Annotated in this window: 58 protein-coding genes, 6 tRNA genes, 1 other RNA gene and 1 riboswitch (2 of these 66 running past the window's edge); of the genes, 28 read left to right on the forward strand and 37 right to left on the reverse strand. The window is 39.1% G+C overall.

The window, feature by feature from the left end:
* The 6 genes from K6I41_RS14970 to K6I41_RS14995 form a co-directional block, all read right to left on the reverse strand.
* On the reverse strand, positions 1–670 hold the 5' portion of the coding sequence (locus tag K6I41_RS14970; RefSeq protein ID WP_250374710.1) for a metal-dependent hydrolase. The gene continues 212 nt to the left of window position 1, outside the view; 670 of the gene's 882 nt are visible here — the first part of the coding sequence; it begins with the start codon at positions 668–670; its stop codon lies beyond the left edge, outside the window.
* Positions 671–874: 204 nt separating this feature from the next.
* On the reverse strand, positions 875–2,065 hold the full coding sequence (tuf, locus tag K6I41_RS14975; RefSeq protein ID WP_004794160.1) for an elongation factor Tu: 1,191 nt from the start codon (positions 2,063–2,065) through the stop codon (positions 875–877).
* A 94-nt stretch (positions 2,066–2,159) separates the two neighbouring features.
* Entirely contained in the window at positions 2,160–4,298 is a 2,139-nt protein-coding gene (gene fusA / locus K6I41_RS14980; RefSeq protein ID WP_005303124.1) for an elongation factor G, read from the reverse strand.
* Between the two features lie 177 nt (positions 4,299–4,475).
* Complete coding sequence (gene rpsG / locus K6I41_RS14985) at positions 4,476–4,946, reverse strand: 30S ribosomal protein S7 (RefSeq protein ID WP_004638185.1); 471 nt, start codon at positions 4,944–4,946, stop codon at positions 4,476–4,478.
* A 160-nt stretch (positions 4,947–5,106) separates the two neighbouring features.
* Positions 5,107–5,481, reverse strand: a complete 375-nt coding sequence (gene rpsL, locus K6I41_RS14990; RefSeq protein ID WP_002050319.1) for a 30S ribosomal protein S12 — start codon at positions 5,479–5,481, stop codon at positions 5,107–5,109.
* A gap of 200 nt (positions 5,482–5,681) precedes the next feature.
* Positions 5,682–7,001 carry an EcsC family protein gene (locus K6I41_RS14995; RefSeq protein ID WP_250374711.1) on the reverse strand — a complete coding sequence of 440 codons (1,320 nt, stop codon included), beginning with the start codon at positions 6,999–7,001 and terminating at the stop codon, positions 5,682–5,684.
* A gap of 300 nt (positions 7,002–7,301) precedes the next feature.
* Here K6I41_RS14995 and K6I41_RS15000 point away from each other — a divergent pair, with 300 nt between their 5' ends.
* The 5 genes from K6I41_RS15000 to K6I41_RS15020 all read left to right on the forward strand — a co-directional run bounded on the left by K6I41_RS15000 (position 7,302) and on the right by K6I41_RS15020 (position 12,759).
* Positions 7,302–8,531, forward strand: coding sequence for a beta-ketoacyl synthase N-terminal-like domain-containing protein (locus tag K6I41_RS15000; RefSeq protein WP_004641618.1), 1,230 nt, complete (start codon positions 7,302–7,304; stop codon positions 8,529–8,531).
* An 18-nt stretch (positions 8,532–8,549) separates the two neighbouring features.
* On the forward strand, positions 8,550–9,002 hold the full coding sequence (locus tag K6I41_RS15005; protein ID WP_250374712.1) for a CopD family protein: 453 nt from the start codon (positions 8,550–8,552) through the stop codon (positions 9,000–9,002).
* Positions 9,003–9,166: 164 nt separating this feature from the next.
* Positions 9,167–9,727, forward strand: coding sequence for a hypothetical protein (locus K6I41_RS15010; RefSeq protein WP_250374713.1), 561 nt, complete (start codon positions 9,167–9,169; stop codon positions 9,725–9,727).
* A gap of 385 nt (positions 9,728–10,112) precedes the next feature.
* Positions 10,113–11,738: an NAD+ synthase gene (locus K6I41_RS15015; protein ID WP_250374714.1), complete on the forward strand. Its 1,626-nt coding sequence runs from the start codon at positions 10,113–10,115 to the stop codon at positions 11,736–11,738.
* Entirely contained in the window at positions 11,731–12,759 is a 1,029-nt protein-coding gene (locus K6I41_RS15020; RefSeq protein WP_013198781.1) for a hypothetical protein, read from the forward strand. Before K6I41_RS15015 ends, K6I41_RS15020 begins: the two co-directional genes overlap by 8 nt.
* Positions 12,760–12,802: 43 nt before the next feature.
* Here K6I41_RS15020 and K6I41_RS15025 read toward each other — a convergent pair.
* From K6I41_RS15025 to K6I41_RS15055, 7 genes are all read right to left on the reverse strand, one after another.
* Positions 12,803–12,879 (reverse strand) — tRNA-Met (locus tag K6I41_RS15025).
* 157 nt (positions 12,880–13,036) lie between these two features.
* Positions 13,037–13,993, reverse strand: coding sequence for a carnitine monooxygenase, reductase subunit CntB (cntB, locus tag K6I41_RS15030; RefSeq protein ID WP_250374715.1), 957 nt, complete (start codon positions 13,991–13,993; stop codon positions 13,037–13,039).
* A gap of 47 nt (positions 13,994–14,040) precedes the next feature.
* Positions 14,041–15,492: an NAD-dependent succinate-semialdehyde dehydrogenase gene (locus tag K6I41_RS15035; RefSeq protein ID WP_250374716.1), complete on the reverse strand. Its 1,452-nt coding sequence runs from the start codon at positions 15,490–15,492 to the stop codon at positions 14,041–14,043.
* A 63-nt stretch (positions 15,493–15,555) separates the two neighbouring features.
* Positions 15,556–16,671 (reverse strand): carnitine monooxygenase subunit alpha, encoded by a 1,116-nt coding sequence (gene cntA, locus K6I41_RS15040; RefSeq protein WP_033848324.1) that lies wholly within the window; start codon positions 16,669–16,671, stop codon positions 15,556–15,558.
* 42 nt (positions 16,672–16,713) lie between these two features.
* Positions 16,714–17,688: an alpha/beta hydrolase gene (locus tag K6I41_RS15045; RefSeq protein ID WP_250374717.1), complete on the reverse strand. Its 975-nt coding sequence runs from the start codon at positions 17,686–17,688 to the stop codon at positions 16,714–16,716.
* Positions 17,689–17,699: 11 nt separating this feature from the next.
* Positions 17,700–19,352 (reverse strand): BCCT family carnitine transporter, encoded by a 1,653-nt coding sequence (locus K6I41_RS15050; RefSeq protein WP_250374718.1) that lies wholly within the window; start codon positions 19,350–19,352, stop codon positions 17,700–17,702.
* Between the two features lie 20 nt (positions 19,353–19,372).
* Positions 19,373–20,485 carry a tartrate dehydrogenase gene (locus tag K6I41_RS15055; RefSeq protein WP_111855982.1) on the reverse strand — a complete coding sequence of 371 codons (1,113 nt, stop codon included), beginning with the start codon at positions 20,483–20,485 and terminating at the stop codon, positions 19,373–19,375.
* Positions 20,486–20,588: 103 nt separating this feature from the next.
* Here K6I41_RS15055 and K6I41_RS15060 point away from each other — a divergent pair, with 103 nt between their 5' ends.
* Positions 20,589–21,569 carry a LysR family transcriptional regulator gene (locus tag K6I41_RS15060; protein ID WP_250374719.1) on the forward strand — a complete coding sequence of 327 codons (981 nt, stop codon included), beginning with the start codon at positions 20,589–20,591 and terminating at the stop codon, positions 21,567–21,569.
* A 52-nt stretch (positions 21,570–21,621) separates the two neighbouring features.
* Here the strand turns inward: K6I41_RS15060 and K6I41_RS15065 are convergent, their stop codons facing one another.
* The 5 genes from K6I41_RS15065 to coaD form a co-directional block, all read right to left on the reverse strand.
* Positions 21,622–22,806 (reverse strand): porin, encoded by a 1,185-nt coding sequence (locus tag K6I41_RS15065; RefSeq protein WP_250374720.1) that lies wholly within the window; start codon positions 22,804–22,806, stop codon positions 21,622–21,624.
* Positions 22,807–22,954: 148 nt separating this feature from the next.
* A tRNA-Met gene (locus tag K6I41_RS15070) sits at positions 22,955–23,031 on the reverse strand.
* Positions 23,032–23,094: 63 nt separating this feature from the next.
* An RNA gene (gene rnpB / locus K6I41_RS15075) (RNase P RNA component class A) lies at positions 23,095–23,450 on the reverse strand.
* Between the two features lie 27 nt (positions 23,451–23,477).
* Positions 23,478–23,741 (reverse strand): YfhL family 4Fe-4S dicluster ferredoxin, encoded by a 264-nt coding sequence (locus K6I41_RS15080; protein ID WP_004794186.1) that lies wholly within the window; start codon positions 23,739–23,741, stop codon positions 23,478–23,480.
* A 1-nt stretch (position 23,742) separates the two neighbouring features.
* Positions 23,743–24,234 carry a pantetheine-phosphate adenylyltransferase gene (coaD, locus tag K6I41_RS15085; RefSeq protein ID WP_023274310.1) on the reverse strand — a complete coding sequence of 164 codons (492 nt, stop codon included), beginning with the start codon at positions 24,232–24,234 and terminating at the stop codon, positions 23,743–23,745.
* Between the two features lie 134 nt (positions 24,235–24,368).
* On the opposite strand from coaD, the gene smpB reads away from it, so the two are divergent.
* Positions 24,369–24,845, forward strand: coding sequence for an SsrA-binding protein SmpB (smpB, locus tag K6I41_RS15090; RefSeq protein WP_009393793.1), 477 nt, complete (start codon positions 24,369–24,371; stop codon positions 24,843–24,845).
* Positions 24,846–24,896: 51 nt separating this feature from the next.
* Here smpB and K6I41_RS15095 read toward each other — a convergent pair whose 3' ends face one another.
* The 4 genes from K6I41_RS15095 to rluD form a co-directional block, all read right to left on the reverse strand.
* Entirely contained in the window at positions 24,897–26,168 is a 1,272-nt protein-coding gene (locus tag K6I41_RS15095; RefSeq protein WP_049838155.1) for a hypothetical protein, read from the reverse strand.
* 153 nt (positions 26,169–26,321) lie between these two features.
* Complete coding sequence (locus K6I41_RS15100; protein WP_174727539.1) at positions 26,322–26,873, reverse strand: flavodoxin family protein; 552 nt, start codon at positions 26,871–26,873, stop codon at positions 26,322–26,324.
* A 192-nt stretch (positions 26,874–27,065) separates the two neighbouring features.
* Positions 27,066–27,803 (reverse strand): peptidoglycan editing factor PgeF, encoded by a 738-nt coding sequence (gene pgeF / locus K6I41_RS15105; RefSeq protein ID WP_250374721.1) that lies wholly within the window; start codon positions 27,801–27,803, stop codon positions 27,066–27,068.
* Between the two features lie 10 nt (positions 27,804–27,813).
* Positions 27,814–28,866 carry a 23S rRNA pseudouridine(1911/1915/1917) synthase RluD gene (rluD, locus tag K6I41_RS15110; RefSeq protein WP_005303089.1) on the reverse strand — a complete coding sequence of 351 codons (1,053 nt, stop codon included), beginning with the start codon at positions 28,864–28,866 and terminating at the stop codon, positions 27,814–27,816.
* A 71-nt stretch (positions 28,867–28,937) separates the two neighbouring features.
* Between rluD and K6I41_RS15115 the strand changes: the two genes are divergently transcribed.
* Both K6I41_RS15115 and K6I41_RS15120 read left to right on the forward strand, forming a co-directional pair.
* Complete coding sequence (locus tag K6I41_RS15115; protein ID WP_151767205.1) at positions 28,938–30,101, forward strand: outer membrane protein assembly factor BamD; 1,164 nt, start codon at positions 28,938–28,940, stop codon at positions 30,099–30,101.
* A 157-nt stretch (positions 30,102–30,258) separates the two neighbouring features.
* A complete protein-coding gene (locus tag K6I41_RS15120) occupies positions 30,259–32,133 on the forward strand; it encodes a DNA primase (RefSeq protein WP_151767206.1) in 1,875 nt (624 codons plus the stop codon).
* On the opposite strand, the gene hemA is transcribed toward K6I41_RS15120, so the two are convergent.
* The gene (hemA, locus tag K6I41_RS15125; protein WP_004794195.1) at positions 32,130–33,413 is read right to left on the reverse strand and encodes a glutamyl-tRNA reductase; all 1,284 of its coding nucleotides are present in this window, start codon (positions 33,411–33,413) and stop codon (positions 32,130–32,132) included. The two genes, K6I41_RS15120 and hemA, sit on opposite strands and share 4 nt — an antisense overlap.
* Positions 33,414–33,501: 88 nt before the next feature.
* Here hemA and K6I41_RS15130 point away from each other — a divergent pair, with 88 nt between their 5' ends.
* From K6I41_RS15130 to panD, 11 genes are all read left to right on the forward strand, one after another.
* Entirely contained in the window at positions 33,502–35,211 is a 1,710-nt protein-coding gene (locus K6I41_RS15130) for a tetratricopeptide repeat protein (protein ID WP_023274311.1), read from the forward strand.
* 4 nt (positions 35,212–35,215) lie between these two features.
* Positions 35,216–35,794, forward strand: a complete 579-nt coding sequence (lolB, locus tag K6I41_RS15135; protein ID WP_004794197.1) for a lipoprotein insertase outer membrane protein LolB — start codon at positions 35,216–35,218, stop codon at positions 35,792–35,794.
* 18 nt (positions 35,795–35,812) lie between these two features.
* Complete coding sequence (gene ispE / locus K6I41_RS15140; protein ID WP_250374722.1) at positions 35,813–36,646, forward strand: 4-(cytidine 5'-diphospho)-2-C-methyl-D-erythritol kinase; 834 nt, start codon at positions 35,813–35,815, stop codon at positions 36,644–36,646.
* Positions 36,645–36,719, forward strand: a tRNA-Gln gene (locus K6I41_RS15145). Before ispE ends, K6I41_RS15145 begins: the two co-directional genes overlap by 2 nt.
* A 26-nt stretch (positions 36,720–36,745) precedes the next feature.
* Positions 36,746–36,820: transfer RNA gene (locus tag K6I41_RS15150), tRNA-Gln, on the forward strand.
* 20 nt (positions 36,821–36,840) lie between these two features.
* Positions 36,841–36,915 (forward strand) — tRNA-Gln (locus K6I41_RS15155).
* A gap of 91 nt (positions 36,916–37,006) precedes the next feature.
* A tRNA-Gln gene (locus tag K6I41_RS15160) sits at positions 37,007–37,081 on the forward strand.
* Positions 37,082–37,117: 36 nt separating this feature from the next.
* Positions 37,118–38,068 (forward strand): ribose-phosphate pyrophosphokinase, encoded by a 951-nt coding sequence (locus K6I41_RS15165; protein ID WP_005303079.1) that lies wholly within the window; start codon positions 37,118–37,120, stop codon positions 38,066–38,068.
* 96 nt (positions 38,069–38,164) lie between these two features.
* A complete protein-coding gene (gene rplY / locus K6I41_RS15170; RefSeq protein WP_004794199.1) occupies positions 38,165–38,461 on the forward strand; it encodes a 50S ribosomal protein L25 in 297 nt (98 codons plus the stop codon).
* 20 nt (positions 38,462–38,481) lie between these two features.
* Positions 38,482–39,063, forward strand: coding sequence for an aminoacyl-tRNA hydrolase (pth, locus tag K6I41_RS15175; protein WP_005303077.1), 582 nt, complete (start codon positions 38,482–38,484; stop codon positions 39,061–39,063).
* A 131-nt stretch (positions 39,064–39,194) separates the two neighbouring features.
* A complete protein-coding gene (gene panD / locus K6I41_RS15180; RefSeq protein ID WP_002120296.1) occupies positions 39,195–39,575 on the forward strand; it encodes an aspartate 1-decarboxylase in 381 nt (126 codons plus the stop codon).
* A 55-nt stretch (positions 39,576–39,630) separates the two neighbouring features.
* Here the strand turns inward: panD and K6I41_RS15185 are convergent, their stop codons facing one another.
* Complete coding sequence (locus tag K6I41_RS15185; RefSeq protein ID WP_151989108.1) at positions 39,631–40,182, reverse strand: GDYXXLXY domain-containing protein; 552 nt, start codon at positions 40,180–40,182, stop codon at positions 39,631–39,633.
* Positions 40,179–41,963: a DUF2157 domain-containing protein gene (locus K6I41_RS15190; protein WP_250374723.1), complete on the reverse strand. Its 1,785-nt coding sequence runs from the start codon at positions 41,961–41,963 to the stop codon at positions 40,179–40,181. Before K6I41_RS15190 ends, K6I41_RS15185 begins: the two co-directional genes overlap by 4 nt.
* A gap of 176 nt (positions 41,964–42,139) precedes the next feature.
* A riboswitch (FMN riboswitch) is annotated at positions 42,140–42,290 on the forward strand.
* A gap of 91 nt (positions 42,291–42,381) precedes the next feature.
* Between K6I41_RS15190 and ribB the strand changes: the two genes are divergently transcribed.
* Positions 42,382–43,041: a 3,4-dihydroxy-2-butanone-4-phosphate synthase gene (ribB, locus tag K6I41_RS15195; protein ID WP_005303071.1), complete on the forward strand. Its 660-nt coding sequence runs from the start codon at positions 42,382–42,384 to the stop codon at positions 43,039–43,041.
* A gap of 59 nt (positions 43,042–43,100) precedes the next feature.
* Here the strand turns inward: ribB and K6I41_RS15200 are convergent, their stop codons facing one another.
* Positions 43,101–43,775, reverse strand: a complete 675-nt coding sequence (locus K6I41_RS15200; RefSeq protein WP_174744240.1) for an HAD-IA family hydrolase — start codon at positions 43,773–43,775, stop codon at positions 43,101–43,103.
* 97 nt (positions 43,776–43,872) lie between these two features.
* Here K6I41_RS15200 and K6I41_RS15205 point away from each other — a divergent pair, with 97 nt between their 5' ends.
* Positions 43,873–44,640: a hydroxymethylpyrimidine/phosphomethylpyrimidine kinase gene (locus K6I41_RS15205; RefSeq protein ID WP_192836485.1), complete on the forward strand. Its 768-nt coding sequence runs from the start codon at positions 43,873–43,875 to the stop codon at positions 44,638–44,640.
* 43 nt (positions 44,641–44,683) lie between these two features.
* Here K6I41_RS15205 and lysM read toward each other — a convergent pair whose 3' ends face one another.
* From lysM to K6I41_RS15235, 6 genes are all read right to left on the reverse strand, one after another.
* Complete coding sequence (gene lysM, locus K6I41_RS15210; RefSeq protein WP_005303067.1) at positions 44,684–45,157, reverse strand: peptidoglycan-binding protein LysM; 474 nt, start codon at positions 45,155–45,157, stop codon at positions 44,684–44,686.
* A 185-nt stretch (positions 45,158–45,342) separates the two neighbouring features.
* Complete coding sequence (gene acpP / locus K6I41_RS15215; protein WP_004641570.1) at positions 45,343–45,579, reverse strand: acyl carrier protein; 237 nt, start codon at positions 45,577–45,579, stop codon at positions 45,343–45,345.
* 84 nt (positions 45,580–45,663) lie between these two features.
* Positions 45,664–46,398 carry a 3-oxoacyl-ACP reductase FabG gene (gene fabG, locus K6I41_RS15220; RefSeq protein WP_004794212.1) on the reverse strand — a complete coding sequence of 245 codons (735 nt, stop codon included), beginning with the start codon at positions 46,396–46,398 and terminating at the stop codon, positions 45,664–45,666.
* Positions 46,395–47,381: an ACP S-malonyltransferase gene (gene fabD / locus K6I41_RS15225; protein WP_250374724.1), complete on the reverse strand. Its 987-nt coding sequence runs from the start codon at positions 47,379–47,381 to the stop codon at positions 46,395–46,397. Before fabD ends, fabG begins: the two co-directional genes overlap by 4 nt.
* A 151-nt stretch (positions 47,382–47,532) precedes the next feature.
* Positions 47,533–47,718: a 50S ribosomal protein L32 gene (gene rpmF / locus K6I41_RS15230; RefSeq protein ID WP_000290730.1), complete on the reverse strand. Its 186-nt coding sequence runs from the start codon at positions 47,716–47,718 to the stop codon at positions 47,533–47,535.
* A 74-nt stretch (positions 47,719–47,792) separates the two neighbouring features.
* Positions 47,793–48,353, reverse strand: coding sequence for a YceD family protein (locus K6I41_RS15235; protein WP_004794216.1), 561 nt, complete (start codon positions 48,351–48,353; stop codon positions 47,793–47,795).
* Positions 48,354–48,449: 96 nt separating this feature from the next.
* Between K6I41_RS15235 and K6I41_RS15240 the strand changes: the two genes are divergently transcribed.
* From K6I41_RS15240 to rluB, 5 genes are all read left to right on the forward strand, one after another.
* Complete coding sequence (locus tag K6I41_RS15240; protein WP_250374725.1) at positions 48,450–49,112, forward strand: elongation factor P hydroxylase; 663 nt, start codon at positions 48,450–48,452, stop codon at positions 49,110–49,112.
* Positions 49,113–49,201: 89 nt separating this feature from the next.
* A complete protein-coding gene (locus tag K6I41_RS15245; protein ID WP_004794219.1) occupies positions 49,202–49,819 on the forward strand; it encodes an L-threonylcarbamoyladenylate synthase in 618 nt (205 codons plus the stop codon).
* Between the two features lie 224 nt (positions 49,820–50,043).
* The gene (locus tag K6I41_RS15250) at positions 50,044–50,835 is read left to right on the forward strand and encodes a segregation and condensation protein A (protein ID WP_034590956.1); all 792 of its coding nucleotides are present in this window, start codon (positions 50,044–50,046) and stop codon (positions 50,833–50,835) included.
* The gene (gene scpB / locus K6I41_RS15255; RefSeq protein ID WP_004794223.1) at positions 50,832–51,425 is read left to right on the forward strand and encodes an SMC-Scp complex subunit ScpB; all 594 of its coding nucleotides are present in this window, start codon (positions 50,832–50,834) and stop codon (positions 51,423–51,425) included. The genes K6I41_RS15250 and scpB overlap by 4 nt, the downstream gene beginning before the upstream one ends.
* A gap of 41 nt (positions 51,426–51,466) precedes the next feature.
* Positions 51,467–52,390 carry a 23S rRNA pseudouridine(2605) synthase RluB gene (gene rluB / locus K6I41_RS15260; protein WP_004794225.1) on the forward strand — a complete coding sequence of 308 codons (924 nt, stop codon included), beginning with the start codon at positions 51,467–51,469 and terminating at the stop codon, positions 52,388–52,390.
* 52 nt (positions 52,391–52,442) lie between these two features.
* On the opposite strand, the gene bioD is transcribed toward rluB, so the two are convergent.
* The 5 genes from bioD to K6I41_RS15285 form a co-directional block, all read right to left on the reverse strand.
* On the reverse strand, positions 52,443–53,087 hold the full coding sequence (gene bioD, locus K6I41_RS15265; protein ID WP_250374726.1) for a dethiobiotin synthase: 645 nt from the start codon (positions 53,085–53,087) through the stop codon (positions 52,443–52,445).
* Entirely contained in the window at positions 53,088–53,837 is a 750-nt protein-coding gene (gene bioC / locus K6I41_RS15270; protein ID WP_250374727.1) for a malonyl-ACP O-methyltransferase BioC, read from the reverse strand.
* On the reverse strand, positions 53,834–54,991 hold the full coding sequence (locus tag K6I41_RS15275) for an 8-amino-7-oxononanoate synthase (protein WP_250374728.1): 1,158 nt from the start codon (positions 54,989–54,991) through the stop codon (positions 53,834–53,836). The genes bioC and K6I41_RS15275 overlap by 4 nt, the downstream gene beginning before the upstream one ends.
* Before the next feature lies 1 nt (position 54,992).
* Positions 54,993–56,273: an adenosylmethionine--8-amino-7-oxononanoate transaminase gene (gene bioA / locus K6I41_RS15280; protein ID WP_250374729.1), complete on the reverse strand. Its 1,281-nt coding sequence runs from the start codon at positions 56,271–56,273 to the stop codon at positions 54,993–54,995.
* Between the two features lie 93 nt (positions 56,274–56,366).
* The gene (locus tag K6I41_RS15285) at positions 56,367–57,098 is read right to left on the reverse strand and encodes an alpha/beta fold hydrolase (protein ID WP_250374730.1); all 732 of its coding nucleotides are present in this window, start codon (positions 57,096–57,098) and stop codon (positions 56,367–56,369) included.
* Positions 57,099–57,454: 356 nt separating this feature from the next.
* Here K6I41_RS15285 and otsB point away from each other — a divergent pair, with 356 nt between their 5' ends.
* On the forward strand, positions 57,455–57,671 hold the beginning of the coding sequence (otsB, locus tag K6I41_RS15290; protein ID WP_250374731.1) for a trehalose-phosphatase. It continues 635 nt past the right edge of the window; 217 of the gene's 852 nt are visible here — the first part of the coding sequence; the start codon lies at positions 57,455–57,457; its stop codon lies off the right edge, out of view.

Here is a 57,671-nt window from a genome sequence, read left to right on the forward strand (position 1 = left end):
GAATCAAAAAGATTAAAGTCATAGCAAAAACTAAAGAACTGGTTCGTAAGGCATAAGCTTTTACACCCTTACCAAATACACCTTCGTACACGTCAAAAGCTACAGCTTTATGCTCATTTTCTTCAATAGCATGCCAATACCACATCGTTGACATCGTCTCATCTGTCATAAGCTCTTGAATGTGCTTATTAACTAATAACTGTGAGGCTATAGTAGCGGTAAAATGTTCAAGTGCTGTTGTAGCTGTCAGGTCAACCATTTCTTTGGTCATACCGAAAGGTTTAACAATTTTTACAAAAGCTTTAATTGCTGTTTGAATCGCCTTGTCAGTAAAATTCTCTAATGTTTCTACATCGTGGCCAAACTTTTGAGCAGAAGCATTAAAATTTACATGCTCTTGAGTATGCATTGCTTCTTGCCCAATGAAGGCACTAATCTCTTTTTGTAATGCTTCATCATCTTTAATAGATGGGTGATAACGTACAGCACGTACACTATCTATGAAGAATTTCTCACCTGCCGGAAACAAAGCCGACAATGCTGTCATAAAGTGTGTGAGTCCAGCAGAACCATTCATCCAATATTCTGGTACATCATTAAAGTCAAAGTTCATACGACGTACAGGAAAGCTCGCCCCTGCGCGATTAGTAATATTCACTTTAGCATTCATACCCAAAGCTCCTTATTAAGTAATCCAAATTACTCAAACTTTATTGTTCGTTTTCTTGATTCTTATCATACAAATTTCATAAAAAGGATTAAGGGTAAATAAGGACATTGAAATATCAGTTAAGGCCAGCTTTTATAGTGATTGTTAGACAATTAAATATAAAAAAAGCGCTCTAAAAAGAGCGCTTTTTTTCACTGAAAGTGATTATGCAGTTACTTTCGCAACAACACCAGCACCTACAGTACGACCACCTTCACGGATCGCAAAACGTAGACCTGGGTCCATTGCGATTGGGTGGATTAATTCTACTGACATTTCAACGTTGTCACCTGGCATAACCATTTCAACGCCGTCTTGTAATTGGATTGCGCCAGTTACGTCAGTTGTACGGAAGTAGAACTGTGGACGGTAACCGTTAAGGAATGGAGTATGACGACCACCTTCTTCTTTAGAAAGTACGTATACTTCTGCATCGAATTTAGTGTGCGGCTTGATTGTACCTGGTTTAGCAAGTACTTGACCACGTTGTACGTCTTCACGCTTAGTACCACGTAAAAGAACACCACAGTTCTCGCCTGCACGACCTTCGTCAAGAAGTTTACGGAACATTTCTACGCCAGTTACAGTTGTTTTAACTGTATCTTTAATACCAACGATCTCTACTTCTTCACCAACTTTAACGATACCAGCTTCTACACGGCCTGTTACTACAGTACCACGACCAGAAATTGAGAATACGTCTTCGATTGGCATTAAGAATGCTTTATCGATAGCACGTTCTGGTTCTGGAATGTAAGAGTCAAGCGCTTCAACAAGAGCAAGAACTGAAGACTCGCCATATTGACCAGCATCACCGTTAAGAGCAGCAAGAGCTGAACCACGGATAACAGGAGTGTCATCACCTGGGAAGTCATAAGTAGAAAGAAGTTCACGAACTTCCATTTCTACTAATTCAAGTAATTCTTCATCATCAACAAGGTCACACTTGTTTAAGAATACGATGATGTAAGGTACACCAACCTGACGAGAAAGAAGGATGTGTTCACGAGTTTGTGGCATTGGACCATCAGTCGCAGCACATACAAGGATCGCGCCGTCCATCTGAGCAGCACCAGTAATCATGTTTTTAACATAATCGGCGTGGCCCGGGCAGTCTACGTGAGCGTAGTGACGGATTGGAGAATCGTATTCTACGTGTGAAGTATTAATTGTAATACCACGTGCTTTTTCTTCAGGTGCTGAGTCGATTTGTGAGTAATCTTTCGCTTCACCGCCGTAAGTTTTTGCACAAATAGTTGCAATCGCAGCAGTTAAAGTTGTTTTACCATGGTCAACGTGACCAATTGTGCCCACGTTTACGTGTGGCTTATTACGTTCAAACTTGGCTTTAGCCATGATGATCTTCCTTTATAAACTGCTCATGCAGGGTCACTGCACGAGCGCTTGGTTTTTAACTAAGAATTAGTTTGGGCTTATAGTAATCGAAAGATTACTCGTCGTCACCTTTTTTACCGCCAGTCTGGAACTTAGCGATGATGCCTTCAGCCACGTTACGTGGAGTTTCAGCGTATTTAGCGAATTCCATAGAATAAGTCGCACGACCTTGAGACATAGAACGCATTTGAGTCGCGTAACCAAACATCTCAGCCAATGGAACTTCTGCTTTAATTGCTTTAGTTCCACCAGGAAGATCATCCATACCTTGAACCATACCACGACGACGGTTTAAGTCACCCATGATATCGCCCATGTAGTCTTCTGGAGTTTCTACTTCAACTTTCATGATTGGTTCAAGAAGGATAGGATCAGCTTTCATGAAACCGTCACGGAAAGCGTATGAACCAGCCATTTTGAACGACAATTCATCAGAGTCGACATCATGGTAAGAACCATCGAATAATGTCGCTTTGATACCCACAACAGGGTAACCAGCCAATACACCATTCTTCATACGTTCTTGAATACCTTTGTCAACCGCGCCAAAGAATTCTTTAGGTACTACACCACCAACAACTTCTTCAACGAATTGGTATTCTTTACCAGCTTCTTCAACATCAAGCGGTTCAAGACGTACATATACGTGACCAAACTTACCTTTACCACCAGTTTGACGTACGAACTTACCTTCTTGTTCAACAGACTTTTTGATCGTTTCACGGTAAGCAACCATTGGTTTACCAATGTTCGCTTCAACACCGAATTCACGCTTCATACGGTCAACGATGATGTCAAGGTGAAGCTCACCCATACCAGCAATAATTGTTTGACCAGATTCTTCGTCTGTACGAACGCGGAAAGATGGATCTTCTTTAGCCAAACGACCTAAAGCGATAGACATTTTTTCTTGGTCTGCTTTAGTTTTTGGTTCAACAGCCAATGAAATTACTGGCTCTGGGAATTCCATACGTTCAAGAGTAATGATGTTTTTCTCATCACATAATGTATCACCAGTAGTAACGTCTTTAAGACCTACACACGCTGCGATATCACCTGCACGGATTTCATCAAGATCTTGACGTTCGTTCGCATGCATTTGCACGATACGACCGATACGTTCACGCTTAGATTTAACTGGGTTATAAACCGGATCACCTTGTTTAAGAACACCAGAGTAAACACGTACGAATGTTAAGTTACCTACGAATTTGTCGTTCATGATTTTGAACGCAAGCGCAGAGAACGGAGCTTCGTCAGATGCTTCACGAGACGCTTTAGTTTCGTCTTTGTCGTCAAGGATACCTTCGATCGCTTTAACTTCTGTAGGTGATGGTAAGAATTCAATTACAGCATCCAACATACGTTGAACACCTTTGTTTTTGAACGCTGAACCACAAAGCATTACTTGAATTTCAGAAGCTAATGTACGAGCACGTAAACCTGCAATGATCTCTTCTTTAGAAAGATCACCTTCTTCAAGGTACTTGTCCATTAATTCTTCAGAAGCTTCAGCCGCAGCTTCAACCATTTTTGTACGCCATTCGTTAGACGTATCAACTAGGTCAGCTGGGATATCAGCATATTCAAACTTCATACCTTGAGATGCTTCATCCCAGATAATCGCTTTCATTTCGATAAGGTCAACAACACCCTGGAATGTATCTTCAGCACCAATTGGCACAACGATAGGAACAGGATTACCACCTAAACGAGTTTTAACTTGCTCAACAGCACGGAAGAAGTTTGCACCAGTACGGTCCATCTTGTTCACGAATGCTAAACGAGGCACTTTATATTTGTTCGCTTGACGCCATACAGTTTCAGACTGAGGTTGTACACCACCTACAGCACAGTAAACCATGCAAGCACCGTCAAGAACACGCATAGAACGTTCAACTTCGATTGTGAAGTCTACGTGTCCCGGGGTGTCAATTACGTTGATACGGTGTTGTTCGAATTGGTTACCCATACCAGACCAGAAACAAGTTGTAGCAGCAGAGGTAATTGTAATACCACGCTCTTGCTCTTGTTCCATCCAGTCCATTGTTGCTGCACCGTCGTGTACTTCACCAATTTTGTGAGATACACCTGTGTAGAACAAAATACGTTCAGTTGTAGTTGTTTTACCTGCGTCAATGTGCGCAGAAATACCGATGTTACGGTAACGAGTAATTGGGGTTTGGCGAGCCATGATGTCTACATTCCTAAATGTTATATTTAAAACAGGACGCACCAATTAAATTGATGCGCGCGAATATCCAAACAGGCAACTTAAATACCTGCAAAGCTCCCACTTTGATAAAGAGCAATGTTGAATCGAGCTGCTGTACGCATGAATATTCTCCTGAATAAGGCCTGTTTTATCCGCTTAGAAACGGTAGTGAGAGAAGGCTTTGTTAGCTTCAGCCATACGGTGCACATCTTCACGTTTTTTGATTGCTGCACCTTTACCTTCAGCTGCATCAAGCAACTCACCAGCAAGACGTAAAGCCATCGTTTTTTCAGAACGCTTAGCGGCAGCATCTACTAACCAACGCATAGCTAAGGCAGTACGACGGGATGGGCGTACTTCCATAGGTACTTGATAAGTAGCACCACCAACACGGCGTGCTTTTACTTCAACCATAGGACGAACTTTTTCAAGAGTAGTCTCGAAAAATTCAACTGGGTCTACTTTGTTTTTTTCTTGAACACGTTCTAAAGCACCGTAAACGATACCTTCAGCAACAGATTTTTTACCATCTTGCATTACGTGGTTCATGAATTTAGCGATTGTTTGGCTGCTAAATTTTGGATCTGGAAGGATCTCACGAGCAGCGACTACGCGACGTCTTGGCATTTTAATACACCTAATAATATGACACTTCAGGATAATCCAGCAGTTTGTACAAGTGTCATGTACACGACGCTGGCCTTACTATACGTCGCTTGAATTACAAATCTATGAAGAATTCAAACAAGCGAAACGCTAAAGGGCTTATTGGACTAGTTTCCTAGAATTACTTCTTAGGACGCTTAGTACCGTATTTAGAACGTGATTGATTACGATCTTTAACACCAGCACAGTCTAATGAACCACGAACGGTATGGTAACGTACACCTGGTAAGTCTTTAACACGACCACCACGGATAAGAACAACACTGTGCTCTTGTAAGTTATGACCTTCACCACCGATGTAGCTAGATACTTCAAAACCTGAAGTTAAGCGAACACGGCAAACCTTACGCATAGCTGAGTTAGGTTTTTTAGGTGTAGTTGTATAAACACGTGTACAAACACCACGACGTTGTGGACAAGCCTTCAACGCAGGAACTTTGGATTTTTCAACCAAAGTCGTACGACCCTTACGGATCAACTGATTCGTTGTTGCCATATGGCAATTCTCCCGTTATTAAAAAACCTTAAAAAGAAAATACCTCTTTTTAAGGGCACATAATTGTAAGCTAAGATGCAAAAATGGTCAACACGGCAATACTTACCAAATGTTGACCATATCAATCTTTGACAGGATAACTTACAAATCTAAATAGAGTTTAAATCTTATTTTTAAACCTCTTATTTGTAAGCGTATTGTTAAGAGTATTTTTTATCATTCAACTCTCCTTCATCTTCCTCAGGAGTTAAAGCAGGTTTTTGCTCAGTATGCTCATGTTCCTCAACATGTTTATCAGCAAGTTGCTCAATACCTTGATGAACATTTTCCTGAATTTTTTCTTCACTCTTTTTACTTTCTGTAGGCTTTAAGACAATAGATACTTTTGAAATGACATCATGGTTTTCTACTTTATGATGATGTGCTGCATGAATATTGCCATCTTCACCCACATTTAAAAGACGAGGACTCGCCTTCTGAATGAGCGTTACTGCAGCATAATAGGCCTGTAACGGAGATAAATGCTCACTTGGATGCTCATTTAAATAATGTCTTGCAGCACCAAAAATGGCTTGTGCTTTATGACCAACATCTTCTTGTAGTTTCCAACTATATACGGCGCTTAAAACAGCACCAGCAACTGGTGTAACTTTGCCAAAGGCTGAAAGTTTAGGAATACGGTTTAACCACCCCCATTTAAACTCCCCATCTTCATCGACTAACCAGTTCTTTAAAGTATCAAAATCGGTAGTTGAACCTAACACTTGCTGAAATTGATGAATATCTTGCGTTTCCAACATATTTCGTAATGTTTTTAAAGCTATCAATAAAGTTTGCTTTTCAGCAATCAGACTAATATCAACTTCTTTAAAGATAAACTCGACAACGTCTTGGTCTGTAACTTCCAGAAGTTCAAAACCATGTGATCTACCAGTCTGATAAATCGTTCTTAAAACCAGTACGAGTGAAACAGGAATATCTACAGCAGCACCAACCACACCCGATACGCCTGTAATTGCACCTTGTAAAGTTGCAATTAATTTATTTTGTTCGATAAGCGCCTGACTTAAACGCTGAGAACGGCCCGTATCTTTAGTGAGCTCAAATAAATCTTTAGCACCCGCTTCTTCTAGGATTTTTTCACTTAAGGTGCTTTTTGAACTAAAGTCATTCAGCCAATCAAATAAATAACCTGAGATTTTTTCATCCCAATCTGGGGAAAGAAATGTAGCTACACCATTTACTTTTGTAAAATGTCGTCCAAAGACCTGACGAGTTACTTTCGGCAATTGTTCACGTAGCATTTGTTGAGGACTTTCATATTGCTCAACTTCAAATGGGCTTTTTGTTCTCGATTTTCCTTCAACTGTTTTCCCAGTTGGAATTGGTTCAATTACCTTACTAACGTCACCTGATTGGTTCTGTTGCAAGATACTCAATCCTGTAGAACTGAGCTTTTTAGCCACTCCGAAGACCTGAGAAAACAAATTGTCAGATTGATTATTATTAAATTTTGTCATCAAGTACCTCGATTTTTTAATTTATCTAATTAGACATAAATACTAGGTGGAATGTGGATTTATCTCAACTTGAATGTGTGTATTTTAGTTAACCCTAAATGCAACATACTATGTATTTAGTTATTTTTTTTAAATGTAAAATTGTCATAAAGATTTGCCATAAGAAATAAAAATCCTTTCTGCTATCATGTTAACAACGAAAAAACATGAGTCTTGTTTTCTTACAGCTATATTCTCCTATTCGTTTTAGTAGCTGTTGATCACCATAGACTCTTAATATCACCATAAAGGGACCTGTAGATGAAACGTGTTGTAATCACTGGTATGGGTATTAACTCATGTATCGGTAACTCTTTAGAAGCAGTTACTCATTCACTTCAAAATGGAATCTCCGGGACACGTTTTAACCCAACTTATGCTGAACTCAATTTTAAAAGTCATGTGAGCGCTGCTGCAGAACAAGATTTTGATCATATTGATCGTAAGTTAAAACGCTTTATGGGCGTATGTGCAATGTACGCTTACAATGCTGCTGTAGCTGCTGTTGAACATGCAGGTCTTACTGCTGAGCAAATCGGTGGTAATCCACGTTACGGTATCGCAGGCGGTTCAGGGGGTGGTTCAACTGCATCTGTTGTTGAAATGACAGAGCTTTTAGAAACTAAAGGTGCACGTAAAGTAGGACCTTTCTTCGTACCACGTAACATGTCAAACACTATTACTGCAAACGTAGGTGTGGCATTCAAACTGCAAGGTATTGCTCATACAATTACAAGTGCTTGCGCAACTTCTGCTGACGCAATTGGTTATGCGTACAACCTTATTCAACTCGGCAAACAAGACCTTATGCTTGCTGGTGGTGGCGAAGAAGATCATTGGTCTCAAAGTTTATTGTTTGATGCAATGGGTGCACTTTGCTCAAAATATAATGAAACTCCAGAAACAGCATCTCGTCCATATTCAGCAGACCGTGATGGCTTTGTTATTGCTGGCGGTGGCGGTTTCGTAGTACTTGAATCACTTGAACACGCTCAAGCACGTGGTGCCAACATTTTAGCTGAAGTTGTTGGTTATGCTGCAAACAGCGATGGCGCAGACATGGTTGCTCCAAGCGGTGAAGGTGCTACACGTTGTGTGTTAATGGCACTTGAAGAAGCTAAGCAACATGGCGTAGACAAAATTGACTATGTAAATACACATGGTACATCCACTCCAGCTGGTGACATTACAGAACTTAAAGCAATGGAACGTGCATTTGGCGAAGGCAATGTGCCTCCTCTTAGCTCAACTAAATCTATGACAGGTCATAGCTTAGGTGCAGCTGGTGTACAAGAAGCTATTTACTCTGTTCTAATGATGCAAAACGACTTTATTGCACCAAACATCAATGTAACTGAACTTGATGAAGGCGCAAAACCTTTTGATATCGTACTTGAAAAACGTGATGCAAAATTGAATACTGTAATGAGTAACAGTTTTGGCTTTGGCGGTGTTAACGCTTGCCTTATTTTCAAGAAGTGGGATGCATAATCCCACCTAGGATTATCGATGGATGCACCTTCTGATGCTTTTTTGTGGGTAAAAGCATTACATATTATTGCCGTGGTTTGTTGGTTCGCTGCTTTGTTCTACTTACCACGTCTATATGTTTATCATGCCATGAGTGAAGATGCTGTTAGTCATCAACGCTTTGAAGTAATGGAACGTAAGTTGTATCGTGGAATTATGTGGCCTTCTCTGATTGCCACATTAATTACTGCTCATTTCCTTGTGGATTGGGGCGATGCAACTCGACATTATCATCAGGCAACATGGTTTTACCTTAAAGTTGGATTAGTTGCTTTGTTAGTCCTCTACCATTTGGTATGTGGCTACTACCGTAAAAAACTTATCGGAAATGCTCACTATAAATCACATAAGTTCTGGCGCTTCTTTAATGAAATGCCGACCTTAATTTTATTTGCTGTTGTGATTTTAGTTGTCGTAAAGCCTCAGTTTTAACTGGGGCTTTTGCTTTTCTTATCCAAGATAATCTTTTATTCACAGCAATAAGAAAAACTAGATCCATTTAAAGCTTTATATTTTTAAAACAGAACGATAAAACTAATGAATTACCATACCTCTTTATTTCACGATATCTAATCTATAGTATGCTAAAGAAATAGATGAACTCATTTAATGGCAAAGCTATGCTACTTTTTAATGCCTTTAAACGCTTAATTCGCACACAATTTATTCTTCTTACACTTTTTATTTTCCGTCACTTAAAAAACTACCCCATTAGACATTTGACTGCTCAAGAAAAAGTATTAGCACAAATGGTCTTCGGCGACATGCTCAACTGTGAACAACCTAAAATTATTGCTACTCGCTACCTTCCTTGGCAGTCTTACGGTATTTTTATGGCTCCAAACGGAAATATTTATGTCAATCTTTCCGATTATAGTGAAAATTATGCTCTAGAATCTAAATTTATGCAGGGTATTTTTATTCACGAACTCACTCATGTCATGCAGTATCAAAAAGGTATTCATGTACTACTTAAAGGTGCCTTACTGCAATCAGCCTATTATCTGAGCTTTAAAAGTTACAACCCCTATAAATACACCTACTCTCCCCACAAGGCTTTTAGCTCTTATAACATTGAACAACAAGGTGAAATTGCCCGTGACATTTGCTCTGGTAAAATCCCAAATATTATCTGTTTACCTCAACTTCATTTGTAACTAAATAATCAATCATCCCTTGAACGTAACATTTCTTACTTAATGTAAATGAGAATTCTTATAAATCAGAAATACTTACCTAAGCTATAAAATCACTCTTATTTAATTCAAATTATTGAAAAAAATATAACGCCCTTATTCCAAATTGGCTTGCGATAAGGCAGTATACAAACAATAAAAATAATGAAGCCTGTTTCTATTCTATACAGAAAATCTCGTTATTTTTACGCAGAAAATATGTGATTGGTATATATTATTGATCTTGACATTTTTGTTTACTATTTTAATTGTTTAATATCGTATCATACACATCGTTGAAAAATTATATCTATAAAAATCAACACTATGTGTATCTATATTCGTTATGATCTAGGATTAGGTTTGAATGAAAAGTTTTAAAGTTGCCCTTGCTCAGTTTTCTCCGCATATTGGCAATATTGACTCAAACACCAAAAAGATGATTGAGCAAGTAAATCAGGCGAAAAAACAAAACGCTGACCTGATTATTTTTCCCGAGCTTTCTGTTATTGGTTACCCAGCTGAAGACTTATTGCTACGTCCAAATTTAAATAAACGTATGCAAAAGGCTTTTGCTCAACTTGCCGAAGTTAAAGATATTGTCATGGTTTTCGGATTTGTGAACCAGACAGAAGATGGTCAACGTTATAATTCTGCTGCTGTCATGAAAGACGGTCAAGTTTTGGGTGTTTTTAACAAACACAATTTACCAAACTATGGCGTCTTTGATGAAAAACGTTATTTCCAAAAAGGACATCAGCATTTGGTGTTTGAATATCTTGGACATAAGTTTGGCGTATTGATTTGCGAAGATATCTGGTCAATTAATACCGTAAAACAGCTAAGCCAATTAAATGTTGATACTGTTCTTGTATTAAATGCATCACCATACGAAGTCGGTAAACCACAGCACCGTACACAAACCTTAAGTGAACTTGCAAAACAACTTCACCTCAACATTGTGTACGTTAACCAAGTGGGCGGACAAGATGATTTAATTTTTGATGGCACAAGTTTTGTCAGCAATAAAGATGGTGGAATTGCTTTACAAGCACCAAGCTTTAAAGAAGACCTCTACATCGCTGAATTTGACCCAAAAAGCAAAGCATTTAAAGTCACGGAATCAGCACCTGCTTTAGAAACATTTGCAGAGATCTATCAAGGTTTAGTTCTGGCAACACGTGACTATGTAGAGCGTTCAGGTTTCCCTGGTGTAATTTTAGGTTTATCTGGCGGTATTGATTCTGCCCTTACACTTGCTATTGCTGTTGATGCAATTGGTGCAGAAAAAGTACAAGCCGTAATGATGCCTTATACTTATACTTCTCAAATTAGTGTAGAAGATGCGGCTGAACAAGCTCGTCGTATGGGTGTAACTTTCGGTATTGCTGAAATACATTCAGTTGTAAATAGCTTTATGCAAACCTTGTATCCTTTCTTTGGCAACTCACCAGCAGATGCGACCGAAGAGAACTTACAAGCGCGCGCACGCGGCACATTACTCATGGGATTATCAAATAAATTTGGTAATTTAGTACTCGCCACTGGCAACAAGTCTGAGCTTTCAGTTGGCTACTGTACACTTTATGGTGATATGGTTGGTGGCTTTGCAGTTCTAAAAGATGTTTATAAAACTATCGTATTTGAATTAGCAAAATACCGTAATAGCTTAAGTGAAACTCCTGTTATTCCTGAACGTGTTATTACCCGCCCACCTTCAGCAGAACTTCGCCCAGACCAAAAAGACCAAGACTCTTTACCAGCATATGATGTATTAGATGCCATTCTTTACGCATACATTGAAGAAGATTTAAGTCAGGCAGATATTATTGCCAAAGGTTTTGATAAAGAAGTAGTTGAAAAAGTTATCCGTTTAGTTGATCGTAATGAATATAAACGTCGTCAAGGCGCGATTGGGCCGAGAATTACTTCTCGTGCATTTAGTCGTGAACGACGTTATCCGATTGTCAACGGTTGGACAGCGAATGACTGAGCAGGAAAACTCATCAAAAACTACAGCACTTGCTCAAGCACTTTTGCTTGAGCAGGTGGAATTTTTCAAAAAACAATTATCTATAGAAAACTCACCTATTTATTTCCAGCAGTTCATTCAACTGTTTATGCAACATGCTGACGAAATAAAACTTCATGAAGTTGTTGATTTAGAGCAACTACAAGCCGTTGTGAAACGTTATGCTTTTGAAATGCAGCTAGGTGCTGGTTTACTTGAGTTTATTGGGGAAATCGCGCAGCGTATTTATCTATCTGCCATGAAATCTCCAATTCAGTTACAAGATTTGGTATCTGACCACCAATTTGAAATGTGGCTCTCCAAATTTTTAGAAATGGAACATATTCCTCTTTATCTCAATCAGTTTTTAAGAAGTAGTCCTTCTGTACAACAACTTTGCCAATATATTGCAACCTCAACCTTAGAACAAAAATTACCAAAATTTCTAAGTGCATCTAGAGTTGACGACTATCACTTTGAATGGCAACACAAACTCAAAAAATTCTCCTTTCTACAGCAACAACGTCTTGAGCACAAACTTGAAACCTGGATTGCCAGCTTTATTCATGAGCAACTCACAGAATTAAGTCTTTTATCGAGTGAAGATTTAGAAAGCCTAGTGCGTCATGTATGGGAAGATATTAGACATAAAAAAATGTATGAGTTTATGAAGCAACTCACTCCTCTCGATGTTGAAGAGTTTTTTGTTTTAATTTACGAATACTGGAAAGAATTACGCCAATCGCAATTTATGCAAGATTTGATTTTGTATGGTGTCGAAGTTTTTTATGACTTTTATAAAGATCAGAGTTTATTTGAAGTATTAAGTGAGATTGGTTTAACCGAAAGCGACTTACAAACTGAAGCTTTACGTTTTTATCCGAAGGTTATGAATGCCTTTAATGAACACGGTATTTTAGAACCGTTATTACAAGCGCTTTTAGCTCCTTTTTATCAAAGCTCAAAAACACTCGATACGATTGAAAAACATTTTAATATGTAAAAAGCAGATAAAAAGAAACCATGCATGAGCATGGTTTTTAAAATGGTGGCTATGACGAGACTTGAACTTGTGACCCCCGCATTATGAGTGCGGTGCTCTAACCAACTGAGCTACATAGCCGTAAACTGTGTGCGCATTATCTATAGTTCTGTATAGCAGGTCAAGAGTTCAAAACCATTAAACTCCATCAAATGAACAAATAAGATTCAGATCATCATTATTTGTTCATTTTTTAGCAAATTTCCACTTTAAACAATTGATCAACCAAAGAAATATATTAGAGATCTAATACCAGTTTTTTTCCTTTTGCTCGCGATACACAAATCATCATGCTCTTTTGTGAAGCCTTTTCTACATCACTTAAGTATTGATCGAAGTGCTCTGCTTCACCTTCTAAAATAGCAGTTTCACATGTGCCGCAAACCCCTTCACGACATAAGCATTCCACATCAATATTTAATGTTTCGATGGCTTGTAAAATTGTCTGATTACTTTGTACTTCAATTTCCTGATTAGACTTAGCAAGTACCACCGTAAACGCCTCACCATCCTCAGGAACTGTTGAAGCAAATTGTTCCCAGTGGATATATTCATCGCGGTAACGGTGTTTATTACAGCAATCAATCACAGCATCAATCATAGGTTTCGGTCCACATACATAAACGTGTGTACCTTTGGGTTGCGATGAAATGAGTTGATCTAAGTTAAGCGTACAGCCTTCTGAGTCAACATAACTAAATACACGCTCTGCATGTTTCTGCTTTAGCTCATCAAGTAAAGCCGCATGTTCAGGTGAACGATAAGCATAGTGCAGCTCAAAGTCAGCACCACGTACCGCCAGCTCATCCATTTGAGGCAAGAATGGCGTAATACCAATACCACCAGCTATCAAGATATGTTTATTGCCTGTTTCGGCTAACGGAAATAAATTTTTTGGTTCTGAAATCTGAATTTCACAGCCTTCATTACATTGATCATGCATAAAAACCGAACCGCCCTTACCTTCCACATCTTTACGAACACAGACTTGGTAAGTCGATAAATCTTGCGTACAGCTCATTAATGAATAGGCATTTGAAAGCTGTTCATTCATTTTGACAATAATATGGCTTCCCCCACTAAATCGAGGAAAGTTCTGCCCATCTTGACGTTTGAACGTAAACCGTTTGATTAAAGGGGTAAGCTGCTCCACATGAGTAACAACTGCCGGGAACATTTCATAATGACTAGCCATATTAGAATCCTTCTTTTACCGCATTTTCTTATTGCTAGGGCTTATCCTTAAAGCCCTAAACACATGTATTTAATAGTCATGAATTCTTCAAGACCATACTTTGAGCCTTCACGCCCAACACCTGATTGCTTCACACCACCGAATGGTACAACTTCATTTGAAATTGCTGTTGCATTCATACCGACCATTCCATATTCAAGCTGTTCTGACACTCGCCATAAACGTGAAATATTTTCGCTGTAAACATAAGCAGCCAAACCAAAGATGGTGTCATTGGCCTGAGCAATGACATCTTCTTCATCTGTAAAGCGAATGAGCGGCGCAACTGGACCAAAAATTTCTTCTTGGACAATTTCCATCGTACGGTCTACGTTCGTTAGAACCGATGGCTCATAAAAGGTTTGTCCTAAAGCATGTTGTTTACCGCCGCAAGCAACTTTAGCTCCTTTACTTACCGCATCATCAATCAACTGTTGTGCTTTTAACACTGCTTTTTCATTAATTAATGGGCCAATTTGCACGCCATCTTCAAGCCCATTACCAACTTTAAACTTTTGTACTTCTTGAACAAACTTCTCGGCAAAAGCTTGATAAATATTGTCATGTACATAAATGCGGTTAGCACAAACACAGGTCTGGCCTGCATTACGGAACTTGGCAAAAATCGCACCTTGTACAGCTTTATCTAAATCGGCGTCATCAAACACAATCAGAGGAGCATTTCCGCCTAACTCAAGCGCCAATTTTTTAATGGTACTTGAGCACTGCTGCATCAGTAGGCGTCCCACTGGAGTTGAGCCTGTGAAGGTCAATTTTTTCACTTTTTCATGTGAAGTAAATACCGAGCCAATTTCTTGAGACTTACCAGTAACGACATTAATCACGCCAGCCGGAATACCTGCTTTTTCGGCAAGCTTTGCAATCGCTAAAGCACAATAAGGCGTTTCATTCGCTGGCTTAATCACGACCGTACATCCAGCTGCTAAAGCTGGTGCTGCTTTACGAGTAATCATGGCAATTGGGAAATTCCACGGCGTAATGGCAGCTACCACACCCACAGGTTCTTTACTAATAATAAAACGCTGCTGGTTATTGACGGTTGGAATCACATCACCATAGATACGCTTGCCTTCTTCGGCAAACCATTGAATAAATGAGGCAGCATAACGCACTTCACCTTTCGCTTCTGCCAAAGGTTTACCTTGTTCAATGGTCATGATTAAAGCAAGCTCATCAATATGATCAAGAACCAGTTTGTACCAAGCCAATAAAATATCTGCACGGTTTTGAGCAGTTAAAGCTTTCCAGCTTTGTAAAGCCGTATAGGCAGCCTCAACCGCATGTGTAGCCTCGGCCGCTCCCATATTTGGAATTGTGCCAATTTCTTCACCTGTTGCTGGGTTAGTCACTGGAACCGTTGCATTTGACTGTGCAGCTAGCCATTGCCCGTTAATATAGGCTTGTTGCTGAAATAATTCAGTGCTTTGTAAACTCGACATATCATCTTCCTAACTGAAGAATCAGGTGTAAGTCATCTTTACACCTGAATAAATCCATTTGTTTTATTTGTGATGCTGCGCTACAAGATGTTGGAAGTAAGCAATACCATGTTCACTAATTCCTGAGCGTTGCTTATCAGTCATAATACGGCCTTGACCACGATAACCACGTGATTTCAAACCACGTTGTACGCTTTCGACCAAGTTCAAATCTTCAGGGCGGAATACATTGCGATACCACTCAATTAAGTCTTTCTGATCTTGAGTGAGTTCTTCGTTCGTGAAGTAAATATCGTAATGCTGCAAAGTCGTTTCTGCATCTACTGGGAACTCATAGATCACAGTCATGAAGTTGCTGCCCGGTGGTACGTTGAACATGGTACAAGGCCAAGTCCAGAAACCATGAAACTCAGGATCTGTTACTGATGGATCAAGCTTAAATGACTTCTCTGATGAACGCGCAAAGCCATATTGTAGTGTCCAGTTTTGATGTGTGGTGTGCCAATATTTATCGACTTGTACTGAGTCAGCAAAGCCCGGATGTGCAGGCCCACAGTGATAACATTCTAAGTAGTTATCGACAATAACTTTCCAGTTTGCTGGAGTTTCTGTCACAAAGCGTGCTGCCAATTTTAAATCTTTAATTACACTACATGCTTGATTTAAACGCTCAGCAAATTCAGGAAGTTGGTCTTCTACGCATGTCGCACTTTCATCCATATTAATGAAAACAAATCCTGCATATTCCTCAACTTTTAAAGGCACCATGCTTGAGTTTTCTTTATCGAAAGATTCAACATGGTCACAGTTACGTGCCAAAGCTAAACTACCATCTAGCTTAAAAGTCCATGCATGGTATGGACAAGTAATTACATTTTTTGCTTTACCACTGCCACTTAAAAGCTCGTGACCGCGGTGTGGACACACATTATAAAACGCACGTAAAACACTATCTTTACCACGAATGATGACAATATTTTCACCAATTACTTTACGGGTAATATAGTCATTCGGTTGTGCCAATTCACTGCCATGTGCAACACAAATCCAGCTCTTAGCAAAGATTGCTTCTTTCTCATGCTCAAAAACTTGTGATGAAGTATAGAAAACTTTAGGGAAAGTCCATGCAACATCTGGGTTTGCGCAAAAATCTTCAGGTAATTTTTCAACTGCACTCATGTTTTTACTCCATTAAATTCTTTTCGTCCAAATGACTCGATATTAAATTGATGTCTTTTCGGTACTGCCAAACATACGACGTATCGCACTCAGCATGTTTTGATATAACTGTTGAACTTCTGGGCAATCACGCATCAGACGTAAACTGCCATGTAATAAACCTTTGCCTAAATGGAACTCACTCGGGATGCCTGCTTGTTCCAGTTTTTGGGTAAGGCGATAACCGTCATCACTTAAAGGGTCATACTCTGCAACCGCTACGAAACTCATAGGCATATCTGAAAAATCAGGTGCCAATAAAGGTGCTAGACGTAAATCCTGCCAATCTTGTGAATTCGGTGCATATTCCTTTAAATAAAAATGCATATCTTCAGCCGTTAACAACGGCGCATGGGCGTGCTTTTGTGCGGCTGGTGTATCAAGCGCTGTAGTTAAACACGGATAAACCAAAGCCAGTCCTTGAGCTTGCATACCACTATGCTGTAGATGCACTGCAAGGGCTGCTGCCAAATTACCGCCTGCACTATCGCCTGCTAGAACGATATTTTCACTATTAATCTGCCAAGCTGAACCATGCTTTTTAAGCCATTGATAAACTGCTAAACAATCTTCAAAAGCTGCCGGAAAGCGGTGCTCTGGTGCCATACGGTAATCTACGCTAATGACAACTGCATTTAAGTCCTGACACAAATAGCTGGTAATAAACTCATGTGAATCGAGCCCACCAACCATCCAACCGCCGCCATGTAAATACAACACACATGGCCAACCAGACTCAGGGCGATCGGTTTTTGGTAAATACACACGAACAGGAACTTGATACTCATCATTTGCAACAAAGCGATCTTCCACTTCGATCTTGCCATCACGTGGCAAAGTGTAGTGTCGACACATTGCGTCATAGGCCGCACGGACTGAGTCAATATCTGCATCTGCTGGTGAATAAATGCTGCTCCAATACACAAGGCTTTGCATTTCTTCACTTAAGGCATAAGTGGTCTGTTCATGTGTAGTCATTACCGTTCCCTCTAGCTGGTTTTTCTATCCAGTTTGATTGAGCTTGTAAGCTCAAGCTGCATCCGTTTTGCATGTTCATCTTGAGACTGGTTTAAACCAATTTCCTGATCATCATAACCTTGTTGCTCAATTAAATGCGATGGGACTTTGGCATAATCCTGAATCAGCCATTTCACTAAGCCATAGGTTTGAATCAGAATAATCACAATGAATGGTAAAGCCGTCACAATGGTTGCTGTTTTCATGGTGTCTAAAGGTGCCTTACTAAAGATCATGGCAATTGGAACTAAAGTCAGCATGACACACCAGAACAAACGAGCATTTGGCGATGGATCTTGTCCTTCACTTAAACCACGTGTACATGTTGCCGAAACCGCATAACCTACCGCATCCATATGTGCTGCCAAGAACACCACCATAATGCCGAGGAAAATCCACATCATTAGTTTTCCGGCAGGTAACAGACTGAGCAATTGACCAATCGCAACCTCACCACCTTGTTGGCTTAAGATTTGCGGTACATTTACAGCCCCATGAATAAAGCTATAAACACTGTAGTTTTCAAACACACCAAAAATGAACCAAAGACCGACACTGCCACCAATCACCATGGCAAAGATCACTTCTTTAATCGTACGACCTTTAGAAACACGCGTTACAAAGAGTGCCACACCCGGTGCATATGAAATCCACCACAACCAGTAAAATACAGTCCATTCACGGGTAAACTTGCCATCACCCATTGGGTCGGTAAACAGGCTCATATCAACAAAGTTGGTTGCCATTAACCCGAAACTCATTAATGAATTATTCAAAATGAATTGAGTCGGACCAAAGCAAAGTACATAAATTGCAAATAACACAACACCTAAGCACACCAAATGGCTTAAACGCTGCATACCTTTGTCCATACCAACGTAAGAGCTAAGCGCAAACACAACCGAGACACCCAAAATAATGATGACCTTGGTCATAAAGGTATTTGGGATACCTGTGAGTTGAGACAAGATATTGGTAAATGTCACGGCAGTGAGTACCAACGAAATCGTCAAGGCACCAAACATGCAAAGCAAGAACATGAGGTCGACTAAACGTCCAACCACGCCGGTTGATTTAAAGCCTGTTACAGCCTCAATCACGGAAGCTAAACTCAACCCTTTGTTTTTTCTCACATGGTAGCTGTAGCACAAAGAAATTGATGCCAATGCATAAATTGCCCAAGCACTTAAACCTGAATGAAAAAACGAGTAAGCAACACTATATTTCAATGCTTCTGCTGATTCAGGCGGTAAGCTCAAACCCGGAGTCTGATAATAGTAAGCCCAGTCCAAAAAGCCCCAGTACAGTGTAGAAGACCCAATACCTGACAAAATGAACATAAAAATCCATGACATCGTGGTGTATTGAGGTTTCCCTTCACCTAATTTGATTTTTCCATATTTACTAAAGGCCAAACCAAAAGTAAAAATGATGGCTAAAAAAGCAAACAGTAATACTGGGGTTGTAAATACCGATGTCGTCCACTGCATCCATGTTGCAGCAATCTTTATCGACTCTTGCGAATAAATCGCCAAACCAGCAACTGAAATAAATACAAACAGTAAGCTGGTTACGGCAAGAACTTTATCCGTATAAATTTTTGTGTTTTGATTATCCATATCCATACATCCATTTTTGGATGGCGTTATTCCATAGCGAACACGTCCATTTTAATTTGGGCTACACACGATGCAATTGCATCTCCTACCTCATAAGTTTTTGCCTGACCGCCAATATCAGCTGTTTTTGGCCCATTAATTAAGACATTCTCAATCGCCTGCATAATGTCCTGACCTGCTTGAATGCAGCGTTCGTCTTCTTCACCAAAGAATTCGAACATCATGGCACCCGACCAAATCGCAGCGATTGGATTGGCAATTTGTTTACCGTAAATATCTGGTGCTGAACCATGTACAGGTTCAAACAATGATGGGAATTTTCTTTCTGGGTTTAAATTTGCCGAAGCAGCTAAACCAATAGTTCCTGTACATGCAGGCCCTAAATCAGAAAGAATGTCACCAAATAAATTCGATGCCACAACCACATCAAAACGCTCAGGCTGCAACACAAAACGAGCCGCTAAAATATCAACGTGCTGTTTATCAGCTTGAATTTGTGGATATTGTTTTGCCATCGCGTCAACGCGTTCATCCCAGTACGGCATGCTGACAGCAATCCCATTTGATTTGGTCGCTGCGGTAATTTTTTTCGCATCACGCTGATTTGCAAACTCAAATGCATAACGCAAAATGCGATCTACACCATGACGTGTAAATACAGCCTCTTGTAAAACAAACTCACGGTCTGTTCCTTCAAAAGCTTTACCACCAATGGCTGAGTACTCACCTTCACTGTTTTCACGAACCACGTAAAAATCGATGTCACCCGGTTTTTTACCTACCAATGGACATTTCACACCAGGCATTAAGCGCACTGGACGTAAATTCACATATTGGTCAAAACCACGACGGAACTGAAGTAGCGAACCCCAAAGTGAAATATGGTCAGGCACTTTATCCGGCCAGCCTACAGCGCCAAAATAAATTGCATCGTAACCTTGTAGGGTTTCAAACCAGTCATCTGGCATCATTTTGCCGTGCTCAAGGTAGTAATCGCAGCTTGCCCAATCGAAAGCATCTAACTGAAGCTCAATGCCATGCTTTTCTGCTGCTGCCTTTACAACCTTAATGCCTTCTGGTAGAACTTCTAAACCAATGCCATCGCCTGCAATCGTGGCAACTTTATATCTTTTTGCCATAAGCTTCCTTCACACCTTCGACTAATATCCTTGTATGGCTTAAACATGATGTTTTAAGCAAAAATGATCAATAACGGAACTATCACTCCAATGGACACGGATCGTGAATAATCTACCTAACCTATCGGATTTAAAGGTTTTTTGCACAGTCGCCAAACTGAAAAGTTTTGTCGAATCTGCTGAGGAACTTGGAACATCGCCAGCTTTCATTAGCAAGCGAATTAATATTTTAGAAAACACGTTGAGCTGCAAACTTTTTCATCGCAGTACGCGTCACGTTAGCCTAACGGAAGATGGCAAACTCATCCTTGAGAGAGTTTCAAATATTCTTGAAGAATTTGATGAAGTCTGTGAACTAGTCAATAACCCGCTCAGTACGCCCACAGGTCGTATGGATATTATTAGTAGTTTTGGTTTTGGCAGAAAGCATATCGCACCAATTCTGTCTAAATTAATGATGCTTTATCCAAAGCTTCAGATTCATTTTGACACCATCGACAATACCAAGGACTTGATTCAACACAGTATTGATTTGGATATTAGAATTGGTAATGAAATTGCGCCAAACATGATTGCGAAGAAGTTAGCTTCTAATTTTCGAATTTTATGTGCAGCACCGAGCTATTTACTTAAACACGGCGTACCAGACAGCATTGACGACTTGCAAACACATGATTGTCTGACCATTAGTGAACGTGATCAATCGTCTGTGCTATGGAAATTTCGACATACTTCTGAAGATGTCTCGGTTCATGTCAAACCACGCTTTGTTTCTAATAACGGCGAAATTATTCATCAGCTTGCCATAGAAGGCCACGGTATTATTTTCCGATCAATTTGGGACGTTGCAGACGAATTGATTACTGGCCAACTTCAGCATATTTTGCCTGAATATTGGCAAGACGCGGATGTTTGGGCAGTTTATCCATCGCGACTCAAAAGCTCGTCTAAATTACAAACTTGCATTTTGTTCATTCAAAATGAATTACTTAATCGATTGCAACATGTACAAAACTTAAGCCGAGGACAACTCATTTCACCCGCAGTCAAACGTGAACCTCCGCCTGAAAAAGTCTTTCTATAAAAAAGCCCTAAGTGAAGCCTATTCACTTAGGGCAATAAATTGCTCTTAAATTTTAGAAATAATATCCAATTGAGAGATAAAATAATTTATCCCAATCATTACTGCTACCTTGTGCAAGACCATCGGCCCCACCGCCCACCATTGGATCATTTTTACTCATAATGTATTCACCCTGAATACCTATGGCTTTGTAATTAAAATAAACTCCTGCAATTAAACGTTCAGAGTCTTTATAGCCATCCTCGTCTTTAAAAAAGCGACTATGAGAGATATAAGGTTTAATGTTTTCAATCTGATGGAATGGCTGAGCAAAGGTATAGTTAATTTCATTGACTAAATACTTACCTTTATTGGCGACTTGATATGGATAGTCGAACGCACCAATCGTTGAACTATTAGGGAATAAATCGTCGCTATTGGTGACATCTTGCTTACCTGCCAAGAACATCCATTGCCAAGCTTGATATTGCGTTTGAGCAAAAATGTTCCAAGATTTACGGTGTCCATCTATATTTGTTCTTTTATTTTCTAAGTCAGAATACCAAACTGACCCACCTAGCTCAGTCGAAAAATTTTGAGTCTTATCAATCTCAAATTTTCTAGATGCTCTCGCAATCCACATATTCTTTTCTTCAATATTGGTGCCTGTACCTAAATCATCAGCTTCAACAAAATTACCACTGTAACGGCTTGAGTCTTTTGAAGTTCCCTTATAATTTCCACCATCAGTTGGATAGAAACCCAAGGTCAAATTATATTTATCATCTGCAAATTTATATTTGATACCCAAATTATCGATATCTTCTAAACCCACTGTATTTAAAAGTGTTTCGTAATAACTACTTCCCCAAAATTCGCCAAAACCAAAGTCAACGGGTTGTAAACCTGCCGTGATTCTCTGCTGGTCAGATAACTTATAACCTACCCATGCTTTTTTTAGAAAAATTGCATCGCATAAGCGATCATATTGATAACAACGAGCATCCGCTCCTGCAATCCAATCTGGATTTTCATAACCTAACACTAATTTAATATCGGTTAGCCGCCAGTCATCATTTTGAGAACCTTCATTTGCATCAACCACATAATCTTTATGCAAATATCGGGAGCGTACCGCGCCAGAAACTTTAAATTGACCCGAGTCTAATGTTGGATCTCCCCAACTCAAATCAGCCGCAGAAACTTGGACTCCCGCTGTTAAACTTAAAATCCCTAAAAATAATAATGACCTTTTCATGTCTTCAACATCCTTGTTAAGTGTTATAAGAACATGAAGAAATTGACGTAGACAAACAATGCCACAACTATAAAGTCGGTCTTTACAAACTGTGTTTAATCAAAAAATGAGCATAAAAAAAGACCACGCAGGAGCGTGGTCTATAAAATGGTGGCTATGACGAGACTTGAACTTGTGACCCCCGCATTATGAGTGCGGTGCTCTAACCAACTGAGCTACATAGCCGAAAACTGTGCGCGCATTATCTTAGTTTCTTTAATGCACGTCAAGAAAAATTTTAAATAAATTAGGTGAAGTGAGCCTATAAGCCGGGTTCTGTCGAGGATGGTCATTCCTCTAGGCGTACAATCACTCATACGCTCAAGCGACCTACCCGAATCCAGTACGGGCCGTACCTCAGGATTCCTATTTGGTCTTGCTTCTGGTGGGGTTTACCATGCCGTGAACTGTTACCAGACACGCGGTGCGCTCTTACCGCACCCTTTCACCCTTACCTCACGAATGAGGCGGTCTACTCTCTGCTGCACTTTCCGTCGGCTTTCACCGCCCAGGCGTTACCTGGCACCCTGCCCTATGAAGCCCGGACTTTCCTCCCCTGCTTCAGTCACGAAGACCTCCACAGCAGCGACCATCCAGCTCACCTCAGGGGCGCATATTAACAAATTTATTTACTAATTGCTCGTGCTTTTTTGAGCAATTAATTTTTTATATTTGTCGAAGAGCTGTTCTTCTGTTTCCTCATGCTGTGGATCTTTAGGAATACAATCTACAGGACAAAACAACTGACATTGCGGTTGGTCATGATGACCAACGCACTCAGTACATAAATCTGGATGAATTTCATAAATCACCTCACCCATAAAAATTGCTTCATTCGGGCAAACTGGTTCACAAACATCACAGTTTATGCATTCATCGGTGATATATAACGACACGTTACCAACCTTGTTGATGTTTACGTTCAAAGGCCTCAACCACAGCTTGCGGAACAAACTTGGTTACATCCCCTTTTAAACGAGCAATTTCCCGAATCAATGTCGAAGAAATAAATGAATACTGCTCAGATGGTGTTAAAAACACCGCTTCAAAATGTGGGTCAAGTTGACGGTTCATATTAGCCAATTGAAATTCATATTCAAAATCAGAGACCGCTCTTAAACCACGAAGTACTGCTGTTGCCTTCTGCTCTCTGAAAAAATTAACCAGTAAACCATCAAAGCCAACAAATTCAACATTTGATAGGTGGCTTAGTGATTTTTGGGCCAGTTCAACTCTTTCTTCTAGACTGAACAAAGGGTTTTTATGATGTCCAATTGCAATTGCTACTACAACCTCATCAAACATTCTTGAGGCTCTAGTAACTAAATCAACGTGTCCATTCGTGATGGGGTCAAATGTTCCAGGATAAATTACACGCGTTTTAGACATCCGCTAGTACTCTAATTATATTGTGAACCTATTTTAGCAAAAGTTATACATGAGGCGAAATATTCATGTGCAGGAAAAACTTCACCTTAGCATCAGTTTACGGCACAATAGGCATAATTGTGGAAGTTTGAATTATGGCGAAAGCAACAGTAGTGAAAAAAAACAATGGCGGAACAATCGCACAAAATAAGCGTGCCCGTCATGATTATTTTATCGAAGAAAAATTTGAAGCAGGCATGTCACTTCAAGGTTGGGAAGTAAAATCCTTACGTGCTGGGCGTATGACTTTGACAGAAAGTTATGTCATTTTCAAAAATGGCGAAGCATTTTTACTTGGTTCACAAATTCAGCCTTTATTATCGGCTTCGACCCATGTTGTACCTGAGGCAACACGTACCCGTAAACTATTGCTCTCCCGACGTCAGCTTGAACACCTAATGGGTGCAGTTAACCAAAAAGGTTACTCATGCGTTCCTTTAGCGTGTTATTGGAAAGGTCATTTAGTCAAACTAGAGATTGCGCTTGTGAAGGGTAAACAGCTTCATGACAAACGTGCAACCGAAAAAGACCGTGACTGGCAACGTGATAAAGCTCGTATATTTCATAAGTAATAAAAAAACCTTTAAAGTTAACTTTAAAGGTTTTTTTATGTCACTTTAAATTTAGCAGAATTTTAAATTACCGTAACAGTTTGGTGCAAATGATTGATTTTTAAGTTGTAAATCTTTCAATGGAAAATTCACAATCGTATTGGGTAATTTAACTTCACCAACTGCCAAGTCTTCACCAAATAAACAATTTAAAAGATTACACCTCACTGGATTTTCAGTTAAATAACCACTAATTGGACCTACCACCTGCTTTAAAACGTCATTAGTTATTTCAATTTGTTTACTTGGCGTCACGTTACCAATATCAATTTCATCATCAAAAGCCATCCACCAGCCACGTTCCGCTGCCGCATCTGCACCTGGCCAAAATATTTGTTGGCCTTGCAAAGAAAGTGAGAAAGGATTGTTTAGTTCAATTTTATGAATAAATCCAAGACTTTGATCAACAGTCAATGCAGCTCTTAATCCGGTAATGCTGCCTGTTACATTTTTTTGTAAATTTAATAGACCAAGTGCTGCATTAATAGAAGCTTTCAAGTCTCCAGTGAAGTTAAGCTGATCGATATTTGCTACCCCGTTCAGCATGACATTATTCATTCTTGAACCAGAAATGACTTGTCCATTAATAACAATAGGTGCAGTGGTTTGTTGTAATTGCAAATTATAATCAGATGAATTAAATCCTAAAGGGATACAAATTCCGATACATGCATTCACAGTTCCATCAATGGTCTTGCCTGTATCTTGATAAGACATATTACGAGCAGCAGTATAAGCTAAACCAGTGGTATCTTTAATTTTTAAATAACCACTTAAGCTATTAATTCCATTTGGTGTTTCTGAATTTTCAAGTCCCATAGTCAATAGGCCCACAACCTTTTCCGCACTTAGACGGAAACCTTTTATTTCTCTCAAAGCTGCGCTGTCTGGATTTTTAATTGCAAATTCAATAAATGGATTACTAAAAACAGCCGAAGATGAAGCTCGACCCTCACTTGTATCGCTTAAGCCACTTAAACTTAAGTTATCAATATCAATATCACACCCACCTAAACCGTTTACTCCGCCACACCCTAATTGCAACTTATTAACATTGGCATTTAGTTCAAGATTTGCCTCTAAACCTAATTTGTAAAAGCCAATATTTTGCTGATTCATCGAAGCATCAGCTTGTTTTGGGTCTGTATATGTAAATGAAAATAATGCCTGAGCTTCAACTTTAGAAAGTTCTGAATCAGTGAGTGGAACAAGATTTGCAGGTTCTAAATTGGCATAGCTTAAAGTAGCCCAACTTAGACAAAGAGCTGTTAAAAAAATTTTCATGATTATTCCATTTTTTTATTTATTAAGTTTTGGACATCACTGTCCAAATAAACCATTTGGTAAAAAATAATCAAAAAAGAACAAAAAAAATACAACGTTTTTGTAATTAGAGTAAGAACTAAATATTTAATAAAATAAAATCAAAAACTTATTTTAACTTATTCGATAAAGCAGTCCAGCAATATATTCACCAAACCATTTAGCTGTATCTAAATCACCTTGTGGAGGAGTAATTTCAACAGGCGCATTATCTGACTGTGTCATCAAACCTAAGCAACTCGATAATCGGTTTAAATCTTTTTCACTATGCCCTGTCGTCATTAACGGTAAACCTGACCAAAGCATGCCATGTTGCATGGCAAAAATATTTAATTGTTGTAATACCGCAAGTTTATCGCCACTCAATCCGCCCGAATTTGCAAAGCCAGCCGCAAGTTTGCCTTGCCACACACGTTCTTTCCAACGTTTAGAAGTACTGTCCATAAATTTTTTAAAATCGGCAGTCATACTTCCCATATAGGTAGGTGATCCGAAAATAATGCCTTGTGATGCATCAAGCGCATCCCAATCAATATGCTCAATATTCATTAAGTGTACTTTCACCCCCATCACCTCTGCACCAGCAGCAATAGCAGAGGCCACCTTAGCGGTATGACCATATGGACTGTGGTAGACAATTGAGAGATGTTTTTCAGGCAAAGACATAAGATTAAAATTTTGAGCGATTTTTTCTATTTTATCATTTTATTAACGCTTGCTAAACCTACATCTATAAATATGAAATAGAAGCATTTCAATACAATTCACAATCGTAATATCTTTAAGCTAAATAGACGCTCTCTTACTTTATTTAATGACTACAAAATAAGAGAGTGAATTTAATGATGTTTATAAAGCTTAGATAAAAACAAAGGTAGCCATACGCCCAGTCTTCGCATCACGACGATAAGAAAAATATTCATCGCTCTGTTGATATGAACATTGGTCTCCGCCTAAAACCTGCTTCACACCTAGACTCTGCAAAATAAAACGTGCAATTGCATATAAATCTGCATGAAATTTATTTGGAGCAGCCCCCTCAACAAAAGCTGTTTCCAACTCAGGATATTTATCACAAAAAGCAGCCTTTACTTCAGCCCCAATTTCAAAACAAGATTGGCTAATCGCAGCTCCTAACCATGCCCAAGCTGGGGGGTTCTGCATAGCAGCAATCGTGTTTTCAACAATCCCGCCAGCTAAACCACGCCAACCCGCATGTAAGTTTGCAACTTCGGTACCTTCGGCGTTACCTAACACGATAGGTAAACAATCAGCAGTCATCATCATTAAAGCATGGCCTTTGGTTTGAGTGACCAAACCATCACCAATTAAAGCCTTAAAAGGAATTTGTTCATTTACTGTATGGCAAATCGTACTATGTGTTTGAGTCATCCATGTCATTTTTTTAACACAAAACTGGGCAAACTCATCTAGCAATATCATGCGATGTTGCTGAACACGTTTTGCCTCATCATTCACATGTAAAGCCAGATTAAAGCCAGACAGCTCATGTTGATCCGTTGCTAATGCTAAAGGATGTTGAACACGTGTCTGTCCTACATATACGCCTTGAGGTAAACCTTGAACAAATTCCATATACGCGTCCTTAATATGCAGCGTTTTCTGAACGTAACACATCTACTAAATGCGTAAAATCTTCAGGCCACGGCGCTTCAAATAGCATTTCTTCACCCGTACGAGGATGTTTCAAACCCAATTTAGCTGCATGCAATGCTTGACGTTTAAAACCACGTAAAGTATCAATGAGTAATTCAGATGCCCCTGCTGGTACACGTACACGGTTCATATAAATCTGATCACCGATCAGTCCATAGCCGATATAACTAAAATGCACACGAATCTGATGAGTTCGGCCTGTTTCAAGACGAGCTTGTACCCGAGTAAAATCTTTAAAGCGTTCTTTTACATTGTAATGGGTCACAGCATCACGCCCGCCCGGTAAAATCGCCATTTTCACACGGTCAACAGGATGACGTTTGATCGGTTCATCAATCGTACCGCCAGCAATAATATTTCCATAAACAACTAGGTCATATACACGGTAAACCGATTTATTTGCCAACTGTTTACTTAAAGAAAATTGTGCTTCAAGGCTCTTGGCAACGACTAACAAACCGCTTGTATCTTTATCAATACGATGCACTAAACCTGCGCGAGAAAGTTCCGACAATTTTGGGAAATGATAAAGCAATGCATTCACTAAAGTTCCAGAACTATTGCCTGCCCCTGGATGTACCACCATGCCTACTGGTTTATTAATGACTAAAATGTCGTCATCTTCATAAACAATATTAAGTGGAATATTTTCAGGTTGGCTTGTGGTCTGTGCTTCGAGCTCAACTTCGAGTGTAAGCAACTCTGTCCCTTCACAACGGTGCTTAGGCTTGACAATGTTACCATTCACCAACAGATGGCCATCCTTCAACCATTGTTTAAGCTTTTCACGTGAAAACTCATTCCACACCAAGGCCGCAACCTGATCGATACGTTGTCCCAGATAGGTTTCATCTAACTGAACTTGCAACGATAAACGTGTTGCAGTTGTATCAGAAGTATGGTTATCTGCATCCTCAGAATCTTCAAGTAAATTGAAGTCGGTTTCAGATAAGTTTGTGTTTGAAGATTGTGCTGAAGTCATTTGATCATTGAGATAAAAGTGGTTTAATAGCGCAATTGTAGCTCATTGCCCAACATAACAGAGGAGTTTTTATGTCGCTACCACGTTATAAAATTACGATGCTTGCCTTATCTTTAGGTGTAGCGTCTGCATTTGTGGGCTGTAGCAGCAATCCAAGTAAAAAAGAAGTGGTCGATAGTGGCCCACAATCTAGTGAACAAGCTTACTTCGAAAAGGCCCAAAAGTCGCTTGACCGTGGTCAATATCTTGATGCGACCAAGTCTTTAGAAGCAATCGATACTTATTATCCGACTGGACAATACGCACAACAAGCACAACTTGAACTTCTATATTCAAAATTTAAACAAAAAGATTATGAAGGCGCGATTGCCTTAGCAGAACGTTTTATTCGTTTAAATCCTCAACATCCAAATGTAGATTATGCTTACTATGTTCGTGCTGTATCGAATATGGAGCAAAACTACGACAGTTTGATGCGCTATACATCTCTGCAACAATCTCATCGTGATGTAAGTTATTTAAAAGTTGCTTATCAGAACTTTGTTGATTTAATTCGTCGTTTCCCAAGTAGCCAATACTCTGTTGATGCTGCTCAGCGTATGAAGTTCATTGGGCAAGAACTTGCTGAAAATGAAATGACTGCTGCGCGTTTTAACGTTAAACGTAAAGCTTGGATCGCAGCTGCCGAACGTTCGCAATGGGTAATTGAACACTATCCACAAACTCCTCAAGTTCCAGAAGCATTAGCGACTTTGGCATATAGCTATAACCAATTAGGTGATAAAGCGACTTCACAACAATATATTGAAGTTTTAAAACTTAATTACCCTAACTTGGTGAAAAAAGACGGCACAGTTAACATGCGTGCTGCTCGTAAAGAAGGTAACTGGATTAACCGTGCGACTCTGGGTATTTTCGGTCGTGAATCCACAGCTGCAACTCCAGAAAGCACAGCTGAAGCAGAAGCTCCAAAACGTGGTTTCCTCAATCGCGTAAGCTTTGGTTTAATTGGTAATTCAAATAAAGAAGAAACTGAAGAACCAGAAAAAACAACTGTTGAAGCTCCAAAGTCAGAGCGTAGTTGGACAAATCGTTTAAGCTTCGGTTTATTAGATAAACCAGAGCCACAGCCAGCAGAAAATACAACTGTTGCTCCAGCTGTTAGCTCTACAGGTGTATCAACTGATACTCAGTCAGATGATGCAACTCAAGGTACTAGCGACGCTGCTCAATAAGTTACAAATTTAAAAAAGCATCAATAAACAGGCAAGTGATACCACTTGCCTGTTTGTTTTTATAAAATATTAAAATATTTATTGTGTAGATCTTGCCTCATCATGTCAGAATATTCTGACTCACTCTCTCATCAGTTTTAATACGGTTATCTGAATTATGGCAATTCCACAACATACGATTGATCAGATTTTAGATCGCACAGATATTGTCGATCTGATTGGTCAACGTGTGAAGCTGAAAAAGACGGGACGTACATATTCCGGCTGTTGCCCTTTTCATCAAGAAAAAACGCCATCGTTCCATGTCTATCGCGACAAGCAGTATTATCACTGCTTTGGTTGTCAGGCTAACGGGAACGCGATCCGTTTTCTTATGGACATCGATAACCGAAATTTTATAGATGTCATGAAGGAGCTATCGAGTAGCGCTGGAGTCGAACTACCGAAAGATAATACTGAAAATAAAAAGCTGTCTTATACCCGTCAGGTTACGAAACCACCAGTTGCTAAAGCAAATACGGCGGAGCCTGTAACTCCGACTTCACAACAACCAACTGATGAAAGCTATAACACGCTTGAACCTGTATTTTTTGATGACCCATTTGCTCAGTTTGAGCAGCCTTTTAGTTTTGACGAACCAGTTCAAGAAGGTAATTTATATGACTTACTGGACAATGTTGCTCAGTTCTATGAACACCAATTACCTAATAGTCAAAAAGCAAAAAACTACTTTAAACAACGCGGATTAACTAATCAGACTATTCAGTTTTGGCGCTTGGGCTATGCACCAGAAGACTGGCAACATTTAGAAAAAGCTTTTCCTTATGACATTGATGGTTTAAAACAACTTGGACTTATTCGTTCAAGCGATAGTGGTCGTGATTTTGACTTATTACGTGACCGTGTCATTTTCCCGATTCGAGATCCTAAAGGCCGCGTCGTTGGTTTTGGTGGACGTGCCTTAAATGATGAAATCAAACCTAAATACATCAACTCACCTGACTCAGAAGTCTTTCACAAGAATCAGCTACTTTACGGGCTTTATGAGGGTAGAAAACTTAAGTCTAGCGACTGGTTAATGGTTGAAGGTTACATGGATGTCATTGCGCTTCAGCAATATGGCATTACAGGGGCTGTCGCAACATTAGGGACTGCAAGTAATACAGAACATCTTAATATTTTATTTAAACAAAATAGCCGAATTACCATTGCTTTTGACGGCGATGCTGCAGGTCAAAAAGCAGCACGAAGAACGCTAGAAATTGCTTTACCACTTCTCAATGATGGTCGCGAACTCAAATTTTTCGTTCTACCAAATGACCACGATCCGGACTCTCTTATACGTCGTGAAGGGCTTGAAAATTTCCAGAAACTATTACAACAGGCCCCTCTTTTGTCTGATTTTGTGTTTGCCCATTTAACAGGTCAACACGACATTAGCACTCCTGAAGGCAAAAGCTTGGTCATGGGTGAACTCAGGGAACTAACTGAACTATTACCCAAACAGGGTTCTTTCCGTTATTTACTTAATCAATCTTTCCGTGAAAAACTCGGACTGGGTAAACGTTTTACCCCACAAGTTAGTCACGATGCATCGTTATCATTTAATATTCAAACGAAAGATGAAGACTTTGCTGTCGCAATTTTGATGCATCATCCATTCCTTTATATTCATTTTGAAGGATTACGTGCCTATATTCCCCAAGATGAGTTATTGGCTAAAATATTAGCAACTTTAAACCGTATATTTGATGAGTTGCCTGATGATCAAGAGCTAGCGACTTATTATGTTTTAGGTGCATGCAGCAGTTATTGCCATGAAATTGCAGATATTATGCAAAGAACCAATATCCAGGCATTAACTCAAGCACCTGAAGTGGCAGACAAGTTAGCTCAAGAATATGCATTAGGCTTAAAAGAAAGATATTTACGTCAAAAGCTTAAGTCACCGATTTCTCTGATTGAATCAAGAAATCTAAGACAGCAACTCAATGAACTAACAAAACAAATTAGCTTAAGACTGTTGTCTTAATGTTTTGGCTTACGCTCATGATCAAAGACGTCCTGTAAATGCTGTTGTAGCCATTCTAAATAATCAGGATTTTCTGCCTTGGCAGCTTCGCGTAGCAAAATAGATGTCGGATGCATAAGCTTTTGCGTCAAACGATGCGCAAATTGCTGTAATACTTGTTCAGCATTTTCACCATGATGCAAAGCCTCTAATGCGTGCGTAAGCTCTTGTTGACTAATTTCTTCACTATGTTGGCGGTAAGCATGAATTGTGCTACCAGCCTCTTTAACTTTTTGATGCGTAATAAGCTGAGTAGCTAACTGATTGACCATGACTTCTGCTTCAACAGCGGCCTGACGTCGTTGAGCAAGGTTTTCATCAATCACACTTTGTAAATCATCAACACCATACAAATAGACCCCATCAAGCGCTTCAACTTTAGGATCTATATCACGAGGCACGGCTAAATCAACCATTAACATTTGTTGATAACGACGTTTCTTTAATGCAGCCTTAACATCGGGATAGGCAATAACTTGATATAAACTACCAGTACAGCTAGACACAACATCAGCACGATATAAGTTTTCAGCCAATGCTGAAAAATCAATAATTTCAACTTCAACTTGATGTGAAATTTCTTGAGCTAATTGGTCGGCACGCTCACGGCTACGGTTACAAATAATAATTTTGGCAACACCCATTTCAGCCAGATGTTTAGCAACCAAACTATTCATTTCACCTGCGGCAACAACCATTACAGTAAGTTTTTCGGGCTTACTAAAGACCTGTAAAGCTAATTGCGCTACTGCATACCCCATCGAAACGGCATGACTACCCACCGCCGTTTCGGAACGTACACGTTTAGCAGCATAAAAAGCATATTCAAAAACACTGTTTAATTCAGGAGAAACCGTTTGAGCTTCTTTAGACAATGCTAAAGCACTTTTAACCTGCCCTAAAATTTGCGGCTCACCCAGCATGAGAGAGTCTAGACCACTCGCTACTCGCATTAAATGTGTAATTGCCTGCGTGTTCTCGTAACGATAAACATGATGAATTAAGTGCTGTACATCAATATTATTGGCATCGGCTAACCATTTCAAAAGGCTTTCGGCATTTTCTGCCATGGCATACACTTCTGTGCGGTTACACGTCGAAACGACCACCAAATCCTTTAAGTTCTGGTGATGGTTTTGTTCGGCAAGCAAACGACTTAATCGCTCTGCATTGAAAGCAATTTTTTCGCGCAGTTCGACAGAAGCTGTTTGATGGTTGACACCCAATGCAAAGAAAGACATATCAGATCATCATTTCGCTAAATTTATGCTATTGTGCAACATCGGTGTCATAAAAAGCATTACTTTGGATCAATAAAAATTGCGTCAAATGAATAGCCGTATTAATTTTAACGGTGCTTCGATAAGACAGTATTCTACCACATTCTTATTGTTAGGTAGCATGTCCTCGCATGTCTATGCACGTCCTGTGCAAGAGACCTATACCGTGCATTCATTTGATCAGGCCTTAGAACAAACTATGGTCGCTGAATTTGCTCTGGCTTATGATGATATTCCTAACGCTTTGCACAATTACACAGTGCTCGCAATTAAAAGCAACTCTACCTCAATTAAACAACGAGCTTTAGACGTTGCTCTTGAATATAATGACTTACAAGCCGCTTTAAATATTGCTACACATTGGGTAGCTCAAGAGCCCAAAGATGTGCCGGCTTTATTCTATTTGTCACATATTGCTTTAAAAACACATGAATACCAGCTTGCCGCTGAAACATTAGATAAAATTTTAAAAATAGATCCGACTGCTGATTTAGAACAAATTTTAGCAAGCATTGCTCCAGAAAATGCTCAAGATCGAGATGTACTATTAACAGCTTTACGCTCTAGTGCTGAAAAAGATAACCCTTCTATTTTAGCACTCATCGCCAACTTAGAAGCCCAAAATGGCCAATTAGAATCTGCTCTAACCAACATTAACAAGGCATTACGCCGACGCCCTAAAGTGACGAGCTTTATTTTAATGAAAGCTAACCTGCTCATTGCTCTGAGCGATCAAGAAGGTGCGCTTAAATGGTATGCGAAGTCTAGCCGTAAATATAAGAAAAATTTAGACATTCGTTTAGCTGAAATCCGCTATCTCATACAAATTAATCAATCTCAGCTCGCGTTAGAAAAGCTCGAAAACGTTATAGAAGCTAATCCTAAAGCTGAAGAAGCATTGTTTATTGCAGGCTTAACCAGTATCGATTTAAAGCAATATGACAAAGCAGAACAATATCTTGTTGATCTACGAAACTCTGCAAAATATCAAAATGAAGCGTATTACTATTTAGCAATTAATGCAGAACGTAAACAACATTATGAAACCGCAAAAGCCTACTATCGTTTAGTTGATGGCAGCTTATACGTCGTTTCCAGACGCAATCTGATTGCAATATATGATAAACAAGAAAATTTACATGATGCTTTACGGTTCCTTACGCAAGAACGCGTAAATTATCCCCAACATGCAAGTTTCTTATATCAAGCTCAAGCTGAAATCTTAAAGAAAATGGGCAATAAAAAAGCTGCATTAAATTTATTAGATGAAGCGATAAAGAATTTACCCGATGATCCGGAACTCATTTACGCAGAAGTTTTATTACTTGATCCGTATACTGATCGAGATAAACTCGACAAAACATTAAAGCAATTATTACAACTTGAGCCTAACAGCCCAACTTATCTCAATGCATATGCTTATACACTAGCCCTACAAAACCGTCGGCTAAAAGAAGCACGTCAATATGCAGAGCAAGCTTTAGAATATGCGCCGGAACAAGCCTCAATTCTTGATACGCTGGGCTATATTGCATTTTTGCAGAATGATTATGAAGCTGCGGCAGAGGCTTTAGGCAAAGCCTATGAACTTAGTCACAATATAAATATTGGCGTTCGCTATGCTAAAGCATTGTATATGCAAGGATCATTAACTCAATTTAGCGCTGTGTTACAACAACTGAAACAAAAACATGCTAATGATCCACAATTACAACAGCTTGATGCGTTAATTTTACCTACATCTGCAAAAAAGAGTTAAATATATGAGCAAATTTGCCCAACTGTGCACAGCGATCTGTGGATCAAGTGTATTATTTCTAACCGGTTGTCAGCATTTTACTCAACCAAAACCTGCGGTTACCCAGCAAGTTCAAGATGAAAAACACTTTAATTTACAAGGTAAAATCGGAGTTCGCACACCACAGCAAACTGGTAGTGCTTTTTTCACATGGGTTCAACAACAAGATAATTTTGATATTGAATTAAGCGGTATTTTAGGTGTAGGAAAAACTCAAATTCAGGGTAAACCCGGTGAAGTGAAGTTAAATAGTGCGAAAACTGGTTTAATTACTGCTGCCTCTCCAGAAGAGCTGTTAGAGCGCGCAACTGGTTGGCAAGCACCTATTACCCATTTAACGAGCTGGATTTTGGCCAAACCCGCAACTCTAAGTGCTCAAATCAGTAAAGATAGCGAAAATCGTGTAAACCAACTCATTGAAGATGGCTGGACAGTTAATTTTAGCTATGATGGCGAACAAACTTTGCCAAACAAACTGGTTTTAAAGCAAGCTCTTGCTGAAGATAAAGAAAACCGTATTACAATGGTCATCCAAAACCGCTAAGTCTAATTATATAAATCTATGATTCGAGTTCCTTCTCCAGCTAAGCTCAACCTGTTTTTGCATATTACAGGCCGACGCGAAAATGGTTATCACGAGTTACAAACTATTTTCCAACTTATTGATTTATATGACTGGATGATATTTACACCGACTTTGGATGAACACATCGAAATTGATGGATTGAGTGAAGTCAAACCTGAAGAAAACCTGATTTATCGGGCTGCTCAAATACTAAGACCGCATGCAAAAAATTTCTGCGGTCTACACATCAAAATTGAAAAAAATATTCCAATGGGTGCAGGTCTGGGCGGAGGTTCATCCAATGCTGCTACAACCCTGATTGTGTTAAATCAATTATGGGAATGTGGACTAAATCAAGAACAACTTGCGGACTATGGCGTTAAGCTTGGTGCCGATGTTCCTATTTTTATTTATGGTAAAAATGCATGGGCTGAAGGTATTGGTGAACATTTATCATTCATAGACTTAGATCAAAAACAGTTCATTATTTTAAAACCTGATTGTTTTATCAGCACTCAATTGCTTTTTTCACAAAAAACATTGACAAGAGACTCTAAGACCACTAAATTTTGCGCCTATCAGTTAGAACCTTCTAATTTTGGAAATAACTTTGAGCCATTAGCTCGGCAGTTATACCCTGAAGTAGAAGAAGCAATGCGATATTTAGACCAGTTTGGTCAAGCAAAGCTTACAGGTACAGGTGCTTGTGTTTTTATTGAAGTAACGAATGAAATGAATATTGATGAAATTCTTAACCATTCACCTTGTAAATCTTACTTGGTAAATAGTTTAAAAGAATCTCCTCTTAATCATTTTAAAGTTACACGTTAGGGGCGTCGCCAAGTGGTAAGGCACCGGGTTTTGATCTCGGCATCCGTTGGTTCGAATCCAGCCGCCCCTGCCAACCTCACCTGTAATGATGATTATATTAGGGGCGTCGCCAAGTGGTAAGGCACCGGGTTTTGATCTCGGCATCCGTTGGTTCGAATCCAGCCGCCCCTGCCATCATATATATCATCGAATTTAGGGGCGTCGCCAAGTGGTAAGGCACCGGGTTTTGATCTCGGCATCCGTTGGTTCGAATCCAGCCGCCCCTGCCATTCTCTTATTTTAAAGACAGACTTAATTGCTATGCTTTTTGTTGATTAATCTTGACATTGCATTGCAAAAATATTAAAGTTCTGCCGCATTAGGGGCGTCGCCAAGTGGTAAGGCACCGGGTTTTGATCTCGGCATCCGTTGGTTCGAATCCAGCCGCCCCTGCCATCTATTTAATTACATACCAACCGCCAAGGGTGCTTCATGCCCAATCTTGTCGTTTTTAGTGGAAATGCTCATCCACAGTTCGCTCAAAAAGTCGTAAGTCACTTACATATCCCTCTAGGTGCTGCATCAGTCGGTCACTTTTCTGATGGAGAAATTTCAGTAGAAATTACTGAAAATGTTCGTGGTAAAGACGTATTTATCGTTCAGCCTACTTGTGCCCCTACCAATGATAACCTTATGGAAATCTTGGTTATGGCAGACGCTTTGCGTCGTGCAAGTGCTGGTCGTATTACCGCTGTTATCCCTTATTTTGGTTATGCTCGCCAAGACCGTCGTCCACGTTCTGCACGTGTACCGATTACAGCTAAAGTTGTTGCAGACATGCTTACCACTGTTGGTATTGATCGTGTCGTAATGATTGACTTACATGCTGACCAAATTCAGGGTTTCTTCGATATTCCAGTCGACAACATCTACGGTACTCCTGCTTTGCTTGCTGACTTACGTCAACAACAGCATGACAACCTTATGGTGGTTTCTCCTGATGTTGGTGGTGTAGTACGTGCTCGTGCCGTTGCCAAACAGATGGGTGACATCGATTTAGCAATTATTGACAAACGTCGTCAAAAAGCCAATGAGTCGCAAGTTATGCACTTAATTGGTGACGTAAAAGATCGTGATTGCGTTATCGTAGATGACATGGTTGATACTGCCGGTACATTGTGCAAAGCAGCTGATGCGCTTAAGCAATTTGGTGCACGCCGTGTAGTTGCATACGCAACTCACCCTGTACTTTCTGGCAAGGCTATTGAAAACTTACGTAATTCAGTTATTGATGAATTGGTTGTCACTGACACCATTCCTCTTTCTGATGAAGCATTAACCTTGGGCAAAATCCGTCAGGTTTCTGTTGCTAGCATGGTTGCTGAAACGATTCGTCGTATTAATAACGAAGAATCTATCAGTGCGATGTTCGATAGTTTATAATACCGCAGCTTTTATGAACCCTGGCTTTGGCTGGGGTTTTCTATCACTAAACTGGTCGCAAGTTTAGTATATTTAAACTTTAATGAGGATTTACTCATGGCAAACTTCGTATTAAACGCTCAAGCGCGTGCTGAAGACAAACAAGGGAAAGGTGCGAGCCGCCGCCTTCGTCACGAAGCATTAATTCCAGCTATCATTTATGGTGGCAATGCTGAGCCTGTAGCTATTACTTTAGAACTTCGTGAGCTTGTAAAAGCTTTAGAAAACAATGCTTTCTTTGAAGAAGTTGTAGAAATCAAAGTGGGCGACAAAGTTGAAAACGTTAAAATCCAAGCGTTACAACGTCACCCATCTAAAAACACTCCTATGCACGCTGACTTCAAACGCGCATAAGTGTTGAAAGGCGTAGATTAGTGTCAAATATTTCGCTAATTGTTGGTTTGGGCAATCCTGGTTCAGAATATGCCCAAACCCGCCATAATGCAGGCTTTTGGTTCATTGAACAGCTTGCTAATAAATATGGCATTACATTAAAAAATGATCCGAAATTTCACGGAATCAGTGGACGTGGTAATATAGAAGGACACGATGTCCGTCTACTTCTACCTACTACATTTATGAACCGTTCTGGACAAAGTGTAGTTCCATTTGCAAAATTTTATCAAATTGCTCCCGAAGCAATTTTGATTGCTCATGATGAACTTGATATGAACCCTGGTGTAATTCGTCTTAAAACAGGCGGTGGACATGGTGGTCATAACGGTTTACGTGACATTGTCCCTCATATTGGTCCAAATTTTCATCGTTTACGTATTGGTATCGGACATCCTGGCTCAAAAGAAAGAGTTTCAGGTCACGTACTTGGAAAAGCACCAAGTAGTGAACAAAGTCTGATGGATGCAGCAATTGATCATGCCCTTTCTAAAGTGAAACTACTTGTTCAAGGACAAGTTCCACAGGCCATGAATCAAATTAATGCTTATAAACCCAATTAAATTGTTGAACAATCATGCTTGCTATCTTGCTTTTTTAGGAGCAAAATGCGCATCAGCCACTTTGCCAACCGCAAAAGCTAAAGATTTCACCATAAGATCTACATCTTAGGTCTACTCAGGAGACGCTAGCCATGCTATCTCGTTTATTAAAATGCAAAATTCACCGTGCAGTTGTAACCCATGCTGAACTTCACTATGAAGGTTCTTGTGCAATTGATGGCGTATTGATGGACTTAGCTGGTATTCGTGAATATGAAGAAATTCATGTTTGGAATGTAACCAATGGCAAACGCTTCACGACTTATGCGATTCGTGGTGAAGATAACTCTGGAATTATTTCAGTAAACGGCGGTGCTGCACATCAAGCAGACGTTGGTGATCTAGTCATTATTGCTACATTTGGTGATTTTACTGAAGCTGAAGCAAACATTCATAAACCACGTTTGGTCTATGCAAATCCAAATAATACAGTCAACCACACAGCGAATTGTATCCCTGTTCAAGTTGCCTAATTTCTTCTAAGAATAAAAAAGCCCGCATTGACGGGCTTTTATAATTTTATAAATCCTAAATCGTTCCTTCCCACCAGTTCTTTTGCTGTTTGCAATTTAATGCTTGAAGCCCCTCTCCTCGCAAATCAAACAGAATCGCCTCTCCTTTTGTATTTACCTTAAATTCAGCATACTTTGCTTTCTGATAGCATTGAGCTAGACCTTCGGCAAACAAGAAACTTCGTGAAGCGGGATATAAAGCCTGTAAACGATTTTCAGGATTTTTTAAAATTAAACTTTGCCCAGCAACTGAATTGTTACTATCTAAAATTGTACGAACTACTCGATTTTGTGAATCCAAAATAACTTTTGCTGGAACAGAAGAATGATTAAAAATTACCTGATCTAGAGCCTCACTCTCACTTCCCGCAAGAGCTTTAAGAGATTGTAAATTTAACTCATAAGCCAGTGCCATATAGTCACCTTGTAAAATTGAACGAGGATCAACTGGTCTAAGCTCAATAAAAATACTTTTACTATGATGCAGATGCCATTCGTTTTTCACTACTAATCCTACAAAGATTAATATGGTGGCGAATGCAAGAATAAGCGAAAAATACTTTTTCATTCTTTCTCTCCTTCAATAAGATCACCTTTATTTTCACGATGAAGTAACCATGACAGAGCCAAGAGAACAACACCAGAAATAAAAATTGAGGCACTCTTGGATAGAAAAGTTATTTGTAAGTTGTAGTAGAGCTGCCAGAACACTAAAACTAATACAGCCAAGCTAACTCCATAAACAATATAATCTTTCTTTTTTAATGCCCAAGTTAAAATAATGAACAGGATAAAAATTTCAAAATAGCCAAGTGTAATAAGCAATATGCCAAAAATTAAAAAGGCAAAAAAAGTGACTCCATGAAGTTGTCGATATAAATGAAAAATACTAAAACATAGCAACCATATGCTAGGTAGCAAATATAAAACCCATAGCTGCTGATCTATCGGACTCTCTGGGATTAAACCCATAAAAGCATCAAAAAAAGAAGCTGCTAAAATTACGACAAGCACACATAAAAAAATACTACGCTCATATAGCGCTATTGATTTGCACTTAGGCAACAGCACCAAACTAAAAACCAAGTAACTAAGAAAAGTTAAATTTAAATAGGTCTGATTAGAATGTATAGACCACAATGAATGGTCTAGTTGTAGCAAATAGAAAAAAGCAATGCCATAGGTAGCAAGCATTTGAATTAAAATGAAGAACCAATGCGGTTTAAGGAAATAACTGATACATAGAATAAAAATCTGTGCAATTAAAACCCATAGAATTTGATCTGTTTCTGAACCAAGATGAAATAAGAAAGCAGTCTGTCCACTAATAAATAAACAATAAGCAAATTGCCGAAAGAAATAGCTTTGTGATTTCTTTAAAAGAATAAAAGCTAATCCAACAAAAATAATTCCAATGACTAAAGAAATAGCCTCCCAAAACACCAGCGTAAAAGCTGCAAGTGCTAGACCTGCAAGCCAAGCACCAATTGCCAATGGAATGACATAAAAGCGGCTTTGACGAAAAATTTTTATTAAAAGATAACTAATCAGTGCAAACCAAATAAAAATAATGCCCGCAATCAATAAAAAGATGAACTCATTAGAATCTTTAAATAAGTTATTAATCCCATCTACAAGCCATATTGTTGCAGTCACGCCGAGAACAGCAGCCATTAAACTGGCACATAACTGATCATCTTTTTTGAAGAAATAATAAAAAGCGATTAGTCCTGAAAAGAACGCCGAGATCAGATAAGGAATATTATCATTCGATAAATATTGGATCATTTCAATGATTGAAATAACTGCAAACCAAGCGATAAAAACAAATCTTAAAGCGCGATACTTCTTTATACACACCCCAAACTCGACAAGGCTTAATAAATTTAGAGCGAACAGATATAAATATGGAAACTTTTCTGACCAAAAAGTCTGTTTAAAAAATAAAAAAAGTGTGAGCTGGCTGGTTATACAAATTAGACCAAAAATTCCAATATTCGGTCGATATAGCCACGGTAGTAAAAGCAATGCCCAAATTAAAAAAAGCAAATAACTGTCTGCAGCAGTTTGATAAACCTGTCCGATAACGGCCAAGCTTAAGCCTATCATCAAGCCACAAATACTGTGTAAGGTCTGCCTAACACCTTCAGTTAAGGTATCTTTTACACTGAACCATGCTGTCACAAGTAATATAAGGGGCGGGATAGCGAGTTGAATGCTATCTGGAAGCATCAACCAATTAGCAGCAATTAAATAAAGAATACTTACCGCCATAAATACATAACTGAAAATATGGAGATGCTGAATAAATGAGCTATTTGTTAGAGGATAATAGTCTCTTATCTGCATGAAACACCTATTTTATTTATAATTTTCTATAAAAAACATAGCATTCCATTTTCATATCAACAAGTAAGCTCTTGTTAAAAAGCCTAATTCTGTTTATGAAAATACTTATTCATAAAGAGACTTAGCATTCTACAAAAGCATCTAGCCAATTTTGCCAAGCGCGTTATAATAAAACCCATCGCTTCAGGGCGGGGTGTAATTCCCCACCGGTGGTAAAGTTAATTTTTATGATTAGATTAACAAGCCCACGAGCTTAAATTTTTTAATTTGAGCAGATTTGGTGAAACTCCAAAGCCGACGGTATAGTCCGGATGAAAGAAGACGACGAACTGGGATAAATCCGTTTTTATTTCAGTGCCAGCCTGTTTTTACATCAGTCCTGAAATGTTCAACCGTATTTTTACGAGAGCGTTTCATTATGTCTAGCTTAATTCAACCAGAACTTTTTTTCTCAGCCCTCTCTCCTGCTGAGCAACGCATTCAACAAGCATTAGAAGATATCCGTAAAGGCAAACCAGTCTTGGTTATGGATGACTTTGACCGTGAAAATGAAGCTGATCTCATTGTTGCAGCCGAAACATTAACGGTAGAAACAATGGCACGCATGATTCGTGATGGCTCGGGTATCGTATGTTTATGCCTTACAGAAGAGCTAGCAGATCATCTAGAACTACCACCAATGGTTTCTCAAAACTCAAGCCAGTTTCATACCGCTTTCACAGTAACCATTGAAGCTGCTCAAGGTGTTACTACAGGTGTTTCTGCTAAAGACCGTGTTACTACCATTCAAACTGCAATTAAAGATGGTGCTGTCCCAAGCGATCTTAATCGTCCAGGCCACGTTTTTCCATTACGTGCACGTAATGGTGGAGTGCTTACACGACGTGGTCATACTGAAGGAACAATTGATCTCGCACGACTAGCCGGTTTAAAACCTGCTGGTGTGTTATGTGAATTGACTAACCCAGATGGCACAATGGCATCAGGCATTCAAGTTTTGGCTTATGCGCAAACTCATCACTTAACTGTGATTACGATTGAAGAACTTGTTCAATACCGCCAACAACACGGTGTTTAAATAAAAAAAGGTTTGGCTTTATATCAAAGCCAAACCTTCAAATTAAAACTTACTTATATTTAAGATACTTTCTTTTGGGTTTCCAGTCCTTCAACATAATCCAAAAGTTCAGAGAATTGATTAATCATTGCTTTTGGCTGTGCTTGAGCAAGTTCCTCTGCTGTTCCATAGCCATAAGTTACTGCGACTGCCTCAATACCATTATGACGTGCACCTAAAACATCATATTGACGGTCACCTACCATTAAGCATTCTTCTGGGCTTAGTTGCTCATGCTCAAGAATATAATGAATGAGTTCAGCTTTATTGGTGCGCTCACCCGTCAATTCACTGCCATAAATATGTACAAAATATTGGCTTAATTCAAAATGATCCAAGATACGTTTTGCATAAATCGTTGGTTTAGCAGTGGCAACAAATAAACGATACCCTTCCTCTTTTAACGCTTTAAGTGTCTGTACAACAGAAGGATATACTTCATTTTCAAATAAACCAATCACCGAGAAACGCTCACGATAAGCAAGTAGAGCTTGCTCAGCTAACGCATCATCTTGAGTAGCCAACAATTTTGCTAGTGAAGGTTTTAAAGGTGGGCCAATGGTCCAGTCAATATTTAAATCGGCAGCCAATGGATAGCCTAGTTTTTCCATTGCATAGCGAATTGAAGTATGGATACCAACTTTGGGGTCTGTTAGGGTTCCATCTAAATCAATCAAAATATGTTTTATAGCCATTCAATCACTAACCCAGTAAAGTATTTAATTCAATTGGTCGAGAGTTTAATCAAACTCTCTTATACTAACGTAAATTTAAATTGAAAAGGAAATAACCGTGCGTCCAACCGTACTTTGTTTCTCGGGTTTAGACCCTTCAGGTGGTGCAGGTTTACAAGCTGATATTGAAGCGATTGGACAAAGTGGTGCTCATGCAGCAATTGCATGTACAGCACTTACCATTCAGAACTCACAACAAGTATTTGGCTTCGAAGCAACCTCAAAAGAACTATTATTAGCTCAAGCCAATGCCGTTGTTGGTGATTTACCAATTAAATGCGTTAAGTCAGGCATGCTTGGCACTACAGATAATATTGCTGCTCTAGCTGAATTTCTTCGCGCACACCCTGACTATCAATATGTACTTGATCCTGTTTTAGTGGCAAACAGCGGTGGTTCTTTAGGTGATCAAGCGACTCTTGTTAAAGCATTTGTTGAGCTTATTCCCCTAGCCACCATTATTACTCCCAACACGGTCGAATTACGTGCATTAACAGGTACTGATGACTTAGACCAAGCAACCAAAAAACTTTTTAAAATGGGTGCTAAAGCTGTATTAGTTAAAGGTGGGCACGAAGATACACCAGATCATATTAAAAATAGTTTATATATTAATGGTGAACTTGCAGCGAGTAGTAGCTGCCCCCGTCTTGAAGGCGAATATCATGGATCAGGTTGTTCTTTAGCTAGTTTTATTGCGGGTCGTTTAGCTTTAGGTGATTCTTTAAAAATTGCAGTTCAGCATGCTGAAACATGGTTATTCGGTGTTTTAAAGAATGCTGACACTCCAGTGCCAAATGGGCAAAAAATACCAAAAAGATTTTAAAAAGAAAAAAAGGCGCCAAAAGCGCCTTTTTTATTACCCTCAATTATTGAGGAATACGTAAAACCTGTCCAGGGAAGATCTCATCTGGATCTTTTAACATTGGTTTATTTGCTTCAAAGATTTTTGGATACTGATTTGCATCACCGTAAAATTCTTTCGCAATTTTTGAAAGATTGTCACCAGATTTCACTGTATAGAACTTACTTTCTGGTTCAGGAGTTGCAACAGTCATTTGGTCATCTACTTGTGCCACATGATCAATGTTTCCAACAATAAGAATAATTTTCTCTTTATCTGCTTGGCTTTTTACCTGCCCTTTAATAATTGCGGTATCTGTAGCACCATTATAGGTTACAGATAAACCCTCTACCCCTAAGCCTAAACTTTTAATTAAACCTAATAATTTATTTGCAACTTCTTGTGCAGAAGGTTCTGCTGGTGTTGCCGGAGCTGGTTGTGGTTCTGCAGGAGCGGTATTTTTCTTACCAATACCTTTTACAAAATCAAAAAGACCCATCTTTTAGTCCTCATATTATTGTTTATAGTAAAGTCATTAAACTGACCTTTATTGTTATACTTCAAAAAAGTTATGCCTCTGCTATCAATTGAGGTTGATCTTGTAAAAATATGTATCCCTTAAATTTTTTCACAAATAAAAAAAGCCACCTTACGGTGGCCTTCTTTTATTCAGCAATATGCGAATTAACCAAGTTTTTTAGTTACATAGTCAATTGCAGATTGAACTGTAGTGATTTCGTTAGAATCTTCATCAGGGATAGTGATGTCGAAGTCATTTTCGAAAGACATTACAAGCTCAACTAAATCTAAAGAGTCAGCACCTAAGTCATCCATAAAAGATGCTTCGTTTTTAATCTCTTCAGCTTTAAGACCAAGTTGTTCTGCAACCGCTTGTTTAACGCGTAGTTCGATATCGCTCACAGGAATTCTCCTCATTGCTTGTGGCGTTTGATTTGCCACTAGTTTAATTGAATATAAAAATTTTTAAAAGTTTATACATCAGCCTTAAGCCATGTATAAACCACCATTTACATGTAATACCGTACCGGTAATGTAACCTGCTTTATCACTTGCAAGGAAACTCACCGCATTTGCGATATCTTGTGGCTCACCTAAGCGATTTAAAGCCACTTGATCACTCATTTTTTTGCGAATGTCTTCACTAAGTGCATCTGTCATTTCTGTTGCGATGAAACCTGGTGCCACACTGTTCACAGTGATTTGGCGGCTACCCATCTCTTTTGCAAGACTACGGCTAAACGCTTCAATACCTGCTTTTGCAGCAGAGTAGTTCGCTTGGCCTGGGTTTGCAAAGTGCGCAACAACAGAACTAATATTAATAATGCGGCCAAAGCGCGCTTTTGTCATACCTTTAAGCACACGTTTAGATAAACGATATACAGCTTTGAGGTGAATGTTGAGAATGTCATCCCAATCATCTTCTGACATGCGTAGCAATAGATTGTCTTTCGTGATACCCGCATTATTAACCAAAACAAGTACAGGGCCATAGTTCTGTTCAATATGAGAAACGACTGCTTCAATCTCATCGAGATTACGCACATCGAGAGCTAAACCTGCACCTTGCTCACCAAAGCTTTCACTTAACTTTTGTGCACCAGATTCAGATGTCGCAGTACCTACAACAAAATAACCGTCTTGAATAAGTTGCTGGGCAATTGCAGCGCCAATGCCCCGACTCGCGCCCGTTACTAATGCAACTTTGCGTTCTTGTGTCATGCAATTTTTCCTTCTGCCACTAAAACAGCATTTAGGGCATCTTCCATTTTACTCTTGCTATCAATCGCAAAAGCTTTTTCTATATTTGGTAAACGCTTCGCGAGATTACTCAATACTGTACCAGGGCCACACTCAACAACGTAGTGAATACCTTGGTCTTGTAAGAACTGCATCGTGTCTGTCCATTGTACAGATTGGTACAATTGAGCAGTCAACGCCTGACGCAATTGAGCAACATCGGTAGCTATTCCCGCGTTGACATTTTGTATTACAGGTATGGTAGGCAGCTCAATGGCAGTTTGTTCCAAAGCTTCTGCAAATTTTTCAGCAGCAGGCTTCATCAATGAACAATGCGAAGGAACTGACACAGGTAAAGCAATTGCCTTAGCAGACTGCTCTTTTGCCAAAGCCATTACTTGTTGTACAGATGCTGCACTTCCAGCAATTACGACTTGGCCTTGTGAATTATAGTTTGCAGCTTCTACTGAGCCTTGACCTTCTGCATTCACGATTTGGCAAAGTTCAACCACTTTTTCATCAGCCAAACCAAGGATTGCAGCCATAGCTCCTTCCCCTTGAGGAACAGCGCTTTGCATGAGTTTGCCACGCAAATTCACGAGTTTCACTGCATCTGCCAAACTCATAGATCCTGCAGCAACCAAAGCACTGTATTCACCTAGAGAATGTCCTGCAAGGTACTTAGGTGCCAGACCACCTAAATCAAGCCATACACGCCATAAAGCGATGCTGGCAGTTAATAACACAGGTTGGGTATTTTCTGTTTGGTTGAGACCTTCACCACTTTGCGCAATATGCCACAGATCAAATCCAAGTGCATCTGAAGCTTCCGCAAAGGTTTGCCCAACCCCACTAAACTGTTCTGCTAGTTCAGCAAGCATACCGACTTTTTGTGAACCTTGACCTGGAAACACAAACGCAGTTTTTGTGGCTAAAGCTACTTGTTCAAGACGTTTAGCAGACATAAGAAATCCTTTTTTGGGTTTTCACTCATTTCTGGAGCGGAAATTTAACATGTTATTTATATTTTTATAATTGCGAAAAACAACAAAAAAAGGGAGCTTTCGCTCCCATTTTTTCTATACTTAAGCATCACGCTTAATGCATATCATACAATTATTCAGCATCAGCTGCTTTAGCGAATAATTGACGACCACGGTAGAAACCGTCTTTAGTCACGTGGTGACGACGATGAGTTTCACCAGTTGCTTGGTCTACTGTTAATGCATTCTCGGTTAAAGCGTCATGTGAACGGCGCATGTCACGGCGAGAGCGACTTTTACGGTTTTGCTGAACGGCCATGATGGCTCCTTACAAAGATCGAAAAAATGGATCAGAACAAATTCAGTTGTCTTATCTCACAATTATATCACAAATTATGAGTTAAGTTTACCCTTCAAACCTGCCAAAACATCAAACGGGTTATCCCGTTTTTCTTCAACAACATTTTGAATGGTAGGTTGATGTTTATTTTCACAAGCATCATGCTTGGGAGATAAAGGCATCAACAATAACAGTTCATCTTCTAGTAATGCGAGCAAGTTAATCGAGGCTGGCGTATCATAATCGCCTTTCGTCGAAGACTCACTTTCACCTAAAACGATGAAATCAGCATCCTCATCCAAGCGCTCTATCAGTGACTCATCATCCACTAATGCAATATGAAAGTCTAAGACAAGAGGCATTTCAACAGGTTCCAAACAACGTTGGCACTCCATTGGAACTATCGTGTCCATATGACCATCCATCCACACAATGCGATGATATGCATCCATTGATAGCTTACAGTCTATGTTGATCAATTGGTTATCAATTGATCCAACAGCTTCACGAGCGATACGAGCAAAGCGAGACAAGGGCAGTTGACCTGACCATGTAAAGCCTTGTTCAGCCCATTTAAACGGCTCAATCTGTGCCGGAAAGGTATTTGCTGACATAATTAAGGCGGCAATTCTACAAATTCATCGGTACTCTGTCAAAGATTAAGATACAATTTTGCACTTCTTTAGACAGAACTCGGGGTAAATTAAGCAATGCACCTGTTGCAGCCGCAACCTGAAGTTAACACTTCATTACTCGTTTGCACCCATTCAACCCATCAGAACACTCTTGTACCTGACATAGTGCAACTCTCACCATGGTCAAGCTCAAAATCGGAGTCTGAGCAAGTCGATTGGCTTATTTTACACTTTAATCACTGGTTTTCCCACCATAATGTGACATTAGTTCGTGGAGATTTTGAACCAGAATATTTCCCTGCAACAAATATAGAACCTGCCAAGATTCAATTCGCCCATGGTTTCTTTAATAGCGCCTTGCATGAAATTAGTCATTGGTCTATTGCTGGTGAAAAAAGACGTCTATTACCGGATCTAGGATATTGGTACGCTCCCGATGGCCGTACGCAAGAACAGCAAAGTCTATTTGAACAAGTCGAAGTTAAGCCTCAGGCAATTGAATGGTTGTTTGCACAATCTTTTGGTAGAAAATTTAGAGTCTCGCTTGATAACCTGACAGGTGATGGTGGAGATGGCAAAATTTTTAAAGATAATGTCTATACTCAAGTACAACGTTACTTTTCAGGTGAAGCCAAGTTGCCACGTGATGCAGCAGCATTTATTGGTTTTATTTGCCAATGTACACGTTCAGGCCTAGCATTACAATTAAATGAATTTAAACGTGAACTCCTTGATTAATTGACAAAAAAACCACGTTAATTACTTGCATAGGTTGTTTAAAAAGCCTAATAATTATTTTAACACTGGCGTGATGGAGTCTCTAAAATATGATGCATTTACATGTACATCCTGAAAATCCACAGCAACGCCTTATTAGCCAAGCGGTTGAACGCATTCGTGCCGGAGATGTTGTGGTTTATCCTACCGATGCAGCCTACGCAATTGGGTGCCAAATCGGTAATAAAAATGCCATGGAACGTATTGCGCAGATTCGCGGTTTAGGACCTAAACATCAATATGCCATTATGTGCTGTGACTTATCAGATATTGCAACGTATGCAAAAGTTGATAATGCGACATATCGTTTATTGAAAGCGAATACCCCTGCTATAACGACATTCATTTTACCTGCAACAAGTGAAGTTCCTCGTAGGTTAATGCATCCTAAGAAGAAAACGATTGGCTTACGTATTCCAAGTAATCCAATTTGTCAGGCTTTATTACAAGAACTTGGTGAGCCCCTACTTACGAGTACATTAATTTTACCGGGCCAAGAAGATCCTCTAGATGATCCTTACGATATTGAAAATCAGCTAGATAAACGAATCGATGTATTTATTGATGGTGGTTTCGGTACTTTAACAAGCACAAGTATTGTCGACTTATCGGGTGAACATCCTGAAATTATCCGTCGTGGTATTGGCGATGTAAGTGCTTTTGAATAAGCACTTACAATTTTTACCAATAGTTTTAAAAAAAGTATTATCACTCAAAAAAATACTCTTTATTTATTTTGGATTTTTTTTACACTTTAGTCGTTAAGTAATTTATTAAAATGCACAATTCATTTAGAATGATTTTCACTATCTGCTGTTCTTCTGTTTACAGCTCTCTTTGACTTGAATAACAAGTCTCATGCTTTTGAAAATTCGCGTGGCTTATAATCGTAATGAATCAATCACTTCATCAATCCATGGAAGACGCTCCACACATCCGTGTTTTAGATGAGTGGCATGACAAGATTCCTGAAGATCTCTATATCCCTCCTGCTGCATTTGAGATTTTGCTCGAACAGTTTGAAGGTCCACTAGATTTTTTAATTTATCTGATTCAAAAAAACGGTTTTGATTTAATTCACGTCGATATTGCGCCTATAGCAACTCAATATTTAACTTATATGGATAGTATGAAATCCTTAAATATTGAGCTAACCGCTGATTATATGGTGATGGCCGCTTTATTGGCAGATTTAAAGTCTCGCCTACTTTTACCAAAGCCAACAATCATCAGTATTGAAAAAGACCCTAAACAAGAACTTATTGATCGACTTGAAACCTATCTACGTATCAAGCAAGCGGCTGAACGTTTGGGTCAAATGCCAATTCTTGAGCGTGATACATTCAGCGCAAATGTGAGCTTAGGTCATATTGCTCCTGTTTATGAAGGCTATGATATTTCAGCATTGCATGACGCATTGTTTTGTGTGTTTAACCGACCAGAACCTATTACGCATGTTGTAGCTCAAGAGCCTGTCTTACTCGAAGAACGCATTGCATATATTGAAGAGAAATTAGAGTCTGGTGACGTGTTAAGTTTTAAAGAATTACTCAATCCTCTGCAAGGTCGCATGGGAATGGTTGTGACATTTATGGCTGTTTTAGAGTTAACCCGACAACAGCGAATTAAAATTATTGCCTCAGGTATTGAAGCTCCGTTAGCAATTCAAGGATCTTCAATATGAGCTTTGAACAAAATAATACGGATTTGTCATTAGCTGACATTCACCACGAAGTCTTATTACAACTTGAAGCTATTATTTTTGCTAGTGAAGCGCCCGTTTCAATTGCCCGTTTAAAAGAAGCATTTAATAATCAATATAATAAACAACAGCTTCGTCAACTTTTACAACAACTCGCGCTATTACAACATGGCCGATCTATTGAGTTGATTGAAACAGCGCAAGGGTTTCGCTTTCAGGTAAGATCTAAATATCGTAGTATTATTGCTCAAATTTGGCCAGAGCGACCAACAAAACTGTCGCCTTCATTACTAGAAACCCTGGCTGTCATTGCTTATCATCAACCGGTTACCCGCGCTGATATTGAACAAATTCGTGGTGTGTCTAATAATAGTCAGATTCTTAGAACACTATTTGACTGGAACTGGATTAAAGAAGCCGGTTTTAGAGATTTACCCGGAAGACCCGCGTTGCTAATTACAACGCCTCAGTTTCTGAATGCTTTTGGTCTAGCATCGCTAGGCCAATTGCCTCCCCTACAGAACGCCAAGGAAGCCTTTATGGCTCTCGATGCAAATGCACCGAAATCATAAAGAGGTGGACTGTTGATCATTATGTCTAAGGTTGTGCTGTCATGAGTGAAAAATTGCAAAAAGTATTAGCGCGAATCGGATTAGGTTCCCGCCGATATATGGAAGAGGTTATTGCCGCAGGACGCGTGAGTGTAAACGGTCGTGTTGCCCAAGTGGGTGAGCGCATTGAACCAGGCGATGAATTACGCATTGATGGCCGTAAAGTTCAGTTTCAAATTGAAGACGAAATTCGTCGCCGTGTATTGATTTACTATAAGCCAGAAGGCGAAATCTGTTCACGTAATGATCCTGAAAAACGCCCGACTGTATTTGATCATTTGCCACAAATCGCGAATGACCGCTGGGTAATGGTAGGTCGTCTAGATATTAACAGTACTGGTTTATTATTGTTTACAAATGATGGTGAGCTTGCTAACCGCTTAATGCACCCGTCAAATGAAGTTGAACGTGAATATGCTGTTCGAGTTATGGGTGAAGTAACACCTAAAATACGTCAAAACATGGTAAATGGTGTAGAACTTGAAGATGGTCCTGCTAAATTTGAATCCTTCTCGGAAATTGGCGGTGAAGGTATTAACCGCTGGTATCAAGTTGTGGTGAAAGAAGGTCGTAACCGTGAGGTTCGTCGTATTTTTGAATCACAAGAACTTAAAGTAAGCCGCTTATTGCGTACGCGTTACGGTACAGTTATTTTACCACGCGAATTACGTACTGGTCGCTGGATGGAACTCGATAAAACTGACATCGATAATCTAGCAAAATCTGTTGAGTTAAAACCACGTCAAGGTACAGGTTTATTTGGTATGGCAAAACGTCGTACTGACCGTATGACCGAAAAGCCAATGGCTGCTCGTCGTGGCGGTTACTTACGCCAACAACGTCGTGATGAAGAAAAAGAAGCTCCGGCTAACACGGGTAACCAACGTAAATCGACTGGTTTTAACCGTGGTTCAAAGAAATTCTAAGATTTAATGATATAAAAAACCGCTCAAATCAGAGCGGTTTTTTATAGCTTTTTTAATTCATTTTTTCCAGTTCAATCCATTCAGCTTCAGGGAAATGAACTGCTAAATAATCTTTCAGATAATTTGAAGTATCTTGAGAAATTAATGGATCTTTTGATTCATCTTTTAAGTTATAGACCAAAGCTTTTAATTTAAGGCCACGAGACTTAAGTGCTTCAAGACTAAGTAAAGTATGGTTAATACTTCCTAAACGACCTGATGTTACCAAAATAACTGGGTACTGGTGCTGAGCAACATAATCAATGCTAAGCAGACTGGTAGTTAGTGGCACCATTAAGCCGCCCGCACCTTCTAACAATACAATTTCAAAACGCTCTGCCAATGTTTGCGTCGCATTTTCAATTTTTTGAAAATCAATTTCTCGATTATCTAAGCGTGTTGCAAGATGAGGCGAAGCAGGATAGCTAAAAATTTCAGGCATGGTTAGCTTGTCATAATCTTCTTGAAACCAGCCCTGCCCCATAATTTCACGATGCTTTTCAATATCTTTAGAAATATCAGCATTACCTGTCTGAATGAGTTTTTGGGTAATCACTTTTTTACCCTGCTCAGTCCATAATTTTGCTAAAAAGCCTGTAGTGTAGGTTTTACCAATGTCGGTATCAATCCCACTCACAAAATAGATCTGGCCACTCATTTACTTCACTCTCCGGACAATACAATAAATCGGATGGTATGTTAGGGAATATCCCTCAGCGTACTTAAACCGATCATAATCTTGATAAAACTGTTGTAAAGTTTGCTTTGTCCAACGATGCTTAGCAGTTGCCGTTACACCTGTTGCTTTTAAATGCTGCAACACGGCTTTAGGCGAATCAAAATAGAGTTGAGTTTCCGACTCTGCCAAATGCAAAATCTCAAAACCAGCATGAGTTAAGGCACTATTCCAATTTTCAACTGACCAATAACTTAAACCTTGGCCTGTCAGCTCTTTAATTTCTCTTAAATTCTGAGAGCCGAATGTTGAAAAGCATAACCAGCCTTGATCAACTAAAGCCTCATTACAACGCTTAAGCAAAAGCGGCAAATCCTGCATCCATTGCAAAGCAGAACCTGAAACAATCATATCGAGCTGCTGGGGAAACTCTAAAGTTTCAATATCCCCAATCAACCATTTCAGATTTTCTTGATGATTGAAGTGCTGCTGCACATCTGCATACAGATCATTCAAAATTAACTCTTCAATCTGAAAAGATGCAGTAATAAGACGAGTTAAATTGCCAGAACCACAACCGATTTCAAAAACACGTGACATCGTACTTGGGCAAAACTGCTTTAGTAAGCCCATTAAATTTTGGCAAATTTGTTTTTGAACTATTGCATGCTCTGAATAGCTTTGCCCAGCTTTGGCAAAACGCTGGGCAACCAAGTTTTTATTCAAACTCACAGAAAACTCACCAATTCTTCAAGCTCATGTTGCTGCACCATTGACGTTAAAGAAATACGCAAACGTGCACTATTTTTAGGTACTGTTGGTGGGCGTACAGGCATGGCATAAAAGCCGCTTTCTTGAACGTGTTTTGCCTTATCGATCGCAGCCTGACTTTCTCCAACAATAACTGGAACAATATGACTAGTCGACGGGCTTACATAACCCTTTTGTACAACGGCTTGTTGAAGATATTGGCTAATATTTTTTAAGTGTTCACGCTGAGGTTGAGCAACCAATACTTTTTGGAATATAAAGTTTACCCAAGCTACAATAATAGGGGGTTGAGAGGTAGTAAAAATAAGCGGACGCATTTTATTAATAAGATAGTCTTTAATAATTGGATCGCAAATAATGTAACCACCGACTGCTGCTAATGCTTTACCGAAGGTACCCACTAGAAAATCAATTTCCTGAATCACATTATATTGTTCAGCACATCCCAAACCTTGCTGACCACGAACACCAATTGAGTGTGCTTCATCGACATATAGCATGGTTTTAGCAAAACGTTTTTTAAGCTGGACTAATGCGGCTAAATCCGTTTCATCACCATCCATACTAAAAATACTTTCTGTGACCACAATGATTCGTTCAATCTTGTCATCATCATGATACTTTTGCAGAAGTTGTTCTAAGTGCTGTAAATCATTATGTCGATAACGCACATACTGCGCACCAGATAAACGTATACCGTCAATCATGCTCGCATGGACTAACTTATCTGCCAAAATTAAAGTTTTGCTATCAGCAACAGCTGGCAAAATACCAATATTCATGTGATAGCCACTATTAAATAGTAAAACCGACCGACCACCAAATGCATTACTTAGGCTATTTTCCAACTGTTCATATTCATCAAAATTACCCGTCAATAAACGGGCCGATGAAGAACTAAAATAGCTCCGCTCTAACGGCAAGCTATCTAAAAACTCTTGGCGAAGATTGAGATCAGCCGCCAGTCCAAGATAGTCATTTGAAGCTAAGTTGAGCATTGTTTTATTTTGAATTGTAATAAAACGCCCATGCTGCACATTTTGGGTAAATTGTCTGAAATTACCTTGTTGTTTTAACTCATCTAACTCGTTAGCAAAATGATCAAGCAATGACATCTTAATGTGCTCCCTGTAACGTTTTAACAACGTCAACCAATTGTTCAAGCAAATCACTTAGCTCTTGTTGAGTGATGACATACGGTGGCATCACATAAACCAGTTTGCCAAAAGGACGAATCCAGATTCCACGGTCTACAAATTGTTGCTGTAAAGTTTTCATATCGACATTAAAGGTAAGTTCTACTACACCAATTGCACCCAGCACTCGTACATCAGCAACATAATCAAGCTGACTTAAAGGCATTAAATATTGGCTAAGCTGTTGCTCAATTCGCTTAATATTGGCTTGCCAATCTTGCTCAATTAACAATTGCGTACTTCTCAAGGCAACAGCGCAAGCAAGCGGATTGGCCATAAAGGTTGGACCGTGCATAAATACCCCAGCCTCGCCGCGACTAATTGTTTCTGCAACATGCTTTGTAGTCAAAGTCGCAGACAAAGTCATATAGCCGCCTGTTAATCCTTTACCTATGCACATAATGTCGGGCTCAACTTGTGCATGTTCCCACGCAAAGAGCTTACCCGTACGACCAAAACCAGTAGCGATTTCATCAAAAATTAATAACAGATGATATTTCTCGCAAAGTGCTTTAGCCTGACGTAAATATTCAGGATGATAAAAACGCATGCCCCCTGCACCTTGAACAATTGGTTCGATAATGAGTGCAGCAAGGTTTTCATGATTTTGCTGAATAGCCTGTTCTAGCTCGGCAATATCTTGAGGATTCCAATCTTCATGAAATTTGATCTGTGGTGCTGCTACGAAAAGACGGTTTGGTAAGCTGGTACCAAAAATCTGATGCATACCTGTCACTGGATCACAGACAGACATCGCATTCCATGTATCACCGTGATAACCCGAACGTGTAGTAATAAAATTTGTTTTTTGTGGTTGGCCTTGTGCTGTCCAAAATTGCACAGCCATTTTCAAAGCAACTTCAACGGCAACCGACCCTGAATCTGCATAGAAAATTTTATCGAGACTTGGCGGTGTAATTTTTAAAAGAATTTTCCCAAGCTCAATCGCAGGATCATGAGTTAGCCCACCAAACATGATATGTGACATGTTCTGTAATTGATCTGTCACTGCCTGATTGAGTTCAGGATGGTTATAGCCGTGAATTGCACACCACCAAGACGACATACCATCAATTAAAGTTTTACCATCATTTAGTTCAATCGTTGCCCCATAGGCACGTTTCACTTTAAATGTGGGTAAAGGTTGGGTCATTGAAGTATAAGGATGCCAAATATGTTCTAAATCAAAATTATCGGTCATCCTATTTACCCTTTTACAGCGTTCAAATCTTTCATTAAACACATGTTAAACCTGTTAAGAATGAAAGAAAATTGCGATATCAATCAAAGCTTATTAACTTTGCTGATGAATTGTTAAAAATTGGCAGATTTCTTCTATTGTTCTTTCGACCTGTAGGTAGGGAAAAGCATGTGTAGCATCTTTTAGTAGCTTATAACTCATGTTCTTTGTCGCTATATCTTTAAAATTTTCTATAATTTTGCAAGGAATGACATTATCTTGCTCGGCAAACAGATGAAGCTGTGGTCCCAGATAGTTTTTTACGTTACTTACCAGATTTAATTGTTCAAGCATTTGTAAACCTTCTAATAAAAGTTCATTTGAAGGTGGGCTTACTATATTTTGTATGCTTATCCAATCTTTTTTAGCTTGAGATGAGCCAAATGTAATTAAATAATAAAAGCGCTTTAAAGTAGCTTGCGGGTTCTGTAAAAAAGACGCTTTAAATTGACTAAATACATCAGTAGGCATTGCTGTTTGCCAATTGTCATTAGCAACGAAACAAGGGTTTGAAGCGAGTGTAATTAAAGTTTTAGTTTGCCCTGTTTGCTTGTAAAAAATATCAACCAGTTGAGTCGCTAACTGCCCACCTAAAGACCAACCGATTAACACATCAACTTCAGCCACTAAATCAAGCTGCGCTTGAAAGTTACGATCTAAAACATTAAAAATATTAATAAGTTGAGTATCAAAACCTTTTTTTTCCAAATGTAATTTTAGAGTTTGCAAAGGTTCCACACCTACTCCCCAACCCGTAATTAATAAAATTTTATTTTGTAACTTCATATGCCTGTCCAAAGCCAACTTTATAAGGATTATATAATATTATCGTTTTAAAATATCTTTTAAAATCAACATAAAAATTGAATTTCAAAAAGTAAAATCAAGGATTTATGAGTATTTAATATTCTGAAATATATTGATAAACAAGACCTGCATTATTCATAGTAAATATACAAAACTTTAATTATCTAAACATTGAAGCCACTCAAAAAACAACATAATCCACACTTCGCCTATAAATCCATTATGCAATGTAATTAATGTTAATACTTATGTTTTTTTATTAAAAGAAATGACTCATCAATTCATTTTAATGTTAGAAGATTAATTATTGAACAAAATATATTGGGAAGGCTAATATGAACAGTCAATGTACAATATCTGATGGGAGAGAAAAAAATACATATTTTGTTACACCAGATGATATTATAAAAAATTTATCTTTAGATAAAAATTACTGCTTATTTTTGGATATTGATGGGACGTTAGCACCATTCCAAATTAATCCTGAGCAAAGTTTTATTCCAAACACTACATTAGAAACTATAAAAAAAATTATTAAATTAAATATACCCG

It is taken from the genome of Acinetobacter sp. AS23 (genome assembly GCF_023612055.1).
In the GTDB taxonomy this organism is placed as follows: Bacteria; Pseudomonadota; Gammaproteobacteria; order Pseudomonadales; family Moraxellaceae; genus Acinetobacter; species Acinetobacter oleivorans.

Coding starts and splice junctions, on each gene's coding strand:
- tuf (WP_004794160.1), bottom strand. CDS start 2,065: ATGGCTAAAGCCAAGTTTGAACGTAATAAGCCACACGTAAACGTGGGC.
- fusA (WP_005303124.1), bottom strand. CDS start 4,298: ATGGCTCGCCAAACCCCAATTACTCGTTACCGTAACATCGGTATTTCT.
- rpsG (WP_004638185.1), bottom strand. CDS start 4,946: ATGCCAAGACGTCGCGTAGTCGCTGCTCGTGAGATCCTTCCAGATCCA.
- rpsL (WP_002050319.1), bottom strand. CDS start 5,481: ATGGCAACAACGAATCAGTTGATCCGTAAGGGTCGTACGACTTTGGTT.
- K6I41_RS14995 (WP_250374711.1), bottom strand. CDS start 7,001: ATGACAAAATTTAATAATAATCAATCTGACAATTTGTTTTCTCAGGTC.
- K6I41_RS15000 (WP_004641618.1), top strand. CDS start 7,302: ATGAAACGTGTTGTAATCACTGGTATGGGTATTAACTCATGTATCGGT.
- K6I41_RS15005 (WP_250374712.1), top strand. CDS start 8,550: ATGGATGCACCTTCTGATGCTTTTTTGTGGGTAAAAGCATTACATATT.
- K6I41_RS15010 (WP_250374713.1), top strand. CDS start 9,167: ATGAACTCATTTAATGGCAAAGCTATGCTACTTTTTAATGCCTTTAAA.
- K6I41_RS15015 (WP_250374714.1), top strand. CDS start 10,113: ATGAAAAGTTTTAAAGTTGCCCTTGCTCAGTTTTCTCCGCATATTGGC.
- K6I41_RS15020 (WP_013198781.1), top strand. CDS start 11,731: ATGACTGAGCAGGAAAACTCATCAAAAACTACAGCACTTGCTCAAGCA.
- cntB (WP_250374715.1), bottom strand. CDS start 13,993: ATGGCTAGTCATTATGAAATGTTCCCGGCAGTTGTTACTCATGTGGAG.
- K6I41_RS15035 (WP_250374716.1), bottom strand. CDS start 15,492: ATGTCGAGTTTACAAAGCACTGAATTATTTCAGCAACAAGCCTATATT.
- cntA (WP_033848324.1), bottom strand. CDS start 16,671: ATGAGTGCAGTTGAAAAATTACCTGAAGATTTTTGCGCAAACCCAGAT.
- K6I41_RS15045 (WP_250374717.1), bottom strand. CDS start 17,688: ATGACTACACATGAACAGACCACTTATGCCTTAAGTGAAGAAATGCAA.
- K6I41_RS15050 (WP_250374718.1), bottom strand. CDS start 19,352: ATGGATATGGATAATCAAAACACAAAAATTTATACGGATAAAGTTCTT.
- K6I41_RS15055 (WP_111855982.1), bottom strand. CDS start 20,485: ATGGCAAAAAGATATAAAGTTGCCACGATTGCAGGCGATGGCATTGGT.
- K6I41_RS15065 (WP_250374720.1), bottom strand. CDS start 22,806: ATGAAAAGGTCATTATTATTTTTAGGGATTTTAAGTTTAACAGCGGGA.
- coaD (WP_023274310.1), bottom strand. CDS start 24,234: ATGTCTAAAACGCGTGTAATTTATCCTGGAACATTTGACCCCATCACG.
- smpB (WP_009393793.1), top strand. CDS start 24,369: ATGGCGAAAGCAACAGTAGTGAAAAAAAACAATGGCGGAACAATCGCA.
- K6I41_RS15095 (WP_049838155.1), bottom strand. CDS start 26,168: ATGAAAATTTTTTTAACAGCTCTTTGTCTAAGTTGGGCTACTTTAAGC.
- K6I41_RS15100 (WP_174727539.1), bottom strand. CDS start 26,873: ATGTCTTTGCCTGAAAAACATCTCTCAATTGTCTACCACAGTCCATAT.
- pgeF (WP_250374721.1), bottom strand. CDS start 27,803: ATGGAATTTGTTCAAGGTTTACCTCAAGGCGTATATGTAGGACAGACA.
- rluD (WP_005303089.1), bottom strand. CDS start 28,866: ATGACTTCAGCACAATCTTCAAACACAAACTTATCTGAAACCGACTTC.
- K6I41_RS15115 (WP_151767205.1), top strand. CDS start 28,938: ATGTCGCTACCACGTTATAAAATTACGATGCTTGCCTTATCTTTAGGT.
- K6I41_RS15120 (WP_151767206.1), top strand. CDS start 30,259: ATGGCAATTCCACAACATACGATTGATCAGATTTTAGATCGCACAGAT.
- hemA (WP_004794195.1), bottom strand. CDS start 33,413: ATGTCTTTCTTTGCATTGGGTGTCAACCATCAAACAGCTTCTGTCGAA.
- K6I41_RS15130 (WP_023274311.1), top strand. CDS start 33,502: ATGAATAGCCGTATTAATTTTAACGGTGCTTCGATAAGACAGTATTCT.
- lolB (WP_004794197.1), top strand. CDS start 35,216: ATGAGCAAATTTGCCCAACTGTGCACAGCGATCTGTGGATCAAGTGTA.
- ispE (WP_250374722.1), top strand. CDS start 35,813: ATGATTCGAGTTCCTTCTCCAGCTAAGCTCAACCTGTTTTTGCATATT.
- K6I41_RS15165 (WP_005303079.1), top strand. CDS start 37,118: ATGCCCAATCTTGTCGTTTTTAGTGGAAATGCTCATCCACAGTTCGCT.
- rplY (WP_004794199.1), top strand. CDS start 38,165: ATGGCAAACTTCGTATTAAACGCTCAAGCGCGTGCTGAAGACAAACAA.
- panD (WP_002120296.1), top strand. CDS start 39,195: ATGCTATCTCGTTTATTAAAATGCAAAATTCACCGTGCAGTTGTAACC.
- K6I41_RS15185 (WP_151989108.1), bottom strand. CDS start 40,182: ATGAAAAAGTATTTTTCGCTTATTCTTGCATTCGCCACCATATTAATC.
- K6I41_RS15190 (WP_250374723.1), bottom strand. CDS start 41,963: ATGCAGATAAGAGACTATTATCCTCTAACAAATAGCTCATTTATTCAG.
- ribB (WP_005303071.1), top strand. CDS start 42,382: ATGTCTAGCTTAATTCAACCAGAACTTTTTTTCTCAGCCCTCTCTCCT.
- K6I41_RS15200 (WP_174744240.1), bottom strand. CDS start 43,775: ATGGCTATAAAACATATTTTGATTGATTTAGATGGAACCCTAACAGAC.
- lysM (WP_005303067.1), bottom strand. CDS start 45,157: ATGGGTCTTTTTGATTTTGTAAAAGGTATTGGTAAGAAAAATACCGCT.
- fabG (WP_004794212.1), bottom strand. CDS start 46,398: ATGACACAAGAACGCAAAGTTGCATTAGTAACGGGCGCGAGTCGGGGC.
- fabD (WP_250374724.1), bottom strand. CDS start 47,381: ATGTCTGCTAAACGTCTTGAACAAGTAGCTTTAGCCACAAAAACTGCG.
- rpmF (WP_000290730.1), bottom strand. CDS start 47,718: ATGGCCGTTCAGCAAAACCGTAAAAGTCGCTCTCGCCGTGACATGCGC.
- K6I41_RS15235 (WP_004794216.1), bottom strand. CDS start 48,353: ATGTCAGCAAATACCTTTCCGGCACAGATTGAGCCGTTTAAATGGGCT.
- K6I41_RS15240 (WP_250374725.1), top strand. CDS start 48,450: ATGCACCTGTTGCAGCCGCAACCTGAAGTTAACACTTCATTACTCGTT.
- K6I41_RS15245 (WP_004794219.1), top strand. CDS start 49,202: ATGATGCATTTACATGTACATCCTGAAAATCCACAGCAACGCCTTATT.
- K6I41_RS15250 (WP_034590956.1), top strand. CDS start 50,044: ATGAATCAATCACTTCATCAATCCATGGAAGACGCTCCACACATCCGT.
- scpB (WP_004794223.1), top strand. CDS start 50,832: ATGAGCTTTGAACAAAATAATACGGATTTGTCATTAGCTGACATTCAC.
- rluB (WP_004794225.1), top strand. CDS start 51,467: ATGAGTGAAAAATTGCAAAAAGTATTAGCGCGAATCGGATTAGGTTCC.
- bioD (WP_250374726.1), bottom strand. CDS start 53,087: ATGAGTGGCCAGATCTATTTTGTGAGTGGGATTGATACCGACATTGGT.
- K6I41_RS15275 (WP_250374728.1), bottom strand. CDS start 54,991: ATGTCATTGCTTGATCATTTTGCTAACGAGTTAGATGAGTTAAAACAA.
- bioA (WP_250374729.1), bottom strand. CDS start 56,273: ATGACCGATAATTTTGATTTAGAACATATTTGGCATCCTTATACTTCA.
- K6I41_RS15285 (WP_250374730.1), bottom strand. CDS start 57,098: ATGAAGTTACAAAATAAAATTTTATTAATTACGGGTTGGGGAGTAGGT.